This is a genomic window from Lactococcus fujiensis JCM 16395, assembly GCF_002441655.1.
In the GTDB taxonomy this organism is placed as follows: domain Bacteria; phylum Bacillota; class Bacilli; order Lactobacillales; family Streptococcaceae; genus Lactococcus; species Lactococcus fujiensis.
The window spans coordinates 1-57,671 of record NZ_JXJU01000001.1 but is presented as its reverse complement, the minus strand read 5'-3'; the positions used below and the strand labels follow the sequence as shown (position 1 = coordinate 57,671).

Below are 57,671 nucleotides of genomic sequence, written 5' to 3'. Positions count from 1 at the left end.
CGATGGACTGCATTGATGGTTGTGAAGTTCCCCCTGCTAAGCTAGCAGTTGCCACATCAATAATATCGACACCTGCTTGTGTTGCACCAGAATAAGTGATGATTCCATTTCCAGACGTATCATGTGTATGCAAATGAATGGGCATATCTACCTTGTCTTTGAGTTCAGAAACAAGACGATATGCTGCTTGTGGCTTCAACAAACCTGCCATATCTTTAATGGCTAGAATATGTGCTCCCGTTGCTTCCATCTCTTTTGCCAAGTCTTTATAGTATTTCAAATCATACTTAGAACGTGTTGGATCAAGAATGTCCCCAGTGTAGCAAATTGTTGCTTCGGCAATTTTCCCTGCATCACGTACGGCTTGGATTGATTTTTCCATTTGAGGGAGCCAGTTTAAACTATCAAAAATTCGGAAAACATCAATTCCCTCACGCGCCGCAATTCGAATGAACTCTTCTAAAACATTGTCCGGATAGTTTTGATAACCTACAGCATTTGACCCGCGGAAAAGCATTTGGAACATCGTATTCGGCATCAATTTACGAAGTTGTCTCAAACGATACCAAGGTGACTCATTTAAGAATCGGTAAGACACATCAAAAGTTGCTCCCCCCCACATCTCTGCAGAGAAAAGTTCAGGTAAGCCTTTATCAATACTGGCCGCAATTCCCTTCATATCCTGCGTTCTCAAACGCGTCGCAAGGAGAGATTGGTGGGCATCACGCAAAGTTGTGTCTGTTAATAATACATTTTTTTGCGCACGAACATAATCAACTACAGCATCAGCGCCTTTTTCATCAAGAATATTTTTTGCCGTAACCTTCGGTACAATAGTCAAATGAGGTTGACGAGGAAGTTCAAAATGTTTCTTTTCTACTTGTTCAATACCTGGGAATCCATTGACCGTGATATTTGATAAATAGTGCAGCGTCTTAGTTCCACGATTACGCAATTGAGGGAAATTAAATAAAGCTGGTGTATTATCAATAAACGTAGTGGTTGCTTGACCACTTGTGAACTCTTCTTGATTGACAACGTTGATTAAAAAAGGAATATTCGTCTTTACGCCACGAATACGGAATTCATGAAGGACACGATTCATTTTCCGAACGGCATCAGAAAAGTTAGGGGCGAAAGTACACACTTTCACAAGAAGTGAGTCAAAATAAGGTGTGACTTCATAGCCTGCATAAGCGTTACCGACATCCAAACGAATTCCGTAACCACCTGGTGAGCGATAAGTATTGATTTTTCCAGTGTCTGGCAAAAAACCGTTCTCTGGATCTTCAGTAGTGATCCGACATTGAATAGCCGAACCCAAAAGTGGCACTTCATCTTGAACTGGGACACCGATTTCACGATGTAAATCTTTTCCTTGTGCAATTAAAATCTGTGTTTGAACGATGTCAACACCAGTAATCAATTCAGTGATCGTATGTTCAACCTGAACGCGAGGATTTACTTCGATAAAGTAGAATTCATTATCTTTAACAAGAAATTCAACCGTCCCTGCATTGACGTAACCCACATTTTTACATAATTTTACTGCTGCATCACAAATTCGATTACGTAATTCAAGACTCAAACCAACTGCTGGTGCAATTTCAATAACTTTTTGATTCCGACGTTGAACAGAACAATCGCGTTCATGTAAATGAACGATATTTCCATGTACATCGCCTAAAATCTGTACTTCGATATGTTTTGGATTTTCAATATATTTTTCAACATAAATTTCACCTGAACCAAAAGCGCCAATGGCTTCTGATTTAGCGCGAGCATAACCATCCCGTAACTCATCATCATTCCGAGCGACACGCATTCCACGTCCACCACCACCTAAGGCAGCTTTAATCATCACTGGGTAGCCATATTTTTGGGTAAATTCAAAAGCACCATCAACATCAACAGCACCATGCGTTCCAGGGATTCCAGGAACACCAGCCTCATCAGCAGCCGCTTTTGCCTTAATTTTATCGCCAAAGATATCCAAATGATGAAGATCTGGGCCAACAAAAATTAAGCCCGCATTTCTAACCTTTGTTGCAAATTCAAGGTTTTCAGAAAGCAAACCATAACCAGGGTGAATAGCATCAGCACCACATTCAAGTGCTACTTTAATGATACTATCCATGTCAAGATAGGCTTCAATGGGTTTCTTTCCTTCCCCAATTAGATAAGATTCGTCAGCTTTAAAACGATGAACAGAATATTCATCTTCTTTTGCATAAACTGCAACCGTTGAAAGTCCTAGCTCATATGCCGCCCGGAAAACACGAATTGCTATTTCACCACGATTGGCTACTAACAGTTTTTTCATTAAGGATCTCCTTTTAATTGGAATGAATTCTATATCTCAAAATGTGTCACATACATATCAATAAAAAACAATTAATACTAACTATCTTACCACTTATACCAAAAAAATTCACTGACTGGGTAATAAATTCTAAATATTCAAAAGATAGAATAGAAACCCTGCCTAAGCAGAGATTCTATCCATCATTTTTCAGTTCCATAAAAATATTTACTCGAAAGTTCACTAATTTCCCGTCGTTTCTCATCGGCTGAAATATTTAAAACAAAGGCAATACCGAGTGACAAAACAAGGAAAGACGAACCGCCTTGTGAAATGAATGGGAAAGTTACCCCCGTTTCTGGAATTACACCAATGGCCCCTCCTACATTCACTAACACCTGAATAAGTAACAAGGCAGCAATCCCAATCGACATCAAGCTATTAAATGAGCTTTTCGCTTTAATTCCGACAATTAATATCCGACTAATCAGGAAAAAAAGAATTCCTAAGACGATAACACCACCAATGATTCCAAGTTCTTCTACAATAATGGGAAATACAAAGTCAGTCGGTGCTTCAGGTAGAAAGCCGTTTTTTTGGATGGAATTTCCTAGTCCTCGACCTAACCACCCCCCATTTACGATTGCATAATAAGAATTGGCCAATTGGTGACCTGAGGTGGCAACATCTTGAAAAGGGTTAACAAAAGCTCTAAAACGCGCGTTGACATAGGACCCAGGAATAAGGTTTCCTCCTGTAGCAAACAATAAGCCAAAGAAGGCTAGCATAGCTATGATAAACATTTTCCCATACCCACTAAACCAACGCCATGATATTCCACTTGCACCAACCATTACTGCTACAAGTCCAATCATGATAATCGTATTTCCTAAGTCTGGCATGATTAATTCGATGATAATTAGTGACAAAATAGGGAGGCGCCAACCACCAATTAGTTTTTGTGTAAAAGTTTTACCTTTGAACACTTCAGCGATATCATTTTTCTCTATTTCATCTTGCTTTTCAGAAAATACTGATGCGAGATACCATACGATAAATACTTTTGCTACCTCAACGGGTTGAATCGTCCCAACTCCTGGAATAATAATCCATCCATGCGCTCCGTTCAGTGATCTAAAGAAGAAACGAGCTGCCAGCATCGCCATTATTATAACAATCATAATCACAAAAAGCATTTTTTGACTTTTCAATGCTCTTAATTTTAATCTGAAGATAAACCCTATCGCAGCAAAACTTAAAAGCATAAAGGCTGCCTGACTGATTACTTGACTATAAGGCGATCTACCGTTCAAAAGTTGATAGGGTACGGTCGTGGAAAAGACCATGATTATTCCAATTCCAGATAAAAGGAGATAAGGAATCAAAATGGAATAATTTAAAAAGTTCGCTTTTTTTAGTCCGTCTTTCATTTTTCTCTCAAATTCATATTTTTTTCTTTAATAAAGATTAATTATTTTTCATTATACCATTTTTTGTGTATTTTTTTGCGCATTTTGATGTTCTCTTGTAAAAAAGAAAAGATGATCTCTCATCTTTTTCACTATTCTTCTTTATGAAGGGTAACCATTCGTTCCTTAGGACAGAATTTCATCGTCTCCACTTTTTCCGGATGACTGGCTTTATTTTTACTACTGATATAATTCTTGCTTCCACATGAGGTACAGCGTAGTGTAATCTTTATTCTCATCCTACTATACTCCGTTGATGTAAAAATGGCTTGAAATTAATTAAAGACCAAATAAAATTAATAATAACAAACAAGCTTGTAACGACGATTGCCATTCGATAAGATACAATTCCTGCAACTGCTGATCCTAATAAAGGACCGACAACAACTCCAAAATTTGAAAACATCTGACTGTAAGCAAAAATTCTGGAAACACCTTCTTTGGGGGTAATTTTTGCTAAAAGGGAATTGACCGAAGGCATTAATGCGCCCGTTCCAAATCCCAAAAAGAATCGTAGAATACCGAGCTGCAAGGGCGTTTGAACAAAGGCCATTGGTAAATACATGGCAAGACTAAAAAGGAGCCCAACTAATATAAGTCGATGCGAACCATATTTATCTCCAATTTTACCTAGCGTTGATGACGAGAGCATGGCTGACAATCCCACAGCAGATACGATCAAACCAGAGATAAACATTAAATTGCTGGTTGAGCCGGATAAAGTCTTGATATACAAAGTAACAAAAGGTTCAATCGATTGAGATGTGATTTGAAGAATAAAACAAGTGACTAATAGACCAACTAAAATATGTTTATTTGAGACTTTGCTAAAGACCTCTTTCGTTGATAACATCTCTTTTTTGGGAATTGGTTCAAAGTTTTCATGAACAAATAATACCGTTAATATCGTAGCTAAAAATAAGAGGATACCTACAATGATAAAAACGTTACTCATGCCAAACCATTGGGCCATGAGTCCGCCTATAGAAGGACCAATCAAAGTCCCCGTAACCATTGCTGTCGATAATAGACCTAGCGCATAACCCGATTTATCTTTGGGGGCTTGAGATGCAATCATAGCCGTCGCATTTGGAATAAATCCAGAAAAGAACCCCATCAGGAGTCGTAAGCTGATTAACCAAAAAACCCCTGCTTTACCAAACATAGGTGAAATTGCGATGAACCCCATCGTTAATGACATGACAAATGCGGCGCGTACCATCATTGGTTTTCGACCATATTCGTCAGCTAATCTCCCCCAAAAGGGTGCAATTATCCCCGAGGCAAGTGCTGTCGAAGCAAATGCAATTCCTGAGTACAGCGTCACCGCAGACCCTTGGATTCCTAAATTCTGAATATAAAGTGGTAAAAAAGGCATGACAAGTGAGAATGATGCACCCACAATAAAACAACCAATCCACGTTATCCACAGATTCGTTTGCCAATTGACTTTATTTATTTTCTGCGTTTTCGTTTTCTTTCCTCTTCTAAAGTAGTTTAGTATAGTAATGCTAATAGTTTTTCTACAAATTCTTGTGTCTCTTGAATCGTTCCAGAACTGTCAATCACATGCGTAGCTTTTTTCTTCTTTTGCTCAAACGGCATTTGAGCATTTATTCTGTCTTTTGCCTCTTGGACTGTCAAATGATCTCGTTCGACAATGCGGTGGATTTGTTCATCTGGTGATACAGCAATCAGCCATACCTCGTCAAATCCATCATAGTCTTGTTCAATCAGCAGTGGAATATCCATAAACAAAACCCCATTTTCAGGTAATTGATCAATTTCATGTGCTTTACGTAAATAAAGTTCCTCACGTATTACTCCATTCTGAAGGCTACCTAGTTTTTGCCTTGAAGCCTCATCTGAAAAAACCAGTTGCCCCAATTTTTTCCGGAGCAATCTGCCTTGCCCATCAAAATAATCTGAACCAAATTCGCGACGAATCATTTCATTCAGTTTTCCACCAGGCTGTTGAAGCTCATGAACAACCTTGTCTGCATCAATGACTGCATAACCTTTAGAAATCAAAAAATCAACAATCGTTGATTTTCCACTCGCAATTCCACCTGTCAATCCGATTACTTTTTTCATGACTTTATTATACCAAATTTTATCATTTTTAGAGACTCATAAAATTAAAAATCTTAGTAGCATCTCTATTAACAGTAGTTAAAAAAGCCCCTAGGGGCTTTTTAAAGAAAATAATTTACAAAAAAGTTTTTAAGCTTAAATATTTGTTGTGTGCATAACTTCGTCATCATCATTTGAAAGAACTTCGTGGAATACACGTTCAGTCAACTCTTGTTTTTGCTCAGGAGTCAAATATTTTGTATTAACACAATATCCTGAAATACGTACGATAACATCTTCTCCAGCCATAATTTTAGCATAAACATCCTTGAGGTCCATCACATTCAAGTTAACGTGTTGACCAGCAAAATCTGTTCCTGCAATTAATGCACCCGGTGTGAAGTAGCCATCAAGGATTTGAACTAGATTTTCAACTTGTTCATCTTTCGTCTTTCCAAGGGCACGAGGAGAAACTTGGGTTGTCAATGAGATTCCATCATTTGCATCTTTAAATTCAAGTTTAGCAAGTGAGCGAAGATTTTGTAGCCATCCACCTTTTGCTTTGTTTGATGGATTAGCACCAGGTGAGAAGAATTCAAGTTTAGATTTATTAACTGTACCATCCTCATTCAAGAATACACCTTTATGAACAGGTGAGTTACCAGTTTGTTTAGAGTAAGCAACGTTTGATGTAATCGTCAATAGAGATACAGTTGCTTCAGCATTCTTATAAAGTTTGTGTGATGCCAATTTTTCATGATACATTTTCATTACAAGTTTAGCAATATCATCTACACGGTCATCATCTTCGCCATAACGTGGGAAGTCTCCTTCAACCTCATAGTCATAAATATAGCCATTCTCGTCACGTAATGTTTTAACTTTAGCATATTTAATCGCTGATAAAGAGTCAACTGTATTTGCAAAACCACAAATACCAAATCCCATATTTGCACGAACTTTTGTTGGTAAGAAGGCCATTTGAACAGCTTCATAATTGTATTTATCTGTCATGTAGTGAATAATATTCATTGCATCTACATATGTATCAGTCAACCAATCAAGCGATTTATCAAAGTTGGCCATTACTTTGTCATATTCAAGCACTTCTTCGGAAACAGGTTCGATATCGAAAACTTTGTAATCTTTATGAACATCATCGTATCCACCATTCAAACCAGTCAACATGGCTTTAAGGACGTTAACACGAGCACCAAAGTATTGGAGGTTGTGACGTGCATCTTCAGATTCTGGATCCAATGGCGAAACACAACAAGAGATACAAGACATTTCACCATATCCATCTTTGGCCATTGTATCAACACCTTCATATTGAATAGAAGAGTGTTTGTGTGACATCGACATTGCATATCGTTTGAATGAATATGGTAATTTAGATGACCACAAAACGGTCAAGTTTGGTTCTGGGGCATTTCCGATGGTGTCTAACGTATTAAGGAAACGATAGTCCATTTTTGTAACACGGTGACGACCGTCATTCCCCATACCAGCCATTGAAGTTGTAATGAAGGTTGGATCGCCAGAGTAGAGTTCATCATATGCAGCAGCTCTTGCAAATTTCATTGTGCGAAGTTTCAAAACAAAATCATCAACAAATTCTTGCAATTCTTTTTCTGTATATGTGCCTCGTGCAAGGTCACGTTCAGCATAAATATCAAGAACGATTGGTACACGTCCAAGTGATGTTGCCGCACCATTAATAACGCGACATACAGCCATATAAGCGATATTTACCCATTGGATTGCTTCTTTTGTATCCATCGCTGGGCGAGAAACATCTAGACCATATAATTTACCAAAATTAACAACTTGCTGCAATGCTTCATATTGCATATTAATTTCTTCTTTGAGTCGAATGTTTTCGTCATTGATTTCAGTAATCGCATCCCACTCACGTGCTTTTTCTTTCATCAAGTAATCTGCACCATAAAGTGCAAGACGAGAATAAACACCGACAATACGCCCACGTGAATATGCATCTGGTAAGCCTGTAACAGTATGTGCGTGACGAGCCTTACGAATTGCTGATGTATAAGCACGGAAAATTCCATCATTTACAGAAGTCATTGTTTGAGAGAGAACATCATGCAATTGTGAATCAACACTAAGTCCATGTTCTGTTAGAATCTTTTCTGCAACGCGAAGTCCACCTTTAGGCATAAAGTTTAAGCGGAACAATTCTTTATTCTGCATACCATAAATTAATTCAAGGTCTTTATTATTTGGATCAATGTAGCCCGCAGGAATTTTATCAATTGATGTGACAACGTCAGTATCGAATGGGAAACCTACTTCCTCATAATAAGCTTTAGTGTCTTCAATGATTTTTTTAACTTTTAGTGTGCGTTCTGTAGCGTGTTCGAGAAAGCTTTCGTCTCCATCATATGGAGTGTAATTTGATTGAACAAAGCGTGAAATACTTGCTTTATTTTGCCAATCATTACCTTTAAAACCGTCCCAAGCCTGTTCGAATACGTCTGATGTTACTTCAGTTTTCATGTTTGAAAATCTCCTTTGATTTCAATCTCTGAACTTCTGTTTCAGATTATGAATTAATTATATCATACAGATTTGCTAATTCAAGCCAAATATTGGAATAAAAGCACTTTCTTTACTAGTACAGTTTCATTTATTTTATTATCTGTTACAATCTGATACATTTTTCACAAAATGTTAAAAAAAAACAGCCATGGCTGTTTTTTATTTTTAAATCATATCTTTTTTTCGCAATAACCAGACCACGATCCCACTGATTGTTAATGTGAATAATAGGATTCCCCATACCATCCAGTGGAGCGTTTGCCCTGGAATTGGTACGTTAATCCCATAAAAGCCAAATATCGCCGCAGGAATCCCTAATACAAAAGTTGCTGAGGTCATAATTTTCATGACGATATTCAAATTATTAGAAACAATATTTGAGAATAAATCTCTCAAATTTTCCAATAATTTTAATTGGATTTTTGTTTCAGTGTAGGCTTGGTCCATTTCTACATAAATGTCGTAAATCTTATCAGCAAAACCGTCCTCATCTTCTTCACGCAGATAATCGATGAATTTAACCAGAACTTCTCTGTTATTGCTCAGTGCATCTTCAAAATATATTAAGCTAGCTTGAATCGCAATTAAATCAACTATTTGATCATTTTTTGTTGAATTTTTAATTCCAACTTCTAATTTGCGTCGTCTCATACGGAAATCTTTGAGATAATCATGAAAAATATGAGTCATTTGATACATGATTTGAAAGATAAGTTGATGTTTATATCTTTTAAAATCATAATTTCTACCAAAGATTGGTGTATTATCAATTTCGTGATTTAGTGCTAATACAACAGACTCATTTTTAGTCCAAATAAGTGAATAAGGAAATGTTGCTATTTCATCATAGTTTGATTGCGCAGGGTATTGGAGCAAAATAAGGTTATTATCATTTTCATCGGTTTCAAAGCGGGCATTTTCATAATCATCGAGGATGCCACCCAAGTAGTCAAAAGGAAAATCAAAATATTCCGAGACGTTCCCAATTTCTTCACGTGTTGGATTGAGGACATAAGTAAAATTTTTCATTTCACCTGTGGAGATTAATTTTTTTTCTTCAGAAAGTTCGTAGTTTTTTATCATGTAAGTTCGTCATTTCTTTCTAACCTGATAATTTGCTTTAATTATATCATAAATCAAATGACTTCACTTTTTTAGATAATAAAAAAGCCCTCCGTAGAGAACTTTTTTCATTCAATTAGTCAACGAAATTGTTGTTTGGAATGTTGTAGAATGATGCAAGACCTTTATATTGTCCAACTTCAGCCAATTGATCTTCAATACGGAGCAATTGATTGTATTTAGCAATACGGTCAGTACGTGACAATGAACCTGTCTTGATTTGACCAGCGTTAGTTGCAACAGCGATGTCAGCAATTGTAGCATCTTCTGTTTCACCTGAACGGTGAGAAACGATAGCTGTGAAGCCAGCTTCTTTAGCCATTTCAATTGCTTCAAAAGTTTCTGTCAAAGTACCGATTTGGTTAACTTTAATCAAGATAGCGTTTGATGCACCAAGTTTGATACCTTTAGCAAGGTAATCAGTATTTGTTACGAAGAAGTCATCACCAACGAGTTGAACTTTGTCGCCAAGTTCTTTAGTGAATTTAACCCATCCATCCCAGTCGTTTTCATCGAGTCCATCTTCGATAGAGATGATTGGATATTTTTCAACCAAACCTTTATAGTAGTTGATCATATCATCTTCAGTACGGAGTTCCCATTCTGATTCAGGTTTGTTAGCTAATTTACCGAATTCGTACAATCCAGTTTCTTTATTGTAGAATTCTGATGATGCAGCATCCATAGCGAAGACGATATCTTTACCAGCAACATAACCAGCTTTTTCGATAGCTTCAAGAATAACATCGAAACCTTCATCATTTGATTTAAGGTCAGGAGCATATCCACCTTCGTCACCAACGGCAGTAGAGTAACCTTTTGATTTCAATACAGCAGCCAATGCGTGGAATACTTCAGCACCATAACGGAGAGCTTCTTTAAATGTTGGTGCACCGATAGGCATGATCATGAATTCTTGGAAGTCGATTGAGTTAGCAGCGTGTGATCCACCATTAATGATATTCATCATTGGTGTTGGCAATACTTTGGCATTGAAACCACCAAGGTAGTTGTAAAGTGGAACACCAAGTTCATCAGCAGCAGCACGTGCAGCACCAATTGATACACCGAGGATAGCATTAGCACCGAGTTTTGCTTTAGTAGGTGTGCCATCTAATGCGATCATAGCGCGGTCAATGGCTTGTTGATCAGTAACTTCGTAACCGATAATTGCTTCAGCAATTACGTTGTTAACGTTGTCAACAGCTTTTTGAACACCTTTACCGCCGTAGCGAGCTTCACCATCACGAAGTTCAACAGCTTCGTGTTCACCAGTAGAAGCACCTGAAGGTACCATACCGCGACCGAATCCACCGTCTTCAGTATAAACTTCTACTTCAAGTGTTGGGTTACCGCGTGAGTCAAGGACTTCGCGAGCATAAATATCAGTAATAATTGACATTTTAGTCTCCTTATTATTTTTAAGTGCATATACACTCTTAATACTCTTTGATTTTACTATTTTTTCGGAAATTTTTCAAGTGAAAGTTTTGACAATGTTAAAGTTCACAAGGTTTTACGCTTACATTCACTTACTTTTTGAGGGGAGAAAAAAATATTGTGATTTTCGAAAAAATGCAACTGTTACACACTAGATTTTTTTTGTTTTATAGCCCAATTCCTGTTGGCGAAACCAAAATTTTAACAGCTGTTTCATTATGATTGATGAGCGTATCAAATCCTTCATCTAACAAATTGTCCAAACCGATTTTTCCTGTTATAAGTGGTTCTAGATTAATTTTACCTGAAGCAACAAGCTCAATTGTTTTCGGATGTGTATTACAATATGCAATCGTTCCTTTTATCTTCAACTCTTTGATTGTGAGTTTTACAAAGTCTACTTGTGCAAGTTTCCCCCAAATTGCCACGACGACAATTGTCCCTGCTGGACGGACAGCATCCACTAAGGTATTAAATCCGAATTGATTTGACGAACATTCAAATCCAACAGCAGCACCTTTTCCATCTGAAGAGAATTCCCGTACCTTGGAAACAATGTCATCTTCCATGGGATTCAAAAGAAGTTCAGCAACACCTGTTTCCTTTGCTTTTTGACGTCGCATTTCTGATGACTCTGAAATAATTACCTTAATGCCCTTAGCTTTAAGAACAGCAGCTGTCAACAATCCAATTGGACCTGCACCAATAATTAGCGCGGTATCTCCCTCTACTGCTTCTGAAACTTCATAGGCATGATAAGCAACGGACAATGGCTCAATTAAGGCAGCCTGATCAAGCGGAATACTGTCTGGAATTTTATGAACCCATCGTGCATCAACAGCGATTTTTTCTGCAAGACCACCGCCATTTCCACCAAGACCAATAAAATTTGAACCTTCAGAAAGATTATAGTGTGAACCTTCTCCTGTCGGTTCACCAGCAGGTACAATATAAGGTTCAACTACAACGTGATCTCCGACTTTCAATCCTTCTACACCATTTGGTACAAAATTAACAATCCCAGACATTTCATGTCCTAGTGTTACTGGGGGGAACTCTCCTGTAATAACATTAGGATGTTCATGAGAGGGACAGAAAATTGGGCCATCCAAAAATTCATGAAGGTCTGTCCCGCAAATGCCATTCCAAGCCACATCAATCCCAACTTGTCCGGCTCTTACAACTGGTTCATCAATTTCATCAATGCGAATATCTCCGCGGTCATAAAAACGTGCTGCTCTCATTTTTTTCTCCTCAATGTAAGTGATAAGATCATTTTTTATCTTATCGCTACGAATTATTATATTATCTGATATTATTATATTATCTGATATTATTAGATAACAAATATATTTTACTGCTAGCGCTTACAGTTGTCAAATATTTACCGGATAAAAAAACTGAGGTATCCCCCAGTTTTTCTTATTTTTATTTTGTTTCAATGAGACCAAAACGTCCATCTTCACGGCGGTAGACAACATTTGTACCATTTGTTTCGGAGTCAGTAAAGACGTAGAAATCATGACCTAACATTTCCATTTGCAAAACGGCTTCTTCAGCATCCATAGGTTTCAAGGCAACATGTTTTGTACGTACAATTGTGATTCCTGCATCTTCAACCTCATCACTTTTATCTAGCGGTGCAAACTCATCAGTGAATACTTTTGCAGTTGGAACGCTGTTTCTAGGTCGACGGTTCGTCCGAGTTTTATATTTGCGAATTTGACGTTCAAGTTTTTCTTCCACGAAGTCAATTGACGCATACATATCTTCTGAAGTATGTTCTGCACGTAACGTCACGTTTTTAGCTGGGATTGTAACTTCTACCTTTGCTCGCTTCTCCGTATAAATTTTTAGATTCACATAGGCCGTCACTTCATGACCGTCATTGAAGTATTTCTCGAGTTTTCCGATTTTTCCTTCAACGTAAGCGCGGATTGCGTCAGAAACCTCAACGTTTTCACCACGGATATTAAATTTAATCATAAGATGCACCTTTGCGGACTAGAAATATTCTCATTATTATCTAATTCTTATCAATTTTTGTCGCAGTTTTTTATTTTTACGAAGCAAATGATTTTGATCGAGTTGAATAATAAACCTTACTTGATTGTGCTTAGAACTTTGAAGTGGTTCTGTTCAAGTAATATTCTAACACTTCTAGAACCGCCCTTTCCTTTATTTCTAATTTAATTATAACATGAAACGGCTTTCACCTCAAATATTATGTGTAATTTTAATCTTTTTGTTAGAAACACCAATGGTAACGGCATCTCCTTTAGCAACTCTCCCCATAAGAAGCTCTTCGGCTAAACCATCTTCTATTTCACGTTGAATGGCTTTACGTAAAGGTCTAGCCCCATATATGGGATCGAAACCAATTTCTGAAATGAGCTGAATTGCGCTTGGCGTTAATTTGACTTCAATGCCCTGCTCAAATAAGCGATTTATGAGAGATTTACTCATAATTTTAACAACTTCTCTAATTTCTTGAGCTGAAAGTGAATGAAAGACGATTGTTTCATCGATGCGATTCAGGAATTCAGGACGATAATGGCGCTTAAGTTCTTCCAGAATACGAGATTTCATTGCCTTATAATCGCTTTGAGCTGATTTTGCACCAAATCCAACTGTTTTGTCATCTCGCAATGCAGTTGCACCTAGGTTTGATGTCATGATAATAATCGTATTTCGGAAATCTACTTTCCGGCCTTTTGTATCCGTCACAAAACCATCATCGAGAATTTGCAACATAATATTGAAAACATCGGGGTGTGCTTTTTCAACTTCATCTAAGAGGACGACAGAGTATGGATGGTTACGAACACGCTCTGTCAGTTGACCACCTTCATCATAGCCAACATATCCAGGAGGGGCACCAATCAAACGTGAGGTTGAGAATTTTTCCATATATTCAGACATATCAATACGGATCATATTTTCTTCACTGCCAAATACACTTTCAGCCAAGGCCTTTGCAAGTTCAGTCTTTCCGACACCTGTTGGCCCTAAAAACATAAATGACCCCATTGGTCGTTTTTCGTCAGCGATGCCTGAACGAGCACGGCGAATTGACCGTGAGACAGCTGAAATCGCTTCCTCTTGGCCAATAACGCGCTTATGCAACTCCGCCTCTAATTTGATTAAGCGATCACTTTCTGTTTTTGTCATCTGTTTAACAGGAATACCAGTCAAATTACTGACCACACTGACAACAGCATCAGAACTGACCTTTTGCTTTTTAGGACTTGTCAGAGAGAACTTATTGATCTGTGTTGCCATTTCTTTTAATTCTGTCTCATAGCCACGCGCCTTTGCCACGTTTAATTCAGAAATAGATTGAGCTAACAATTGTTCTGTAACTTGGTATTTTTTTTCGAGTTCAACGAGTTTTGATTGATTATTTTTAGATGAAATTTTAACAGATGCCGCAGCTTCATCTAGCAAGTCAATCGCTTTGTCAGGTAATCTTCTACTTGGCATATACCGAATACTCAACTTAACTGCTTGAATAATTGCATCATTAGAAAAAACGACGTCATGATAATCTTCAAATTTTTCTTTTAAACCACTTAGAATTCCAATTGCATCCTCTTCATTGGGCTCATCAACATTTACTCGTGCAAAACGACGTTCAAGCGCTTCATCTTTTTCAATGTATTTTTGATATTCATGGTATGTTGTCGCCCCAATTAATTGGAAACTCCCCCGTGCGAGCGCTGGTTTCAAGATATTTGATGCATCGGTGACAGAGTCCATCCCACCACCTGCGCCAACTATCGTGTGTAATTCATCGATAAAAACAATGACGTTGTGAGCTTGACTGACTTCATCAACAATTGCAGTCAAACGGTCCTCAAATTCTCCTCGGAATTTTGTACCTGCAACAACCGCGGCCATATTTAATGACATGATACGATTGTCTATTAACCCAAGTGGAACATCCCCGTTGGCAACCCGTGCAGCAAGTCCCTCAATGATGGCTGTTTTACCAACACCTGGTTCGCCAACTAAAACAGGATTATTTTTAGTTCGGCGGCTTAGAATATGTATCAAACGTTCAATTTCTTTTTCGCGACCAATCATTGGGTCTAGTTTGCCTTCAAGAGCCAATTGAGTTAAATTAGTTGATACTGTATCTAACGTGGGAGTCGTCGAATTTCCATCAGCCGAATGTGATAAATCTCGTTTCGACATTGGCGTAACCGCCTTCTTATTTTTGGGGGCTTTTATTTGTGTCCGTTTTTTCAAATCATCACGTAAATTTTTCACTGAAATTTTTTGCAATTTCAATAATTGACTGGCCGATCCTTGATCATTTTGCAAAATTGAATAGAGCAAGTGTTCAGAACCGATAACCTCAGTTCCATTGTTGGTCGCAATATTATATGCCTCTTCAATAATCGCTTCGACACGAGGTGATAACTTGATCTTATCTTTTTTAACTTTATTTTGACTTGTAATTTCTTCAAGATCAAGGAGCATATCTTCTGGATCAACATTTTGATTCATTAATATCGTATAGGCAATTGAACCTGGGATTGTTGTCATAGCTGACAGCAGGTGACCACTCTCAACTAAAGCAAAGCGGTATTGGTGCGCTAAGTCTTTGGCTTTTTCAAAGATTCGAGTAGCTACCTCTGTCAATTCATAATCGTAATACGTCATTTTATTCGTCCCTATCTAATCTTTGAATAATTTTTTTCATCATTTGACTTCTAAGCAAGGGATTAATTGCTTCATCTGTGATGACAAGCAATAATAAATTTCCTTCTCTTTCGCTCAGTACTTTTTCATCAAACATTAATTGAATAATATCATGTGCCACACTTGGCAATAAACTCACAGGCATTTTCTGGTAAAGGTCAATTAAAAACTCATGACGTGCAGAGTAATGGTATTTCACAATTCTGATGTATCCCCCGCCACCACGCTTTGATTCGACATCAAACCCTTTTGATGCAGTAAAACGTGTTTTGATGACATAATTTATTTGTGAAGGTACTACATCAAATTGATTGGCCAAATCGACTCTTTTAATTTCTATCTCTGGCTCATCTTCGAGGAGCTTTCTCAAATAGGCTTCGATAATATCGGACGTGTTAGGTGTTGTCATTTTTGCTCCTTTTCTTTACTTTGATTATTAATAATTTTCTTTGACCTTTATTGACTATTTTAACGTTTTATTTCTTGAGATACAAATAAAAGCTATTAATGACAGCTATAGGGGCTTAATATATGTTCATTGCTTCTGGGAGTAAAATAAATTTCCTGCAAGATTTGATAAATGTTGCCAGGTTAATTGTCCAAAATGCTAAAAAAATGAAAAAAAAAGTCTTTAAAGACTTTTAATTTCGTTTAATCAACTTCAAGAATTTTAACTTGCATTTCCCCGACAGGTAAAGGAATTATAACGGTGTCTCCAACTTTACGACCAATTAAGGTACGGGCAATCGGTGATTCATTAGAAATTTTACCTGTGAATGGATCCGCTTCAGCTGTACCAACAATTTGATAGGTTTCTGTGTCTTTTTCACCTAATTCTTGGAAAGTTACTGTTTTACCAAGAGAAACTTCATCTTTCGCAACGGAAGTTGAGTCTACAATTTCGGCATAACGAATCATTGTTTCAACTGTTGAAATGCGGCCTTCGATGAATGCTTGCTCGTCTTTCGCTGCCTCATATTCAGAGTTTTCAGAGAGATCCCCATAACCACGAGCTACTTTAATACGGTCAATGACTTCTGGACGTTTTACCAATTTCAGATTTTCAAGTTCTTGTTGCAATTTTGCAAGACCATCTGCGGTCATTTGATATGTTTTTTCAACCATTTTTATTGCTATTCCTTTTAATTATTAAATTTTAAATGTTATTATTTTAATTTACTATTGACATATTTTTGGACATTGACATTTTGTTCTTCAAGCGTTTTCGCAAAATAAACCTTACCTGTAGTAACATCCGCAACAAAATAGTAATATTGATTTTTAGTCGGATTAAGTACAGCTTTAATTGACGAGAGACTTGGTGAATCAATTGGTCCAGGTCCATAGCCTTTATACATGTAGGTATTGTAAGGCGAATTAAGTGAAGTGTTTACAGAAGCGTCTTGCTTAAGCGTTGTCGAAGTACCAAGCTTACCTTCAGCATATAGGATTGTGGTGTTCGAATCCAAAGTCATACCAGCAGCAATACGATTATTAAATGTCCCTGCCACATTCCGACGACCGTCATCATTGTTTGCTTCTTTTTCAACAATGGAGGAAAGGCTCAAAACCTCATTGACAGTCATGTTACTTTTTGTCATTTGAGCATAATAAGGCGTTAATTGGGTATTCATTGCTTGAATCATACTTGTAGCAACTGTCTCTGCAGTAGAGTTTTTAGTATACTCATACGTAGCCGGGAAGAGATAGCCCTCGAGTTGATACTTGACACCGGTTGACAGTTCTGGCAACGAAGCAAATAAGGTGGGGTACGCATTTTTCATTTTGGAAATAAATGACGCATCTTGCACAACTTTCATGAACTCCGCTTCAGTAAATGGTGTTTTACCATTCTTCACAGCAGCATTAATCGTTACTTGTTTGGCTATCTGGGTAAGGGTTAAACCTTCAGGAATTGTAATTTTTCCTAAAATTGGTTCGACCGGTTTTTCAGTTCCTCCAGCTTCCAATTCTTTGGCAATACTTGATAAGCTCATATTCGGAGATAAGTTGTAATAACCCGATTTAAAACCAGTATAATTTTGGAATTTCGTATAATATTGGAAAATCATACCATTTTTAATGATACCACTTTTTTCTAATATGGTTCCAATTTGTTTAGAACTGGCCCCAACTGGAATATTCACTGCTTTTACAGTACTATCATTAGGATTCAGTGGCTGAACCCCTGTTTTCACAAAATTATAGCCATACCACCCCGTTGCACCTGCAGCCAAAATCAAAACGATGACGATAACGGCAATGATTCGACCTGCAGTATTCTTAGGTTGCTTTTGTTTTGGCTTTTTTCCACGTTTTGATGGTTTAGAATTTTTTCGGTAAGATTTCGATGGCTTTTGTACCATTTTTTCATCCTCTTTCGTCATATCCACTGTTGAAGCTTTTGCGTTTCCACGCGAAAAATGTTGAGGTGTGACTTCCTTGTTTTCAAATTCTGAATCAGCTTCAGCAGTTGAAGGCTGATTATGCTTTGGCACATCAAAATGATAGGGTTCATTCGAAGCATGTAAAAATTCATGTCGAATGGCTTTTTCATCCCTCGTAAATTCACTCTCTGTCGACTTGTGGTCTCCATTGATCTTAGAATTCACTTTTTCTGTCGAAAAATTCTGTGCAAAATTATCTAACTTAGATTTTCTTGAAAATTTATCCGGGTCTAGACGCTCAATTGAATCATCAACTGGGGCCTTACCTTCGTTGCTTTCTTCAAGCTGACGAAGGATTTTTTCTTTAAAACTTTCTCTTGAAAACTCAGTTGTTTCTTTTTCAACCAAATTTCTTCTCCTTGAATTATGAATGTAATGAGCTAGATTTCAATTTGTAAAGTATGAAAATTTGAATAGTCACCGACTATTCAATTCTCATGGCTTCGTTTACATTCTAATTGTAATGAATTTTATTTAATTTTACAACCAGAAAGGAATATTCATAAAAGTGAGGCCGATGACCCCACTTTTTTAAATTTAGTCTTCGTCGTCTACTTCATCATCGTCTTCGTCGTCATCTTCGACTTCAATTTCGACATCATCATCAACATTATCCAATTCGACTTCTTTAAGTTCAGCATCGTATGCTTCAACTTCATCTTTTTCGTCGTCAGGATTTTCATCGTCATATACGATTTCATCTGCAGGATCTGCATCTGTTGCTTCATCTTCAGGATCGATTTCATCTTCGATTCCGAAAGCATTAACTTTACTCCGTTTTTTGATTGGTTTTTCATCCTCATCATCAAGTTCATCGAGGGCGATAACTTCTTCATCAATTTCGTCAATCGCATACCATGAACGTAATGCCCAGACGTTGTTTCCAAGCGGAATAAAACTTCCATCAATGTTCATTTCTGCATAGAAACGAGCAATACTTGATTTGATTTCATCATCTGATTTTTTTAAGTAATCTTGAACGGCATTCAAAATTTCAGCAAAAGTTAATTCTTTCCCATTTTGTTCCAAGATAGCATGGGCGACTTCAATCATTGAAAGTTCGTCGATTTTTTGTCCTTCTAAGGCTGTAATTTTCAACTTTTAGCTCTCTTTCCGTTTTCTCTTATTGTAATATCTTATATCAATTTTGAGTCACTGTCAATACGTAATCCTTCACAGTGACATTTTAAAGTGTTTTTTTAATAATTTTTAATCAATTAGTAATGCATTAATACTTTATAGTCGTAATCACCAATTTTTTCACGACCTTTGAGTTCATCAAGTTCAATTAAGAATGCACATCCGACAACAACTCCGCCAAGTTTTTCTATCATTTCAATTGTAGCCTTGACTGTACCACCTGTCGCGAGTAAATCATCAACAATCAAAACACGTTGGCCTGGCTTAATACTATCTGCATGCATTGTTAATGTATCTGTTCCATATTCTTTTTCGTATTCAGCAGAGATAACTTCACGTGGCAATTTACCTGGTTTACGCACAGGAGCAAAACCAACACCAAGTGCAAAAGCAACTGGGCAGCCAATGATAAATCCGCGCGCTTCTGGACCTACGACCATGTCAATTTGTTTGTCTCGCGCGTATTGAACAATTTCTGTTGCAGCATAATTATAAGCATTGCCATCTGCCATCAATGGAGAAATGTCACGAAAGACAATTCCTTCTTTAGGGTAATCATTAATGGTTGCAATATAATCTTTAAGTTCCATTGTTTTAATGTCTCAAACGCTTGTCCACCTCATTTGGCAGGCAAGTCAGATTTCGACTTCTCCTTTTTTTAAAGTATGGTAAATTTCTTTTACGGGTGCGAGCGCAAACATTTCTTGAGCTTTTACAAGTTTTTTTAGTTCCTGATATATTTGACTTTCAGAAATTTCGTGTTTAGCTGCATGTTTATTGACTTTCATAAGGCCATCGTTTATTTCGACAAAATTCAATTCTTGGAAAACCTGGATCATTTTAACGAGCAAAATCTCAGGGATTTTTAAATAATCTGCCAGTGATTTTAACTTAAAACGAATATCAAATTCAGGAAATTGATAAATGGCTTTATACAATTTTGCAAATTGTTCTCGTGTTCCAAATCCAGTTAAATAATAAGCTTTATCGACCCTATTTTGGAAATAAATCAATTGAACATTTGGAGCTGAAATTGCATTAGTCAGTGCTGACAAACCTTCATCCGTTGTTGGCATTTCTGCCAAAATAAGCACTTCTTCTATTATATCATTTTTTATTGTATTATTTGCAAAAACTGTTGCGTTTTCTGGGAATTTTATTTGATGACTTCTGACATCAATCAATTCAACACCTTCGGCTTGAGCATCTTCAATCATTAATTGCAGACTGGTATTGCCATTCCATGTATTTGATGACAGCGTAACTGCTAGAGAGGTTTCTGCTTGTTCAAATTCAAGTTGCTCTTCACCATGACCGAAAAAGACGGCATCAAGTGTTGTTTTACCTTGCATTAATCTTAATTTTAAATGGCTATTATCTTTACCCATACTCCGACTTTGAACAACCTCAAAGTCTCGAACTAAGAATTTCGGCTTCGGATTGTCCATTCCAAAAGGTCCCACTTTTCTTAACCCCTCGATTGTCATCAATGACAAGTCCGAAAGTTGAACTGCCTTTGTCAAAACTAGACTATTTTTTTGATTTATATCTAAATTATTTTCGGAAATATAATCAATCAATGCCTTTTTAACAGCTTCTACATTTTCAAGCGCCAAGGTCATTCCTGCAGCCTGCTTGTGTCCCCCAAATGCAATAAATAATTCACGGTGTGAGTCAAGCGCTTTAAAAATATCGTAGGATTCAATCGAGCGTGCCGATCCTCTTAAAATGTTATCTTCTAAAGCTAACATGATAACAGGCTTGTGAACTTTTTCCAACAATCGACCAGCCACGATTCCTAATACACCTTTGTGCCAACCTTCATGGTAAAGTATCTGAACTGGTTCATCTGTTAACATCATCAAGGCTTCATTGTAAATTTTATCCACAATGGCTTTGCGTTCAGTATTTTTATCCTCTATCATTTGGGCAATCTGACTAGCCTCATCTTCGTCCCATCCTGTTAATAATTCAACTGCAGGGTTAGGGTCGTCTAGCCTGCCAAGGGCATTCAATCGTGGTGCAATTTGGAAACCGACTGTATCTTCATTGACGTTATCAAAATCACAACCTGCTATCCGCATGAGTTCTTGCAGTCCCGCTCGTTCGGTATTCGCTAAAATTTTTAGTCCAAAAGAAACTAAGGTTCGATTTTCATCCGTCAAGGAAACCATATCAGCAATCGTTCCAATGGCAACCAAATCTAACATTTCCGATGGAATATATTCCAATAAAGCACAAGCCACTTTGAAAGCAACTCCTACGCCTGCTAAATACTTGAAGGGATAAACACTATCTGGATGTTCTGGGTGAACAATGGCAAAAGCAGGAGGTAATATTGATGGCATGCTGTGGTGGTCAGTAATGATAACGTCGACTCCATTATTTTGTGCAAATTCAACGGCATCATAACCTGCTACTCCATTATCCACGGTAATGATTAAATCTATGCTTTCATTTTCAATGAAATATTTGTAAACTTCCAGATTCGGGCCGTAGCCATCTGTAAACCGATTGGGAAGGTAAACTTGAACTTCTGCTCCAAGTTCATCTAATGCTGTTTTCATAACTGAACTAGCCGTCATACCATCAGCATCGTAATCTCCGTAAATCAAAATATTTTCGCCGTTTTCAATGGCATGCAATATTCGTGAGACTGCCTTATCCATATCGTGCAATAAATAGGGGTCGTGTAAGTTTTCTAAATTAGGGTTTAAAAATTTTTCTATTTCAGTTCCTGAATGAATGCCCCTTTGCCACAAAATTTGACTCGCAACTGAATCTAGCTGATACTTTTTTACTGTTTTTAAAAATTCTTCTGGAAGGTCAGTATCATTAACATTCCATGTATAATTTGCTTTTATCATTTTCTTATTATTCTCTATTTTAAAATTTATTTTACTTAAAATTAAAAAATCGAACCGCTAAGTAATCAAGCAGAGTAGGGGCAATTGCCCTAAGTTTCGCTATAACAGTCATTTGCCAAGGCAAATTGATTTCACGTTTATTTTTGCCTAATGCGCTGATTATCTTTGCCGCAACTTTATCAGAAGTAATGGCATTTGAACCTACTTTTTTCAGGTAGGCTTGATTGTCAGCATGAAATTTCGTTTTAACTGGGCCACTATTAACTGTTGTAACAATCAAATCCGGTCGCTCCATGCGATAGGCATCTGAAAAAGCAATCAATGCTGCTTTTGAGGCCGCATAAATCGTCGATTTTGCACTTGGAATTTTTCCTGCTATGGAGGCAATATTTATTAATTGTACCTTTGGGTTGAAAAAACGAATGCATTGAATTGGAAAAATTGAATTGATCTCAAATTGATCTTCAATCTCTTGATCTGTCAGCGCTGACAGCTCTTTAAACAAGCCAAAACCGGCGTTGTTAATTAAGATATCAACCGAAATTGGTTGGGCATTATGAACCGCTCTATTTTCCAATAATTCGACATTTGTGAGATGACCATATTTTTCTTTCAAACTTTCGATATTCCGCGAAAGTAGGATCAGATGATCGTTAGGCAGGGCTTGAATCAGGGCAGCGGCAATATCTCCTGTTGCTCCTGTGATAGCAATTGTTCTAGTCAATTTTTTCCTCATAAAAATCTTTAACAACAAATGAATTCTCGTGGACCAATTGAGCTTCTTTTACTAATTGTCCAACTAAGGGGCCAACGTATCGTGCACTGATATGAGTCAGTAAAAGTCGTTTTACACCAGCCTCTTGTGCCACATCAGCTGCTTGTTTGGATGTCGAATGACCATGATTACGCGCCATTTTACTTTCACTTGCTTCATAAGTCGCCTCGTGAACCAGCAAATCCGCCCCCCAACCCAAGCGAACAGCGGAATTCGTTTTGCGTGTGTCTCCTAAAATTGTCACGATTTTACCTTGTTTGTCCTCACCAACAAAATCTTTAGGATCAAAAATCTGATTGTTATACTCAACAGTTTGCCCTTTTTTTATTTTGCCAAAAAGTGGTCCAAACGGCAACCCAGCTGCTTTTAATGCCTCCGCGTCAAGCTCACCCGCCCGATTTTTTTGAACCACGCGATAGCCCAAACAGAAAATTGTATGGTCAAGTAAATCTGTATACACTTCAAATGAATCATCTTCAAAAATTTTTCCCGCCGTACTTATTTCATGAAAATTAATTCGATAGCCAAGTTTTGAACCTGACAACTTCAAACTTGTTAGGACAAAATTTTTAATCCCGACAGGTCCATAAATTTCCAAATCTGTTTGTTCATCAGAAGACTGAAAGCTTCTACTCGAAAGAAAACCTGGAAGTCCAAAAATATGGTCTCCGTGCATGTGTGTGATAAAAATTTTAGTAATTTTACGAGGCTTGATTGTCGTATTTAATATCTGGTGCTGTGTCGCTTCACCACAATCAAAAAGCCAAATTTCATTTCGTTCATCAAGCAATTTAAGTGCTATTGCTTGCGTATTGCGACTTTTAGAAGGTTGTCCTGCACTTGTTCCCAAAAATTGGATTTCCATTATTCACCCCTTGTTTTGCTCACAGATGAAAAAAATATTGCGAAAAATCACAATATCCGATTTCAAATTCTGTTAAATGAAAGAGCTTAATCGCCCATAAATTGCACCTTGGCAATCTATGCGTCCGGAGGGAATCGAACCCCCATCGCAAGAACCGGAATCTCGCGTGATATCCATTACACTACGGACGCTTATTCAACTTCTCTATTTTACAGGAATTTAGAGAAAAATTCAAGTAGATCAAAATGAAATAAAAAAGTGCTGAAATCAGCACTTTTTTATTCGTCGTATCGATGGGCTTCTGCTTGATCAAAGTCTTCTTCAATAATTATTTGAGCTGCCCAAGCTGGCTTACCAACCAAATCTCTACATCTTTTCAAGATTTATTGTTTTTGAGACTTTTATATAAACCTTTTAGCCCAATAAAATCGGTCGCTTCGCCTAGGACAACCCTCGCACGATCGAGATAGTGTTCATCAATGTTATCATCTGAAAAATCGTCCCAAAATTGTACTTTTGACATTCTTGGATCTAAGAAGGTAAAAAACGGGACAAGTCCGTCACTAAATAACTTTTCATAAAAGGCCACTAAATTTGAACTTTGATTTTAATCATGGGTGATTATTATTTTTGTTTTGCCGCTGTTAAGGCAGTCATAATTTGAGTGCGCAAATCTTCTGCACCTTGAGCTCCACCAGGCAAGAAGATGGTAGAATTTCCTCGATCTGCAAACTGATTCAGTGTATCCAAGTATTGGTTAGTCAAGAGAATTGACATAATTTGTTCTTCATCAAGATCAACACCAATTTTCTTAATTTCGGTAATTTGTTGTGCAAGACCATCAACAATCGCTTTACGTTGTTCAGCAATACCCACACCATGTAAACGATCTTTCTCAGCTTCAGCTTCGGCGGCTGTAACCACTTGAATTTTATTCGCATTAGCAAGCATTTGGGCTGCATCTTGTTTACGTTGTGCTGCATTAATGTCATTCATCGATTGCTTAACTTCGGCATCTGGTTCAACCTTTGTAATCAATGTTTTGACGATAATATAGCCATACGTTTGCATTTCTTCAGAAACTGTTTTTTGCACCTCAAGGGCAATCTCATCTTTTTTCTCAAAGACATCGTCCAAAATTAATTTTGGTACAGCTGAACGAATCGCATCTTCAATATAAGCCTTGATTTGTTCGCCAGGATTCATCAATTTGTAATAAGCATCTTTGATTGATTGTTCATTAACACGGTATTGAGTGGCGATATTCATTGTTACAAATACGTTATCGGCCGTTTTTGTTTCAACTGTCATTTCTGTTTGTAACAAACGAAGTTGAATGCGTGCTGCAATCCGGTCAATTCCCCATGGTAGTTTTAAGTGAAAACCTGCATTGGCAGTTGCCTGATACTTCCCAAAGCGTTCGATAATCGCAACAGTTTGTTGTTTTACAACATAGGCCAATGTACTGAAACTTGCAATTAAAATAATCAAGATGACAGCTAAAATGGTCAATGGAACGATAAGTACTGACATAAAAAACCTCCTTTTGCACCAACTTTGTCAGTGCGAATAAATTTTTACATCACCATTATATCATTAATTTTTAAACAAAATGAAAAATTTCCCAAAATTGGGAAATCTTTTTTAGATAAATTTCTTAATAAACAAATAGAAAAGTTTTTGATGAAACTGAAGGGTCGGTTTTTCAAAATATCCAACTTTTTCCGCACTCTCAAACAAATCGTCTATATTGTAACTTGAAAGGCGCATATACTGATCATTTTCCGCTAAGTCGGTTAATGCTGACAAACTTTCCATTGATTCGAATGGCGTCTTAAAGTGGGCAGGCCGCATTAAAATTTGATGTTCTGATTGACAAATCAAATAGTCAGGAAATATCTGAGAAATTTCAAAAAGTAATTCACGACTAATCTTTATTGGAAATTCACTAAAAACGATTGCTTCTTCTTTATCATTTTTGAAACAAAAACCGAACGACTTTCCAGACAAATTTAAGCGGATAAAACGAAAGTTTTCTGTGTTCTGCTTTCCTTCTAAATGAAAATTCGGATCATCTTGAAACAAATCCAATGCTTTCGACAAGGAAAAAAAATAGTCTGTTGCCTCTTTGGGACTTCTTTTCTGATACAATTCTGCAAAATAAGCGTTTAAGACACTTGCGGGTGGTGTTACGAGAAGCTTTTTGTCTTCCTCATTCGTTAACGAAGCCAAACGATTTTCTAAAAAAACACGATCTTGTTCCATAAAACCGCCATATTTCATTGCTAAATCTAGCCATTTTTTATTCATTTTTTTCTTTCTAACTCTTATTCTTTTATCATCCTATTATATCACTTCGGAAATTATTCTTCGAGGAATTTTGTAACCTGTTCTGTCACATTTTGTGGATATGAATCTGAAAAAACATCATAAAAGTTAACATCCATCCGATTTTTAAACCATGTTAATTGGCGTTTGGCATAGCGACGTGAATTTCTTTTAACCAGCTCAATGGCCTCCTCAAGCGACATTTCATTTCGAAAATATGGAAAAAATTCCTTATATCCAATTGCTTTTGCCGCTTGAGCATCTTTATGATTTTCAAAAAGTCTTTTCGCTTCTTCAAGCAAGCCTTTTTCAGTCATTAAATCAACGCGTTGATTAATCCGATTATACAAAATTGAACGATCGGCATTCAGACCGATCAATAAGAAATCGAATTCTGAGCCTTGGTTTTCTCCCTCACCAAAAGCTTCCAATTCAAGTGCTCTAATTGCTCTGCGGCGATTCATTTCTTGAATTTCAATCGACTTGTCAGCAACTAGTTTGAAGAGTTCATCATCAGTCATTAATGATAACTTAGCACGCAATTGTAACATTTCGTCATGCCTCTCCTGACCTCCAAGGTGATAGCCTTCAATTAATGATTGGATGTAAAGTCCGGTCCCTCCGACAATAACAGCGAGCTTCCCTTTATCTTGAATTTCTTTAATGAGGTGATTGGCACTAATGACAAAATCATGAGCGGAGAAATTTTCATCAATATCTCGGACATCGATTAAGTGATGGATAGCGGCTTTCTGCTCCGCCTCCGTTGCCTTTGCAGTACCGATATCTAGTGTCCGATAAACTTGCTGCGAATCACCTGAAATTACTTCCCCATTGAATTTCTGACAAATCTGGATTCCCAATGCTGTTTTCCCAACAGCAGTCGGTCCAACAACAACAATTACTTTATTTCTCATTGATATTCCTTGCTATTTCTAATGCAATATACTATATTAAGTATAACATAAAGAAAAAACGATTCGTTTAATTGAGAAAGGAGCAATATGAACAAATTTGTTAAAGGCTATTTAGTCGGTAAATCAATCGAAATTGCCATAGCTACTGCCGCCCTGATTGTCGCCAAAGCGACTCATACTGTCAATGTCCAAGAAAAAGAAGATTTTCTAGATGAGCAACGAAAAAAGGCCCAACGTAAACGACTTTCGAGATAAAAAAAGAGCTTAAGCTCTTTTTTTATTTTTTATCCTTGATTTTATTTTTGAATTTGAGTGGTTTGATAACATCGGTAGTTGAAGGAACCCCTTTTTCTTCCATTTCATCACCATTCTCGGTTTCATGGTGCATTAAGCGTTCATGAATTTCAAGATTTCGAACATCTGACAAAACGAGCGGAACAGTTTCCATCGTAACTTCAGAGAATTGAAGCCCAAACCATCGCATTGGAGATGCCGTAAATTTCTTTATTGCAGCTTTAGTCATCAAAACAAAACGATCAAAGCCGCTCATCTGTCGAGCATTTGTTAGCTTCTCTTCAATCACGACGAATCTGAAATCTCCGACCTTACGTCCTGGTGTAATGCTGTAATCTTGATGCTGTTTAGGCAAGCGACCCGACTCCATTAAATCTGTCACAATCGTTCTCAAATAACGAGGAATTTCTTGTCGCATCCGGAAACCGAGATAAATCACAACACGAACAATATAATCAGTCCCCATCATGTCTACTTTATACTCAGCTGTGTAGGGCTCGTCAGTCACTTTTACATTAACAAACCAATACACTTTCGCACGTTTTGGTCGTTTATCTAGAATCGAATACAAGATGGAACGATCAATCCACTCGTGGTCCATTCGACTCGTCAGATAGACAACATTTGTTTGATACAAGTCAATAGTCGTGTCGTCACGCAACGCTTTCAACTGTCGTTTGTAGTCATTAATATTCAATGACTTGATATATTTAAAGACAATAGAATTGCCATGATGCCAAATATACATGACAAACATAATCATTAAAGCAATGATAACAACAACATAACCACCATGCAAGAATTTAATTGCTGAAGCAACGAAGAACATCCCTTCAATAAGAATAAAGAAAGACATAATTCCATGCGCCAGCCAATGAGGCAACCCTTTTTGAATTAAATAGTAAGAAAGTAAGATACTTGTCATTAACATGGTGACTGTGATAGCTAAGCCATAAGCAGCCTCCATATGTGCAGACGTTTTGAAATAAAGCACAATACAAGAAGTTACAATCCACAAAGCAAAATTGACGGCAGGAATATAAAGCTGACCCAACGTTTCCCCTGGATAATAAATTTTAAGCATTGGCAATAATTTTAAGCGGATCGCCTCAGAAACGAGTGTAAACGAACCCGAAATTAATGATTGCGAAGCTATAATCGAAGCGAACGTAGCCAGAATAACCGCGTAAAGCATAATTTCTGTAGGTAATATCGCAAAGAACGGATTGAGGCCACCAAGTTCTTGTCCACGGTGAGCAATCAGCCATGCCCCTTGACCACAATATGATAGGACAATACAAATTTTGACAAATGGCCAACTAACATGGATATTCCCTTTCCCAACATGCCCTAAGTCAGAATAAAGTGCTTCTGCCCCAGTCGTTGCAAGGAAAATTGAACCTAAAACGAAAAGGCCCGCCTTATTTTCTGGACTCACAAGGAGACGAACAGCATAATATGGATTGATTGCTTTAAAAATTTCAAGATTGCCAAATGAATTGATCAACCCTGTTATTCCCAAAAAAGCAAACCAAATAAACATTAAGGGTCCAAATATTTTACCTACGAATCCCGTACCAAACCGTTGAATTAAAAACAGAATCGCTAAAATAATCAGCGTTGTTACAACGACTACATTTTGATTACTGTATAATTCTGCAAGACTCGGAACACCTTTTAGACCTTCAATTGCCGAGGTCACTGTCACTGCTGGTGTCAATGCACCGTCAGATAATAAAGTAGCTCCACCAATCATGGCGGGAATAATTAACCATTTTGACATTTTACGAACCAAGGTAAAGAGTGAAAATATTCCACCTTCATGATGGTTATCTGCATTAAGCGCAATTAAGACATATTTTACAGTAGTAATCAAAGTTAAAGTCCAAATGATTAGACTCACTGCCCCCAGAATAAAATCTTCTGAGATGTGAGTCAAGCCCCCTTGGCCTTGAACAATTGATTGCATCGTATATAACGGACTTGTTCCGATGTCGCCATAAACGACACCGAGCGCGATAATAAACCCAGCTTTTGAAGCTTTATTAAATGATTTATTATGTGCAGTTTGACCCATAATAAAACCTCAACTTTCTTTACAAAAAAGTAACTTAATCCAATATTAATTGAATGAAACCATTATAGCAGATTATTATGAAAATCTTTCAAAAATATTGTTAATTAAAACAAAAAAAGAGAAATAAATTCTCCTTATTAATCTTTTAAAAGCCAATCAAGAGTAACAACCCCTAAATCGCTGATTTGTACACAATAATCAAGTAAAGGAACTCCAAAGTTATTCTCCCAAAATTTAACCGTATCCACGGCAACTGGTGGTTTAAGCAGAGCAGCTAAATCTTCCTGACTAAGAGACAATTTTATTCTGATATTCTTTATCTTATCACCAAGTTTTAATGGGGTTACGGAATATTCAAAACTCGTCATATTTTCATTCATTTCTTCTGAGTTTGTTTCAGAATCATCTGAAAAAATTGGAAATTCCTGTACCTCTTCATGGGGTTTAGAAATTTCTTTCTCAGGGATTAACACAACCAACTCTATCTTGTGGATTGCATCAATTATTTCTGATATGAGTTGTTCAGTTGGAAACTTCCTAAAAAACAAGTAGTCAGAGAGATTGGCACTGTCCATATGTAACTGCTTTGCCAGTTCAATAGTCGTAATCCGTTTTGTTTTCAATGTAGCACGAATTTCTTTGAGTTCTGCCACTTTTTTTTCGTCATTTTTCATCATCTTAGTCAACTTCTTTCCTCAATTGTCCTCAATGTCTTAAAAAAGTAAAAAAGTCTTAGGATATTCTAGTATTATAAAAAAATGTGAAAAAAAGCGACAAATGTAAAATATAATCTGCTTTTAATCGGTTTATATGCTATAATGTAGATATTTATGTTACAATATGACAAAAATAATCTCAATTCAACTTTTTGTAATCCATTAAATACACTTTGATTATATAACAGATTGATTATTTTGTCAATAATTTATCTAAATTTTTTGAGGAGAAATAAATAAATGACATTTTATGATCGTTTAAAGACGCTTGTCGTTGAATCTAAAAAATCATTCAACCAAGTAGAACGAGAGCTGGGTTATCCTCGAAACGCTTTGGCCAACTACCGTTTAGGTAAACAACCAAGTGCTAGACGTCTCTCTGAGCTCGCTGACTTTTTTGATGTTTCTGATGAATATTTGCTAGAAAAAAGCAATGACCGCGACCACAAAAAAATTCAGAAATTATTTAACAAATTAAATGATACAAATCGTCAAGCCGTTCTTGATTTTATACAAAATAAGTTGAATGAACAAGAAATTTCAGAAGTTGGTTACACAACTGTCACGATCACAAGTTTTATCTATCGTGGCGATTACGTGTGGCAACAGGGACGTTTGGATTCAAAGGTAGATATCCCCAGTGCTCAAGTTCCAGATGAATATGATATTGTTATCGAACCTGTTGGCTCAGACTTCTTCACAGAAGTAAAAGATGGCGACCTTTTATTCATCAAGTATGACCACAAAGTCGACCCTAATGAAGTCGGTGGTTTTATCTTTAATCACGAAAAATTTGTTAGAATTGTAACATCTGGCGGTCGTCTACTTTATGTCCATCAGGATAATCCTGATTTCAAACACTATGTAGAAGAAAACCATGCAGACGAAAAAGAATTCCCAGAATCTGTAATCGTTAATATTTTCCATACGCGGACACGTTCATGGGAAAAAGTGGAACATTAATATTAGAAATAAAAAAGTCAGAGTTCTGGCTTTTTTATTTTCTTTAATTTGATGTTCTCTTTTTTTGGAAATTTGTATTCTATTGACTTCAATTGAATATTGTTCTACAATTAGGTGGAAAAAAGTGAATAGAAAGGGCGCACGTTAATAAATAACGGCGGTTCTAAGACCATTAGAACGTAGCAAAACCTATGAAATTTGTTGCAATTGTTGGTACTAATGCAAGTTTTTCCTATAATCGAAAACTTCTTTGGTATATGAAAAAGCACTTTAATAATCAGGCTCAAATTGAAGTCCTCGAGATCACTGATATTCCTCTATTCAGTGAGGATACTAAAGTGTTACCACATCGTGTGGCTGAGATTATCTATGCCATTCAAGAAGCTGATGGAGTCATTTTCAGTACTCCAGAATACGACCATTCAATCAGTGCCGGATTGAAGTCATTACTCGAATGGCTATCTTGGGGTGCTGTTCATCCGCTTACTAACACACCTGTAATGATTGTCGGGGTATCTTTGGGGCAAATGGGAACCGTTTTTGCTCAAGAAAATCTTCGCCAAATTTTAAGTTCACCAGGAATTGATGCCTTTGTGCTCCCTTCTAATCAATTTATGCTTGGGCGAGCCTCACAAAGTTTTAATGCACAAGATGAGCTTCATGATGAGCGAACGATTGAATTTCTAGAAACTTGCTTCAAAAATTTTGAAATTTACACTGAACATGTAAAATCAATGCGTGATTTAGCTGAAGATCGGACCACCACGATTACCAGTCCTAGAAATAGTCGTGCTATCAGGAAAGTTGAACAAAAGCCCTTGCCCAAGATAGTTGAACATGGAGAAGGGTGGTGGATTGAAGAGATTAATCTTGGATTCGCTTTAAATGATGCTAATACTGGGAGCTCTTCTAAAGAAGAACTGAACAAAATCACTGATGCAAAAACTGGGGCGTCGAGTAAACCTGAAGGAATTCCAACTGTATTAGCCCCGGATGAATCAACCCAGATAATTGAAAAAGGGAACGGATGGTGGATTGAAAAAATAGCTTTATCGACTGGAGCATCTAATTCAAACTCTAAAAATGATACTGACACATCGGCATCTCAAACAGAACTTTTGGATTCAGACAGTGACACTGGGGCATCTGAGCATGAATCTGAAGTTGTCAGCACTGACAGCAATACTGGAGCTTCGACTAATTGATGGGAAATAAACTAGCCAAAAAGAAAATTGCTTTGCACGGTCATGCACTAGGTACAGTGATTTATTTAACCGTTTTTGGAACTGATGATGCTACAATTTTGAAAAAAGCACTTGAATTAATTGATTACTATGAGAATTTAATGACCGTCAACCGTCCTCATTCCGAGCTCATGGATGTTAATGCATCAGCTGGAATTGAACCTGTTCATGTTTCTGATGCTGTCTATCATCTGACGAAATTGGCCGTTGAGAAAAGTCAAGAACACTTTGGTTTTAACGTAGCCATTGGACCCCTGGTTAAACTCTGGCACATTGGTTTTAATGATGCTCGTTTCCCCTCAATTGATGAAATTTCTGAAAAAATAGCTCTCGTAAATCCTGACGAAATCAGCTTTTCTGACATTGATTTTTCGATTTTTCTACCTCAGGTTGGAATGGAGCTCGATTTGGGTGCCATTGCAAAGGGATACATTGCCGACCGTGTTACAGATTTATTTAGTAGCCAAGGCATAACTTCTGCCATTATCAATTTAGGAGGAAACCTAAGGTTAGTGGGGCCTTCGCCACTACACTCAAATCAAAAGTGGCACATAGGGGTACGAAATCCATTCATCCATTCTGATGATACAATTTTGCAGGTCATTACCGACCATTCTTCAGTTGTCACTTCGGGAATCGCTGAACGACATTTTGAACACAATGGACGTTCTTATCACCACATCATTGACTCAAAAACTGGCTATCCATTTGAAACAAAACTGGCCTCTGTCACGGTTTTTTCTGACAGATCTCTTGAGGGAGAAATTGAAACTACACGACTCTTTTTTGCCAATGAGATCCCCCAAAATTATTCTTATTCAGCACTATTGATTTATCAAAATAAATCCGTTCGCTTAATTAACCTTGACCAAAGTCAAGTTCACCTCACAGACTCTACATATTATTTTATTTAAAAATTAGAAAGGTTAGCAATTACAATATATTGCTAAGGACATATTATGGTAATGACACGAGAACGTAATCAAAAAGATGAAGATACGAAAACATTTATAGAAGAGCAGGGCTTAATTCATCTGCCAACTGGCCAATTTGATTTAAAACTACTTAGAACCATGCTCAATATGATGCCCTTTGAAATCGACCTGATCGATGCGGATGACAATTTTATTTACTTCACAGACAGTGATACGCGGATGCACCACAGAACCACGGAACAATTAAATCAAGAATTATTAAGTTTACACCCAGAAAAACCTGAACATATTCGTCCAACAGTTCAAAAAATATTAGAATCATTTCATGACGGAACTGCAAGCCATTATGAACAGTGGTTCCCCATGGCTGGAAAAACGTGTTACATTAATTATTATGCCCTTCGCGATTGCGACGGTCGTTATCTTGGTTGTATGGAATTTACAGGCGATATCTCACGTATACAAGGACTTCGAGGTATCCGTACACCACATAATTCCGGAAAATCAGAATAAATGCATCACAGATTTAAAAAAAATGAGCAAAAAAAGCCACACATCGGTGTGGCTCTTTTTTAGTCTTCTGTGTACCAGTCGTAGTGATAAGTACCTGGCTTATCCGTACGTTCATAAGTATGAGCACCGAAGTAGTCCCGTTGAGCTTGAATCAGATTGGCCGGCAAATTTTCAGAACGATAGCTGTCATAATAAGCAATGGCTGAGCTAAATGTTGGTGCAGGTGTACCTGTTTGAACGGCAAGCGCTACGACGTCACGAACTGATGCTTGATATTTTTTTGTAATTTCTACAAAATATTCGTCGAGCAAAAGATTTTCAAGGTCTTTATCTTTATTGAACGCATCCGTTATTTTTTGTAAGAATTGGGCACGAATGATACAACCAGCGCGCCAAATCTTAGCAATATCAGCATAAGGTAGATCCCAATCGAATTCAGCGGATGCTTTACGAAGTTGGGCAAAACCTTGAGCATAGGACATGATTTTTGAGAAATACAATGCTTGTCGGATTTTTTCAACAACTTCTTTTTTATCACCTGTAAAGTGAGTTGAAGGGCCAGCTAAAACTTTACTTGCTTTAACACGTTCATCCTTGTATGTTGAAATATAACGTGCAAAAACAGATTCAGTTATCAATGGCAGTGGAACTCCAAGGTCAAGTGCAGATTGTGATGTCCATTTACCTGTCCCTTTATTTCCAGCTTTATCCAAGATTTTATCTACGATATAACCTTCACCTTCATCATCTTGACGTTTCAAAACTTCTTTTGTAATCTCGATCAAATAGCTGTCAAGCTCGCCTTCATTCCATTCTTCAAAAATTTCTTGAATTTCAGCATTTGACAAACCTAAAACACGTTTTAAAAGATCGTATGATTCTGCGATCAGTTGCATATCACCGTATTCTATTCCGTTGTGAACCATTTTTACAAAGTGACCTGCTCCGTTTGGACCAATGTATGTGACACATGGTTCACCATCTTGAGGTGCTTTAGCAGATATTTGTTCAAAAATTGGTGCAACTAAGTCGTAGGCTTCTTTTTGTCCTCCAGGCATCATTGATGGACCAAGGAGAGCCCCTTTTTCACCACCGGATACACCTGTACCAATGAAATTAATTCCTGAATCAGCAAGTTCAGCGTTACGACGAATCGTATCTGGGTAGTGTGTATTCCCACCATCAATCAAAATATCGCCCTTATCAAGCAATGGCAAGAGAGATTTGATTGTAGCATCTGTTGGTCCACCAGCTTTAACCATGAGCATAATACGACGTGGTTTTTCAATTGCATTTACAAACTCTTCAACAGTTTTAGTGAACACAAAATTTTTATCAGGATGCTCAGCAATGACTTCTTCTGTTTTTGAAGTTGTGCGATTGAAAAGGGCAACAGTGTAGCCGTGCGATTCAACGTTAAGGGCAAGGTTCTTACCCATAACAGCCATCCCGACAACACCAAAGTTTGCTTTTGTCATAATTGTATCTCCTATTAATAGTTTTAATATCTTTATTATAACGTAAATATCTTACAAATAAAACAAAAAACTATGTAAATTATTTTTATTTATCTATTATAATCAAAAAACTGTCAGTAGTATCATTCTAACCCGTTAAGCATCGAATGTCATCACTACTGACAGCTTTATTTTTTCTGAATTAAAAAGTTTCGTGATTTTCTAAATCATTTTTCACTTCATCCGCTTTTTCACCAACAGCAGCTGCAGTTTCATCTACTTTTGATTCAAATTTATCAGCCGCTTGTTCAACTTCCTCTGAAAATTCAGATTCATTTTCATCAAATAATTCATCACTATCTGATTTAATCTCATTGATTTTATCAACAATTGCATCCCGTGTTGCATTAAAGAACGCAATTACAGACTCTTTTGATAATTCTCCTGAATCAACTTTTTCTTTAATCAAATCGCGTTTTTCAAAGAGGAAATCTTTAGCGCGATCTGCAGAAATTTCTCCCGAATCAAATTTATCTTTTACATCGTTAAATTTCTCAGTTGAATAATCAATTGTTTTATCTTTCCAATTGTTTAATGCTTCTTGTGGATTTTCTTTGAAATCATCATAAAGTTTTCCAGCGTCATCGCGTAAATCTTCACCTTTTTTAGGAGCGAGGAAAAGCGCAGCTGCTGCACCGACAAGAGCACCAATTAAAATTCCTGATTTTTTAGACATTTTCTACCTCCGTTTTTATTTTATCTGTTTTAATCTTGTTTGCAGTTTTCAAAGTAGAATCAACTTTTTTTTCTGCACCAATATTGTTTTCTGTTTTTGAAGCGTTTGAACGACTCGTCGTTTTTGTCGTATCTTTTTTGACAAAGAATTTTTTAGCCGTTTTCGCAGCCAATACAGCTGATGTTGCTGTACGACCAGTAGTAGGACGGTTAATTCGAGTAACTAAACGTCTGGTTGAGCCATTTACATCTGAAATACTTTCTGACAAATCTGCCACAGCTGTGAACAGCGGATCAATTGTTGCAACTTTCCCATTCACATCTTCAAGCAAAGTGTTCGCCTTCGCCATCAAACCATCTGCTTGATGGAGTAACAAATCGACGTCACTTGAAACAAGCTTTACTGTTCGATTTGCTTCTTCAATCGTTTTGGATACTTTATATAATACAATAACCAGAAATAAAACCAAAACGGCAAACGCTATTGCGATAATTAATAAAGCAATATTCCCCACATTGACCTCCTTGTAATAAGCAATTTGTTTTCTTATAATCTGAAAGCGATTATAATTTAATTTTATTATAACAAAAAATTCACTTTTATGATAATAAGTTTATTTTATTTTAATAAAAAACAGTCAGAATTGACGCAACAGGTAGGTGTTCTCATCAGCACTGACAGTTTTTCTCTTTTATTCATATTTTTTATAACGACGGAAAATAATCAGACCAATCCCAACAAAAATAAGAATGGCTGATAACCACTGCGATACACGGGCTGGCCCAAGCATCAAACTGTCTGTACGCATTCCTTCAACAATGAAGCGAACACAGCCATACCAAATTAAATAGAAGGCGAAAATCTCCCCTCGCTTGATAAATTTCAAGCGATGGCGGAAAATGACCATCAACAAAAAGCCAATGAAGTCGCCAATACTTTCATACAAGAAAGTAGGTGTTCGATAATGACCATTAATAAACATTTGATTCTTGATAAAGTCAGGTAAATAATTTAAATTGTCGACAATTTTTCCATAAGCTTCTTGGTTAACAAAATTCCCCCAACGGCCAAGGGCTTGTGCCAACGCGACACCAGGTACCGTTATATCAAGGAGGTCAAGTGGATGAATCATTCGATAATAAGAGAAAACGAAGAGCACAATTGCACCAACAATTAATGAGCCGTAAATCGCCCCACCACCATCCCACATGGCAATAATCTGACCGGGGTGTTGGCTATAATAAGACCATTGGAAAATGACATAATATGCTCTTGCCCCTACAATCCCCAGTGGAAATGCTATTAGTACAAAATCAATGATATCGTCAACTGTCATTTTCTTACTTGGTGCCTCTTTACAAGCCATCCAAACAGCAATTGCAGCACCTGTGACAATAAAAATTGCGTACCAGTGAATAGAAAAAGGCCCAAGTTGCAAAGCAACTTTATTCAAGGCCAAAAATGGAAATAAAGAATTCATAATCTCACTTTTTCTTCTTTTTCACCGGGAATTTCTAAAAATCAACGATATGAAAAAGATATTAATATAGATAAAATAGGAAGATTAGTCTTCACTATTTTTTTCAATCAAATGTGTCAAACGATCTTCAAAGGATTGAGTTGCATCAAATCCCATTTGTTTCGCTCTAAAATTCATCACAGCAGCTTCAATAATTACAGATACATTCCGACCAGTTTTGACTGGAATTTTTGCCTGTGGCAGATCAACACCAGCCAAATTAATTGGCTCGGTGCCATTACCAAGGCGATCGAATTGCTTATTATTGTCATAATTTTCAAGAAAAATGGTCATGTCGATTGCTGTTTCATCCTTTACAGCACCAGCTCCGAAGAGAGTCATCACATCGATAATTCCGACGCCACGGATTTCAATCATGTGACGTAAGATCTCAGCTGGTTCCCCAGATAATGTGAAAGCATCACGTTGGTATATATCCACACGGTCGTCAGCCACAAGCCGATGTCCACGTTTAACCAACTCAAGTCCAGTTTCCGATTTACCAATTCCGCTGGCCCCTTGGATCAAAACACCAACACCGAAAATGTCCATGAGAACACCATGAACCGTTGTTCTCTCGGCTAATTTTTCATCTAAAAAGGTCGTTAAAATAGAATTTAAACGGCTCGTTGATTCCTTTGATTGAAGGAGAACAATGTCTTGTTTTTTAGCAGCGGCAACCATTTCTTGAGGAATCTCAAGATTACGCGCCACGATTACGCATGGAGTAACATCAGTCATGATTTTTTTTAATAAATCGTATCGATTATCCCCAACGACATTCATCATATACGACCACTCTTTCATTCCAAAAAGTTGGATCCGTTCAGGTGTGAAATACTCAAAATAACCTGACATTTCCAATCCTGGTCGCATGATATCCGACGTTGTAATCTCTTTATTGAAGGCTGTTTCTGTAGAATAGACGACATGGAAATGTACTTTTTTAACTAAGTCTTTGACTGAAACTCCCATTTTTTCTCCTCTATATTATTTGATTTGTAATTACATGATGCCGCTTTGTTTGACTAATTTATCTAATTTGTATGAAAGTGTTAAACGACGGATCAAAAAGATAGCAAAAAAGCCGGCAAAAAGCCAATCTCCACCAAAAAGACAGATTGAAAAGAAGAGTGCTTCGATTGCTGTTCCAATTATAAATGATAAAAATCTTTGTTTAGGCATAGGTCTATAATAGCTCATTTCGACCGTAAAAGTCAATCAAAAGCAATAGATTTGACCTTTTTTTCGAGCCATTAATTCCCAGCATTTTGCTTTTAGATTTTAAAAGCCCAAAAAAACATCGTCTACTTACGATGCTTTTCGATTTACTTATTGATTATTCGCGGTAGTCAACAATTGCTGCATTGCTTGATAGAATCCCCCCATCTCCCATGACTTCAATCACATTACCGCTTTCAGCTTTTCGGATTTTCATATCTGGATCTAAAAATGTTTCCCCAAAACTTTTGACATAAATCACCCCTCGATTAGACTCGATTTCCCCATCAAATTCCTTTGGAAGTAATGCTTTATTGGCCAGAGCAACAACCCGAATCTGTGTCACAATCGCACATGCATCAGCTTCACCATGTGGTGTCAAACTATCATCATAGTCTAATGCAAGAATATCCGAATCAGTCAGATTTAATGCATTGATTTTTCCAATTACGTAGTCATCAAAAGTAATTTTCATTTTTTCTCCTTTATTCTTCTATTTTACATCAAGATCACTTTTCCATGTCGATAAATGGCTTAAATTTTAATAGTAGTCTCATATTTTACAATTATTAAAAATAAAATCATTGAAATTCTTTTTTAAACTATTTATTATTCATAATATTTTTGGTGTGTTATAATTATTTCAAAAGGAGGTGTTTATGTCGGAAAACAAATTTGACGCTAAGAAAGACCAACTTGCTGGGACCGTAAAAGAAAAAGCTGGTCAATTAACTGGTAACAAAAAAACCGAGGCAGAAGGCACGCTTGAAAAATCAAAAGGAAAAGCAAAAGAAGCTTTTGACGATGTAGCAGATAAAGTGAAAGGTGCATTCCACAAAAACTAGTTATCAGTTTTTTAAATTTTCCTGAGTGTACTTTCGATGGTACACTCTTTTTGTTTCTACATGGAGGTTTGTATGTTACAGCTTTGTGTTGCTATAATAATTGTCATCGTTCTGTTAATGGGTTTTCTGATGTTATTTGCCATCTGGAAAGCTGGTAAAAAGTGAATCTTTTTAATAATCTTATACCCCATTATTTTAAATTAGATTGCTACGATTTCTTTGGTGGTCTTTTTTATTTATAAAATAGATTTGAGAAATCGTGCATATCATTGACATCTCGTCTGAAGAAAGAGTATAATAACCTCATGAAAAGAATCAGATCCTTCACCGAAACAGAGGCTTTTAAGTACCTTGTATTTGGTGTTCTTACAACGCTTGTTTATTACATTTTCATGTATGGAAGTCTGGCAATCCTCAAGAACGTCTCCGGAAAAGCAGCTATTTCCGAAGCAATTGGTCAGATTGTTTCAATAATTTTTGCCTTTTATACCAACAAAAAATGGGTGTTCGAGCATGAAAGCAACCACGTCTTCCTTGATTTTCTAAATTTTGCTGCTGGTCGTGTCATTTTTATGGTCCTTGCAATTGTTTTAAAGTGGTGGTTTGGGGATGTCCATCCAAGTATTTTGATGAATTTGTTCCATTTAAGTTTTGATAAAACCATGCTTGTCTTCTCACTTTTTATTCAAATTCTCAACATCTTACTCAATTATTTCTACTCTAAATTTTTAGTCTTTCGAAAAAAATAAAATGAACGTGATCGTTCGTTTTTTTTTTTTGAAAAAAAAAAAGCCTTGCAATGCAAGACTATTAATTATCTTTTCGGATATCCTTAATGATTTCAACAATTTCACCACGCCGTGTCTCAATTTTTCCTTCTCGCATGCTTTGATAGGTTGCATTTAAAATTGAACCTGTAATCAGAATTCGTGCAATAAAAATAAACCAGATCATGAGAGCAAAAATTACAAGCGAACCAATCACCTTAAAGTCATTGACTTGACGAAGTGCAAAATTGACATACTTTGCAATTAAATTTATAAAAAAGACTAAAATTAAGGTTGAAAAAATTGTACCAGGTAAAGTATAACGTAATTTTTTTATTTTAACATTCGGCAATAGATAGTAAAGCAACATTAAACTCAAAAAAGTCGCCGTTGCTACTGCTGGGAGTGTCATATTATGCAACGTCTGATATAAACCGTCATCAAATGGAAAAGTTCTGTGGACATTTTCTAAAATGATCTGACCAAAGGTTGACAAGGCAATTGATAAATAAAGAAAGAGAAAGATAGCTACCCCAGAAGCCATTCCAACAATCCGGCTGACAATAAAATCGCGATGATTGGATACTTCATAAGACTTATTCATTGACATCTGTAAAGCTGCTAAAGCTCTTGAAAATGTCCATAAACCTGCCAAAATGGAAAGCCAGAGCAAACTTGTATTCGGATTATTTAAGATATTTTCAATGATTGTTGCCAGACTATCATATAATTGTTTCGGCAAATTTCGGCTAAGAAAATCTAACACAGTTCCTACATTAATGTGAAAAAATGGAAGTGCATTTCCGATGATCAACAGCATTGGAAAAAGAGAAAGCAGGAGATAATATGCAACGGCTATAGAAGATAGACTCATTTCCGAACTCTTAAAGAATTTTAGGAAAGTGTTTGACCACTGACCAATAGGCTTAAGATACTTTTTCATTGCTCCCCTCTCTTATTTATTATCAGTAAGTCCGTTCTTCTCCTTGAGAAGTTAGGATACGAGGGCCATCTTTTGTGATAACAAATTGATGTTCGTATTGACAAGAAAGGCCACCATCGCGCGTTTTAAATCCCCAGCCTGTTTCTTCATCTTCGACAACTTGCCATGTCCCAGTATTAATCATTGGTTCAACAGTGATGACCATTCCTTCACGCAAACGAAGGCCACGACCAGCTTTACCAAAGTGAGGAATCAAAGGCTCTTCATGCATTGTGGGACCAACGCCGTGTCCACATAGGTCACGAACAACACCGTATCCAAGTCCCTCAGCATACTCTTGAATTGCCGCGCCAATATCACCAATACGATTCCCAACTTGAGCCGCTTCAATCCCACGGTAAAGGCATTCACGTGTCACATCCATCAAGTCTGTGACTTCTTTTGGTGCTTCACCAACTGCATATGCCCAACATGAATCAGCTACTCCCCCACGGAACCCTTCCATGATCGCTTTCATTTTCTTTGTGTCGTTAAAATCAACTTTTTTCATGTCAGCATAGTCGTCTTCGATAAGTCCTAGAACCATGTCCACTTTGATAAGGTCTCCATCTTTCAACGTTTGATGACGAGGAAAACTATGTGCAACTTCATCATTTAAACAACAACAAGTTGCGTATGGATAATCCATCATTGCACCATCTACACCGATTTGCATTGGGATAACGTTTTTTTCTTTACAAACTTTCCGAACATATTCTTCAATTTCCCACATGTCAATCCCTGGTTTAATAAGGTCGCGGAGTCCAATATGAATTCCTGCTAAAATATCACATGAGCGTTGCATTTGTTCGATTTCACGAGCCGATTTAAGTGTAATCAAGATTAATTACTTCTTTCTTTTATTTCTTTTCTCTGTTTTAAAACAGACTAAATTTTATTTTCTGAAGTGACACATACTTTAATTGAAGATAGGGTTTACAACTCATTCAAGTAGTATTTATGAAAATACTTGCTAAGTCATTTTCAAAAAATCATGGGCCTTTTCAAAACTTATTTTTTTTAAATACACTTTATTTTACCATAAAACAGAAGACTTTTTCTATTTATCAATTGCAACCACTTACTGGCTTCATTTTTATCAACTCGACTTGGTTATCTTGTGATTTTTTTTGAAAAACTTGGTATAATTTGGTTAAGACATCATTCTGATCAATAAGTCGATTAAATGAATTAATAAGAGGATAAAATTATGGCTTTAGCAAAAATTGTTTATGCAAGTATGACTGGTAATACAGAGGCTTGTGCGGATATTGTAGCTGATAAACTTGAAGAACTCGGTTTTGAAGTTGAATGTGACGAATGCTCATCCGTGGATGCATCTGACCTTGAAGATGCCGACTTAATTGCAATTGGCACTTATACTTATGATGATGGAGAACTTCCAGATGAGATTGTTGATCTTTATGAGGATTTAGAGGATATTGATTTAACAGGTAAGGTTTTTGGTTGCTTCGGTTCTGGCGATACATTCTATGATGATTTCTGCGTTTGTGTTGACATGTTTGAGGCTCGCTTATTGTTGACAGGTGCCACTAAAGGTGCCGAACTCGTACGTGTTGATTTAGCACCCGAGGATGAGGATGAGGAAAATCTTGAGACTTTCGCTGAAACACTTGCCTCACATTTTGATTTATAATTTCGAAGATTACCAATAAAAAAACAGGCTTTGCCTGTTTTTTTATTTTTTATAAAGTGGGAGAAGAACTTCATCTACAATCTTTTTTATATTGTCATTACTTATAATTTGATTATCAACAAGCAAATGGTATCTCGAAATTTGAAAAGGTAACATTTTAGCGGTTTGTCCAATATGTTCTCGTGCCTCTCCCCTTTCTTGGGCTCGAGCTAAAATTCGTTCGATAATGATGAGATTTGATTGTTGAACTTCTGGTAGCAAATGTTCAAGCGTTCGTTTTCCTTGAATTTGTTCAAAATGTAGGAAAGTCAAGAAATTCTTTGGAAAAAAGGTGGCATTTTCTTTTAATTGTTGCATCATATTCCATAAATCTGTCCTTAAGGCACCTGAATTGAATTCATGGTCAATCATTGGCCCTTGCCAGTTACTATTTTTTTTCATATGCTGCAAAGATGCCTCGTAAATCAGATGAAAGGGATCATCCCAATAACGATAAATGACGCTTCGAGTAGTGTGGGCTTGACGTGCTACATTTTGAAAAGTGACTGCCTCGTAACCCTTCTGCTCTAAAATTTCAATTGTCGCCTCGTATATGGCTGAAATAAGTACTTCACCACGTCTTCTTCGTTCTTGTTTTGGCATATTTTCCCTTTTCTTAGGTTACTGATTCAAATTACTATTATTATATCGTGCTTTTTTGATTTAATCAATTTTTTTAGATACAAAATGTATTTTATTATTGACAACGTTCATCATCAAGTGTATAATTTTCACCATAAAGATACAAAACGTATCTTATGAAAGAAGAAATAATGAAGAAATTAAAAATTAAAACAGAGAAACTACCTCAGGATATTGTTCGTTCAGCCTGGGTACTTGCTTTTGGAGCACTAGCACCCATGTTAGATTCAACAATGGTCAATATAGCAATCAATAAGCTACAAATCGACCTTAATACTTCTTTAAACATGATTCAATGGGCAATCACGGGGTACGTTCTTGCACTCGCCGTTGCAATACCAGTTTGTGGCTTCTTCGTCAATCACTTTAATGGGAAAATTGTGCTTCAAGTTGCAACAATCGCTTTTGGTCTCTTCTCAATGTTCTCAGGCTTAGCATGGAACATCCAAAGTTTTATTTTTTTCAGAGCAATCCAAGGATTCTCTGCAGGATTTGTCACGCTTTTGATGTCGACTTTATTAATGAAAATTGCCCCGAAAGACAAGTTGGGTTAACTCATTGCTGTTGTCAGCACACCATTAATTCTGGGACCAATTATTGGACCTGTTTTAGGTGGCCTTCTCGTCCAATATGCTGATTGGCACTGGATATTTTTTGTCAACATTCCCATCGTGGTTATTACAGTTTTACTTAATCTGTTTTTTCTTCAAGATTTTGATCCCATGAATCCAGAGAGTCGCTTAGATTGGATTGGAACACTTTTATTGGCGTTGGGGTCAACTGGCCTAATTTATGGGTTGATGAAGGGATCAGATAATGCAAGCCACTTTTTTAATTCCCCAATGCTTTTATTTTCCAGTTTAGGATTATTGGTCTTTATCATCTATGGAATTTATAATCACTTGAAGGATAATGAAACTGTCCTACCGCTCCATTTTTTTAAAGTAAAAAATTTTACTGCGGCAAATATTGCTGTCTTTCTCGCCGGAATTGCCTCCAATGGTCCTATGCTTTTACTCCCACTTTTTTTTCAAAACACACGAAGTTTATCGACGATTGATGCAGCGCTCATGTTGATTCCTCAAGGAATTGGTATGCTTATCGCTCGTCCTTTATTGGGAAAAGCCATTGACCGATTCGGTGCCCGCCCTGTTGTTCTTGTCAGCCTTTTTATCACATTATTGGGAACTTTCCCTCTTGTCATTGCTGGTGATTCAACAAATTTATACTGGATAGGACTTGTTTTATTTGTCAGAGGAATAGGTGTAGGTGGGCTTATCATGCCAATGATGACTGATATTTTTATTGGACTGAAATCAAAAGATATAGCTGCAGCATCAGTTGGAAATCGGATTATTCAAAATTTGGGATCCAGTTTTGGCTCTGCGATTATTTCAGCTGTGGTGACAAGTGTCATTACAAGTCAGCTTGCCGGACAAGTTACAAACAGCCTCAACAAATTAATGAACTCTACTTCAACGAATTCTCTCCCATTTACTGCCATCAAAGTCAGGGCGCTTGCACAGGCAAGTAAAATCGTCACCCTACATGCTTATCAATCAGGCTTTGCAGTCAGCTGTTTTGTGCTTGTGCTGATTATTTTCCCAACTTTCTTTTTAAGTAGCAAGTTAAACACGAAATAAAAACTGTCATTTCTGACAGTTTTTTAATTGATTAATTCTATTTTGGACGTAAAATACTGTTCTTGAAAGAAAGTAGCCTTTGCAATTTCTTCACTAGTGAAGTCTTCTGCGTCCGTTGTCAAACCCCACTTATCTTCAACATCATTAAGTCGATGGATTATGGCATACAAAACGCCTTCAAAAGATGATAGAGGGACCAGATTTTCCACTTTTCGTGACAAAATGTAGACATCCTGCTCTTCCCCGTCACCAGCAAATAAGCCTTCAATAAAGCCATAATTCAGCTGATACACAGTGCCATTATGAATGTAGCCGACCGGCCGATCAATAATTGCTCGAAGGGATATATTTATTCTGCCCATTCAAACCTCCCAAAAGGAAACCCTTGAAAATCACTAAAGATAAGCATCAAACTTAGCTGATTAGTTTATTTTTCGGTCACTGCCTGTCATATTGTAAACATGAGAATTCCTGCTGCAATAGCCACATTCAGCGATTCAGCTTGCCCAGGCATGTCAATGTGAACCATTTGGTCTGCTTTTTCGATTGCCATTTCACTGACACCGTTTCCTTCATTGCCCATGACCAAGGCAAAACGTTCTGATTGAACTTTTTTGTAGGAAACAGACTGGTCTGATAAGGTTGTTACTAATATTTCTAAACCAGATGTTTTTAAATCATCGTATAAAAGAGCTGCCTCAATTCCATCAAAAATGGGTAAATGAAAATTACTTCCTTGCATTGACCGCATTACTTTTGGACTATAGATATCAGCTGTATCTGAACTTGTAAAGACAGCATCATATCCAGCCGCATCTGCAGTTCGAATCATCGTCCCAACATTTCCAGGATCTTGAACATTTTCTAAAACAAGTACTTTTTGAAAGCTAATTTTAATATTTTCAGATTGCTTGACTACTGCCACTAACCCTTGGGGGCTTCCGGTCTCTGTCAAAGTTTTCAAAACTTCATCTGATACGAGGGTATATTTTACACTTGCAGGTATTTTTTCAACCTTATCAGCTGTGACAAAGACATCCAAAATTTCAACTTCTGCCTTGACTGCTTCAGTCAGCAAATGAAAGCCTTCAATTAAATATTTGCCCGTTTGTTTTCTTGCCTTCCGACTCAATAGTTTTCTGGATTCTTTGATTTTTTTATTTTCTCTTGACGTGATAATTTCCATACATCAATTATAGCAGAAAATTTTGAAAGAATTACTATTAAACAGGGCGTGAATCCAATGGTGAAATTACAATTATGCTAAATTTATTCATCAAATGTGCCCGAATAACTAGCTTTCTTCAAAATCTGGCTTAATCGGTCATGAATTATGATACAATAATTTTAGAAATAAGATTTTATGGAAATATTTCAAGGTCAATCAGTAAAAGCTATTTAAGAGTTTTCTTACAAAGGAAATTCACAAACTAATACTAGATTTTTCATCACTGAAATCCTAAAATTAGAATTAGGGAAAGTCGAAATAAATCAGTATCTTGCCTATTGATTTATTCTTATCCTTGTATCTTTTCTTTTCAGTAATTTAAGTCTTACTTTAAGGAGGAATATTTTGATTAAAGTTAAAATGATTGTTAGTGGGCGCGTTCAAGGCGTTGGATTTCGTTACTTTGTGATTTCAGTGGCCAGTCAAGTTGGACAAATCAATGGTCGGGTATGGAATAATGACGATGGTACTGTCGGGATTTTTGCCCAATCAGAAAGTTCTGAAAAGCTTCAAGAATTTACGTGGTTAGTTCGCCAAGGCCCAAAACGAAGCCCTTTTGCAAAAGTAACATACTTGGAGTCAACCCCAGCTGCCTTTAAAGATTTTTCGGATTTCTCCGTTTCATATCAACCTTTTTAAACACAAAAAACGACTAGAATGTCCAGAATACTGTACAAATTAGTCGTTTTTTTTTACCAATTTAAATATCTCAAAAGATACATATTCATTCGAACTTCACGCGCATAAAACATATTACCTCCATTGACGTAGAGTTTGCCCTGATTATACCAAAGCGAATCTAATGTAATGTGATAATATGTTGCTCCAGTAGAATTTCCTAAACTGGGTGCTACAACGTCACGTGAATAAGATTTCGAAAGGGTTAATGTATTTTTTCCACCATTTTCTGCAATGTAATCGATGTAATTCTTCCCATAATTATAGGCTTGAACGCCCGCCCATACATCCACATTTTTATCGGCAGCATATTGCAATACTTTGGTCAAATTCAAAAGTCCCTGTTGAATACTTTCGGATTCCGTTCCAATCGTATCTTTTTGACCAGTTAAACTTTCACTTGACTGCATAATATCCGTACTTTTGCCTTTAGTTTCAGTATAAATTATCGCGAGAGCAAGGTTTGTATCCCCTTGTAGCCCTTGTTTCTTCAAACTTGCCTCAACAGCAGATTTGTAAGTCATCACATGCTTTACATTTTCATGGATGCGGTAGACGTAAAAACCGGCAAGTACAATGAGCACAAGCACGATTAATTTTACGAATTTTTTTAACATATCACTTACCTAGATTCTTTCTGATAGTATTTATATTTCCATTGGAAACTTATACATAACGTTCGAGATTTATACTATCATCTGATTAAAAAATTTATTCGCCTTTATTTGCTGTCTTAATTTTAATACAACGGGAATCGCTTTGTCAAGTCAAGTACATCTTTTCTCACCTCATCAAGCGAAACTTGATTGTCATGATTTTTCAATGCTTTTGTTACAAGTTGTGCGACTTGACGTGCTTCATTTTCTTTGAAACCACGTGAAGTCATTGCCGCTGCACCAATACGTACACCAGATGTTTTGAAAGGTGACAAGGTTTCATTAGGAATCGCTTCTTTATTCAATGTGATATACACCGTATCGAGTAGATCTTGAGCTTCTTTACCATTAATTCCCAATGGCAAAACTTCCATGTTGAGCAAATGATTATCCGTACCACCAGTAATGACATGCAACCCTGCTTTTATAAATTCATCCGACATGACAGCTGTATTCTTAACAACCTGATCGATATACACTTTAAATTCAGGATCTAATGCTTCTTTCAGCGCAACAGCTTTTCCAGCAATGACATGCATTAAAGGACCACCTTGTGAACCTGGGAAAATTGCTGAATTTATTTTTTTAGCCAATACTGCATCGTTCGTTAAAATCATTCCACCACGTGGACCACGCAATGTTTTATGAGTTGTTGTTGTAACCACATCAGCGTATGGAATGGGACTTGGATGAGCTTCTGTTGCGACTAAGCCAGCAATATGAGCCATGTCAACCATCAATTTAGCATTGACACTGTCAGCGATTTCACGGAATTTGGCAAAATCAATTACTCGAGAATATGCTGATGCGCCAGCAACAATCAGTTTTGGTTGTACTTCTTTTGCTTGTATCATAATTGCATCATAATCAAGCATTTCCGTTTCTGAATTCACACCATAAGGGACAAAATTGTAGGTTTTACCTGAAAAATTGACCGTCGCACCATGAGTCAAGTGACCACCAGCGTTTAAGTCCATTCCCATTACAGTATCACCTGGTTCAATCAAGGCCATATAAGCCGCCGCATTTGCTTGCGAACCTGAGTGCGGTTGAACATTAGCAAACCCCGCACCAAAAAGTTCTTTGGCCCGTTCGATTGCTAAATTCTCGACTTTATCAACAAATTCTGTTCCACCATAATAACGTTTAGCGGGGTAACCTTCGGCATATTTATTGGTCAATACTGAACCTTGTGCTGCAAGAACAGCCTTCGAAACAATATTTTCGGATGCAATAAGCTCGATATTTTTTTCTTGGCGCTCTTCTTCTTCATGAATGGCGCTCCAGAGTTCAGGATCAAATGCTTCAAAATTTTCTTTATCAAAAATCATGGGATACTCCTCTTTGTTTTGTAAATCTATTATACCATGCTACTTTTTTTGTGTCCTTTTTCGGTCACGTGAATCGCATTTTTTATTCAATAGTTCCGATTTCAGGAACTGCATCCAAGATTTCAGACGACTTAATTGCTCCTTGACGTAAAATTTTTGCTTTTTCGCCAGTCAAATCAATGATTGTTGTGTCAAGACCATAGACAGAATCATCTTTTAATGCGATGCTTGCATTTTCGAGAATTTCAGGCGACAAATCTTCAAAAAACCGAGGGCTTGGTTCCCCTGTTAAATTAGCTGATGGTCCAACAAGGACAGATAAGCCTTGGATTACTTCTTGGGTAGCCGGGATGGATGGCATCCGAAAACCGACTGTTGATTTGCCAATATGAATCCATTCTGGAACATTTTCTGAAGCCTCTAAAATGATTGTTAGGGGTCCAGGCAAGAAAGCTTTCACTAATGTTTCTAAATAAGCTGGTTGATTTTTTGAGTATTTCAATATGGTCTCTAAACTTGAAACATTCATATTAAGCGCTTTTTCAGTTGGTCGCCCTTTAACAGCGTACAATTTTTTTACTGCTGCTTCATTCGTTGCATCTGCAAATAGGCCATAAACCGTTTCTGTTGGTAATATTGCGAGTTCACCAGATTTTAATACATTTATTGCTGCTTGTGTTTCCACTTTATTATACTTCCTTATTTTCCTTTTTTATTTTTGCATTGGCTCTTGCTTGAAGATTACGACTTTTTTCCAATTTTTTTGTAAGTTCTCCTTCAACTTTGTTAAGTTGACCATAAAGTACATTAATCCGTTGCAAAATATCTTCAGGCACCTGATAGGGGTGCTTAAAGATTTTTCTAGCTATTCCTTGATAGGACCCGTCAGTAATTCTGATTTCATCTGCCCATCTTTTCGTCTCGCTTTTGACAAAGTCAAATTTATCTTTCGCCGATTCGAGTTTTCCTGCACTAAGGTCAGATTTAACATCTGAAAGTTCCCGTGTTAAAACATCATACATTAATTTAAAATTATTTTCTATTTTCAATTTTTTTCCTTTTTAATTTAAATAGATGAGAATTAATTGACATTAACATTTCTTTCTTAGATAAATCTTATCAATTAATTGTAATCCTTTTTCGTACAAAGGTCTCTTATAATGCTCAATAAAATAATTTTTTCGCCGTTTATAAATTTCAAAACCAGCTTGTTGATAAAATTGAATATTACCAGACACTTCGTCAGTTCCTAAAATGATTGTTTTCCCCGAATATTTTTGACAAATATATTGCAATAAATATTTGCCATAGCCACGCTTTTGATATTCTGGAATAATAGAAAGATTCTCGATTTCAATTTGGTTATCGTCACTGCTGTTAGTAATAACAAGCGCTCCGATCGTCACGTTCGCTTTTGTTAAAACAAATAATCTTCCCAATTCAAGGTAAGCCATGATAGATGTTTCTTCTTCGTCCCCAACTAACAAAATTGGCAGAGAGTCCCTTTTATTCTTCATCACTTCTTTGATTATTATTTTTTCAACGGACATTAATCATGCGATCCTTTCCGAAGAAATCTTGATGAATTCTAACTTCTTTTTCTGGAAAGTTTGCTTCGAGCAAAGCTTTAACATTTTCACCTTGTTTATAACCAATTTCCAAATAAATTTGACCATTTTGAGTCAAATAATCTCGTCCCTCTTGAGCTATCTTTTCATATATAGCATAGCCCTTATGGTCAGCATAAAGTGCAGAGTCAGGTTCGTAGGCACGAACGGAATCATCCACTTCATTTTGATCTGCCCAGTCAATGTACGGCGGATTTGAAACGATCAAATCAAATCTTCCCTCTATCTTATCAAAAACATCTGACTGGAAAAAATCGATGTTCACGTCATTCAATTTCGCATTCTCTCTTGCCAACTCTAAGGCATCAAGCGACAAATCAGAAGCCGATACTTGCCAATCTGGATGCTTCTTCGCCAGGCTAATGGCAATAGCGCCAGAACCAGTCCCGATATCTAGTACTCTAACTGGCTTATCTGTCATCTCTGATGTTATAGAATCCTTGTTTTCCAAGATAAGTCGAACCAGTTCCTCTGTCTCTTGCCGTGGAATGAGTACCCGTTCGTCAACTTTAAATTGCAAATCACAAAATTCAGCCCAACCGACGATGTATTGTGGCGGAACCTGTTTTTTCAGTTGTTGAACGATTTCAGTCAAACTTTCAATGTCTTCATCTCCAATTGGTTCACGCATCAAATTTAACCAGGTTAATTTGTCCATCGTCAACCGATCTTTATTGGTCTGTATCCCTTTAAATCTTCCCGATTGTCCTAACCCACGAACAACAAACTCTAATTCAAAGGGTTCTGCCAGTTGAGCTGAAAGTTGCCTAATTACTTCAATCCATAACATTTAATTCTCCCAAGTTTAGCTCATTCATTCTTATTCTTTTATTTTTAATATAACCATCGACAAGTCAGTAAGAACGAGCTGATTCTTGTCAGTAATGACAAGATCAGCCACATTTGAAAGGATCATTTCTGCTTGATTCAGTTCTCTAACACGATAATCACGAGCAGAGGCATTGTAAATCAATCTAAAATCTCCAATTTGATAATCAATAATTCCATTTTTTGCTTGAATAATATGAACAGATTGTTGAATTTGATTAAAATCATTCAATCTAAAAATCGGATTTTCATTGCGAATTGTGATTAACTTCCTAACGAAATCTAATAATTCAAGATTTTCATGCATCACATCCCAGTCAATCTGGTTAACCAAATCACCAGCTCGGTAGGAATTTTCTGCGGCAACAAAATCAGCTGTAATAAACTTACCGCTACCAGAAGAATCGACCAGTTTACTCCGACCAAAAGCCTGTCCAACCTCAATAAAAGGAACTCCAGCTGATAACATCATCAAAGAAATTGCTATGCTCATTCGCTTAACATGAGTCGCTTTATCATCAAGTGGGTGATTAATGAAAAGTTGATCCCGTAAATTGTAATTATCATGCGCCTCCACATAATTGATTGACTGTTCAGGGTATTTCATAGTTGGGTAGAGCTTACGACTTCCCATTATACCAGACATTAAAGTTTGTTCTAGTGGATATTGGTGTGGATTTGACTGATATGCATCAATTCCATCTACAAAACCGTACGTTTTCCCATCAAACTTTGATCCCTTAATGGCATCGCGTAAATCGTCGTTGAACATACCAATTGGTGCTACTAAACCCAAGTTTTTTTGAATCACTTTGTCATGCTCAGGCAAAGCCGTTGGCATGTTCCAACCTTCACCATACAGCAAAATTCGACTGTCCAATTGATTCAACTGCTCACGAATTTTGTTCATTGTGGCTATATCAAGACCACTCATTAAATCAAAACGAAAACCATCGAAACCATAAGTTTCTGTCCAATAAATAACCGAATCTTGTACGAAACGTGAGAACATCTCTCGTTCAGCGGCCGTATCCAGTGTTCCAGAAACCATGGCCTGACTTCGTCTAAAATAATATTGAGGAACTAATTTTTCAAATGGCGAATCGGAACTGTCAAACATATGATTATAAACCACATCCATGATCACATTGAGACCAGCTTCATGAAATTTTTCAATGGTCGACTGAAGTTCAATGATCCGGCAATTAGGGTCGGTTGCGTCAGTAGAATATGACCCCTCTGGTAGATTATAATTTTGAGGATCATAGCCCCAGTTATAAACAGGAGCACCACCTGTCTCGTCAACCGTTGCAAAATCAAACACCGGCATCAATTGAACACAATTAATTCCTAGCCCTTTCAAATAATCGAACCCTGTTGCTTCACCGAATGAATTCTTACTGCCTTCTTCTACAAGGCCCAAATATTTACCTCGGTTTTGCGCTGAAATTCCAGAACTTTCCGAGATACTAAAATCACGAACATGAATTTCTTCAATAATAGCATCTGTCGCTTGATTCAAGCGCCAAGTCGCATTTGTTTTATGAAAACTTCTTTTATCAGGTGCAACAATCACGGACCGATTTCCATTAACAATCCCACCTCTCATGTAAGGATCTTGGGTTTCTACCTGATGTCCATCCTCGTAGGTCACTAAAAAGGTATAGACAAGGCCAATTTGATCCCCAGGAAGTTGAATTTCCCAGACTCCTATCGTATTTTCACGGTGATTGCTCTTATTTTCTACTTTCCCTAGGGACATTGGTAATTTTTCGACTGGTGAAGATGCAGGATTCGTATCTTTTCCATAAGAAATTAATTCGACTGAAACCAAACCAGTCTCAAGCGCAGGAGGCGCCCAAACTCGTATTTTTGTCTCTTCTTTATTATAAATTGCGCCTAGTTGACCTGCAAAGGCCCATTTTTCATCAAATTTTTGCCAATTAACTTTTTTCATTTTTTCACTTTCAATGACACACATTTTTAACGCATTTAAGTCTTAGACGGATCGAAAAATTTAATTTTGAGACACTTTTACTTTCCAATACTCTTCATCAAGCTTAGGATTGTAGGGTCTCCCTTGCAACTTAATTCGATCTTTAATCTCAAGTAATTCCGCTTTTTTAGCTTCTGTTAATTCTGATTGCAAGAACTGAATCCACTCTAATTTAGATAGATTATGTCTTGAACGATAAATTTTCTCAATTTGTAAGGAATCCGAGCCACTGTTGACCAGTTCGACTTGCAATCCACCAATCCAATGTAACACCCACATCATAAACTCCCCCTAGTGAATCGTGCTCCGTTCAATTGAATCAACTTTTAGCTCAATTCATGCCACTTATTTTTATTGATTCAACGCTTCTAATTTCTTTGTCTGATCATAAATAATAAGACTATCAATAATTTCGCCAAGGTCTCCAGCAATAATTCGGTCAAGTTTTTGTATCGTTAGACCAATCCGATGATCGGTCACACGATTTTGAGGATAATTGTACGTTCTGATTCGCTCTGAGCGATCTCCTGTCCCAACCGTTGACTTACGCTCTGTATTTTGCTTATCTAATTCAATTTGTTGATAGTAATCAAAGACTTTCGTATTCAGAAGTTTAATGGCTTTATCACGGTTTTTCTGCTGCGTTCTTTCTTCTTGCATTTCAACTTTAATCCCTGTTGGCAAATGCACCATCCGTACTGCCGTCGCCACTTTATTGACGTTCTGTCCACCAGCGCCTGATGCGTGGTAAATGTCTGTCCGAATTTCATTGGGGTCAATTTGATAATCAAATTCCTCAACTTCTGGCATGACTAGAACTGTGGCAGTTGAAGTGTGAACTCGCCCCTGGGTTTCAGTAACAGGCACACGTTGAACCCGGTGAGCTCCTGATTCATATTTCAACTTTGAATAGACACTCTGTCCAGAAATTAAGGCCGAAACTTCTTTAAATCCACCAATTGATGTTTGGTTCGCCTCCATGACTTCAAATTTCCACCCCTGACTCTCAGAGTAATGTTGGTACATGTTGAGTAAATCAGCAGCAAAAAGTGCAGCTTCATCTCCGCCAGCAGCACCTCGAACTTCTAGGATGATGTTTTTGCCATCATTCGGATCTTTTGGCAAAAGTAAAATCTTCATTTTTTCTTCAAGTTCAGGTTTTTTTGCTTTTCCTTCTGCCAATTCATCCTTGAAAAGCTCTTTCATTTCATCATCAAGTCCACCTTCATTAAGCATTTCTTCGCTTTCTTCAATCGTGGCTAAAACTTTTTTATATTCTTGATATGTCGCAACTGTATCGCGCAGATTGGCTTCTTCACGAGACAATTCCATAAATCTTTTTGTATTAGCGACCACTTCTGGGTCAGATAAAAGCTCACCTAACTCTTCATATCGCCCAATCATTGATTCTAACTGATCAAACATCTCTACTTCTCACTTTTCATTTGTTAATTATTACATCTTATAACTAAAAAACGGTAAATTAGTCTAAGAAATTGAACTAATTACTTATTTTTACTTGTTGGATCGATTCGCATTTTCACAAAACCTTGAAAGGCATCCCATAATCCCGGTTTTTCAAGCCATTCTTTTTTTAAAATCATCGCCTGATTTTTACTGAAATAAAAATAGACTGCGTCGTCAAAATAAACAACCTTCACAATCGGCTGAGCAAAAGTCATGCCGTCATAAAAATCGTAAACCTGTTCTCTTTGAAGTTCGTTATTTTGTTCATACATTCTTTGATATTTCTTGGGTGCCAAGACAAAGTAGTTCAAGACTAAAATAGCGATTGCAAAAACAAGAAAAGCAAGGACAGTCATTAATGGTGTTTTTATAAAATAATAAACAATTAACACAACCAGCACGATTGCAATTTCGAAAACTAAATTTCTAAAATTTGTCAACCTTCTAACCATCTTCAAATAATCGTCAGCCGTGACTTTTCCTCTAAATTTAAAATTTATCATTTATTTATCTCCGGATTAAAGTAATGTTTGCGACAAACTGGAATGTAAGTTTCATTTCCACCAATTTGTAATTGTTCACCTTCATATACAGGTTTTCCATCAATCGTCCGGATGACCATGGTTGCTTTCTTACTGCAATACCAGCAAATCGTTTTAATTTCTTCGATTTTGTCAGCCAACAATAATAAATATTTTGAGCCTTCAAAAAGTTCATTGCGGAAGTCATTTTTCAACCCAAAAGCCATAACAGGAACATTCAGCACATCTACCACTCTCGCGAAATCATAAACATTTTTTTTCGTTAAGAATTGTGCTTCATCAATCAGTACACAGAATGGTTTTTCAGGCAATTGATCAACGTAATCAAAGACATTCATTTGATCATTTATGGCGATAGCTTGTTCAGCAATTCCGATTCGACTTGCAACTGTTCCAACACCTGATCGTGTGTCAAGACTCGATGTCATCAAAAGGATGGGTTTACCTTGCTCTTTATAATTGTGAGCGACCTTCAAAATTTCAATTGATTTACCTGAATTCATCGTCCCAAACTTGAAATATAACTGTGCCAAAATATGCTCCGTTCTTTTTTCTACTCTAGTCTGAGCAGATACTCTTGCTTTTCCATTTTCATGGGATTGATAACCATTTGCAATCCAACATAAACTAAATTATATCATAATTTGGGTCGACTTATAATTAGCTTTCTATCAAATTAAATACGAAAAAAAGAAGAACTCACATTCTTCTTTAATCTGCAATCACACGGACGCATTAAAAACATTGATGACATTATTATCCAATATGCCGTACTTTTGCTTACTGTTTGAATAATATATGCCTTTTTAAATTATTCATTGATAAATAGTGTACTAATATCTTTTTTAATTACTCATATTCCATTTTTGAGATAAAAATTTATGATTATTAATTTTATAATCTAAAGCATTTGTTTGTTTCACAAATTTTTCAATGGCTTGATCTGCTTCCAACCATCCTCTAGTTCCAAAATGAATGGTATCACCTGAAGCATAACGTGTCTTGTACATTGATGTAAGGTCTTCAATATTATTAAAACCTTGTGAACTTAACTGATATTGAATTTTGTTACTAAAATCTTGCATAGTTTTTTCAGAAATCCCGACATAATTGGACCATGCACCGTTGACAGGCTGAATAATAAAGAGCACATCATTCTTGTTTTTAGCAAATAGATTTAGAACTTGTTGAAAATCAGCGTACTCTGGGCTATTGATATAGCTCACTTTACGCTCTGAATTTTTATAACTTTTATATTTATGTTTCAATTTGCTATTCCATACATTGTTGTTAATTTGAAAAGGGTTATTTGAAGAACTCTTCTTTCCTTGCTGATTGGCAAGTTCATCAAGTTGACTTTGAACAGCTTTTTTTGGAAGCATTTTAGAGAAGTTATTAAAACTATTGGTCAAATTAGTTCCGCTTTCCGTTATTTGAGAAATTTTTGAAAATAATATATCTTCATTATTCCACAAATTTAATGACATTGTCATCAAAAAACGTTTCCAAGAACCGATTGATTTTTTTTCACTCAGATCTTTTAAGCCTGAAAGTATTACTTTTTCTGAATCCATTGACTTAAACTCTTGTATGTGTTCAGCCAATTGCACTGTCGTTATATCGTTTGGGTTGGCTTGTAGCATCCAACGGTAAATTTCCCCTTTTGATACAAATGTTTGAAAACGTCCATCACTTATGCCTGACCTAATAAACCATTGAGGACTAATAATGAACACAATTTTACGATTTTTTAATTCGTTGGAAACTGAATTCAAATAAAAGTAATGTGTCAATGATGTTGTTCCAGGCTGTCCTACGAAATAAGGTGTAAAGCCTGCATGATACTTCCTAAAATAAGCCCCTGGATGAAAAGAATCAACGTGTTCCATTTCTGATGAACCAAAAAATGGCAAGAATTCTGGGTCGGAAAAGGCCTCCGATTTAACAGAATATCCCGTAAAAGAAGAAATGTTTTTTGGTGAATTTGCATAATTAAGTAACTCTTCTTTTGTATAGATTTTCCCTGTTTTAAAAGGCAGAAAGATAAGCAAGA

At 36.8% G+C, this 57,671-nt stretch carries 57 protein-coding genes, 1 tRNA gene and 2 pseudogenes (1 of these 60 running past the window's edge); 10 read left to right on the top strand and 50 right to left on the bottom strand.

Going from position 1 to position 57,671, the window contains the following annotated elements:
* The 24 genes from RT41_RS00295 to miaA form a co-directional block, all read right to left on the bottom strand.
* Nucleotides 1-2,323, bottom strand: partial view of a pyruvate carboxylase gene (locus tag RT41_RS00295; RefSeq protein WP_096816804.1) — the 5' portion only. It extends 1,091 nt beyond the left edge of the window; the window shows 2,323 of its 3,414 coding nt (coding positions 1-2,323); the start codon lies at nt 2,321-2,323; its stop codon lies beyond the left edge, outside the window.
* Between the two features lie 182 nt (nt 2,324-2,505).
* Nucleotides 2,506-3,732 (bottom strand): FtsW/RodA/SpoVE family cell cycle protein, encoded by a 1,227-nt coding sequence (locus RT41_RS00290; RefSeq protein ID WP_096816803.1) that lies wholly within the window; start codon nt 3,730-3,732, stop codon nt 2,506-2,508.
* A 131-nt stretch (nt 3,733-3,863) separates the two neighbouring features.
* Nucleotides 3,864-4,010, bottom strand: coding sequence for a 50S ribosomal protein L33 (rpmG, locus tag RT41_RS00285; RefSeq protein ID WP_054639046.1), 147 nt, complete (start codon nt 4,008-4,010; stop codon nt 3,864-3,866).
* A complete protein-coding gene (locus tag RT41_RS00280) occupies nt 4,007-5,230 on the bottom strand; it encodes a multidrug efflux MFS transporter (protein WP_483868476.1) in 1,224 nt (407 codons plus the stop codon). The genes rpmG and RT41_RS00280 overlap by 4 nt, the downstream gene beginning before the upstream one ends.
* Before the next feature lie 38 nt (nt 5,231-5,268).
* Nucleotides 5,269-5,865, bottom strand: a complete 597-nt coding sequence (coaE, locus tag RT41_RS00275) for a dephospho-CoA kinase (RefSeq protein ID WP_096816801.1) — start codon at nt 5,863-5,865, stop codon at nt 5,269-5,271.
* A gap of 135 nt (nt 5,866-6,000) precedes the next feature.
* Nucleotides 6,001-8,364: a formate C-acetyltransferase gene (gene pflB / locus RT41_RS00270; RefSeq protein ID WP_096816800.1), complete on the bottom strand. Its 2,364-nt coding sequence runs from the start codon at nt 8,362-8,364 to the stop codon at nt 6,001-6,003.
* A gap of 207 nt (nt 8,365-8,571) precedes the next feature.
* Nucleotides 8,572-9,489, bottom strand: coding sequence for a magnesium transporter CorA family protein (locus RT41_RS00265; protein WP_180752657.1), 918 nt, complete (start codon nt 9,487-9,489; stop codon nt 8,572-8,574).
* A gap of 115 nt (nt 9,490-9,604) precedes the next feature.
* Nucleotides 9,605-10,930: a phosphopyruvate hydratase gene (gene eno / locus RT41_RS00260; protein WP_054639048.1), complete on the bottom strand. Its 1,326-nt coding sequence runs from the start codon at nt 10,928-10,930 to the stop codon at nt 9,605-9,607.
* Nucleotides 10,931-11,135: 205 nt separating this feature from the next.
* The gene (locus RT41_RS00255; RefSeq protein WP_054639049.1) at nt 11,136-12,212 is read right to left on the bottom strand and encodes a 2,3-butanediol dehydrogenase; all 1,077 of its coding nucleotides are present in this window, start codon (nt 12,210-12,212) and stop codon (nt 11,136-11,138) included.
* Between the two features lie 184 nt (nt 12,213-12,396).
* Complete coding sequence (hpf, locus tag RT41_RS00250) at nt 12,397-12,954, bottom strand: ribosome hibernation-promoting factor, HPF/YfiA family (RefSeq protein WP_054639050.1); 558 nt, start codon at nt 12,952-12,954, stop codon at nt 12,397-12,399.
* Nucleotides 12,955-13,185: 231 nt separating this feature from the next.
* A complete protein-coding gene (locus RT41_RS00245) occupies nt 13,186-15,636 on the bottom strand; it encodes an ATP-dependent Clp protease ATP-binding subunit (protein WP_096816799.1) in 2,451 nt (816 codons plus the stop codon).
* A 1-nt stretch (nt 15,637) separates the two neighbouring features.
* Complete coding sequence (locus tag RT41_RS00240) at nt 15,638-16,084, bottom strand: CtsR family transcriptional regulator (RefSeq protein WP_096816798.1); 447 nt, start codon at nt 16,082-16,084, stop codon at nt 15,638-15,640.
* 242 nt (nt 16,085-16,326) lie between these two features.
* Nucleotides 16,327-16,800 carry a transcription elongation factor GreA gene (gene greA, locus RT41_RS00235; protein ID WP_054639051.1) on the bottom strand — a complete coding sequence of 158 codons (474 nt, stop codon included), beginning with the start codon at nt 16,798-16,800 and terminating at the stop codon, nt 16,327-16,329.
* Nucleotides 16,801-16,841: 41 nt separating this feature from the next.
* The gene (gene mltG, locus RT41_RS00230) at nt 16,842-18,470 is read right to left on the bottom strand and encodes an endolytic transglycosylase MltG (RefSeq protein ID WP_096816797.1); all 1,629 of its coding nucleotides are present in this window, start codon (nt 18,468-18,470) and stop codon (nt 16,842-16,844) included.
* A gap of 189 nt (nt 18,471-18,659) precedes the next feature.
* Nucleotides 18,660-19,220 (bottom strand): DNA-directed RNA polymerase subunit delta, encoded by a 561-nt coding sequence (gene rpoE / locus RT41_RS00225; RefSeq protein ID WP_096816796.1) that lies wholly within the window; start codon nt 19,218-19,220, stop codon nt 18,660-18,662.
* A 119-nt stretch (nt 19,221-19,339) separates the two neighbouring features.
* Nucleotides 19,340-19,852, bottom strand: a complete 513-nt coding sequence (locus RT41_RS00220) for an adenine phosphoribosyltransferase (protein WP_054639052.1) — start codon at nt 19,850-19,852, stop codon at nt 19,340-19,342.
* A 45-nt stretch (nt 19,853-19,897) separates the two neighbouring features.
* A complete protein-coding gene (gene recJ / locus RT41_RS00215) occupies nt 19,898-22,129 on the bottom strand; it encodes a single-stranded-DNA-specific exonuclease RecJ (RefSeq protein ID WP_096816795.1) in 2,232 nt (743 codons plus the stop codon).
* A 31-nt stretch (nt 22,130-22,160) separates the two neighbouring features.
* Nucleotides 22,161-22,865: an SDR family NAD(P)-dependent oxidoreductase gene (locus RT41_RS00210; protein ID WP_096816794.1), complete on the bottom strand. Its 705-nt coding sequence runs from the start codon at nt 22,863-22,865 to the stop codon at nt 22,161-22,163.
* Entirely contained in the window at nt 22,846-23,769 is a 924-nt protein-coding gene (gene rnz / locus RT41_RS00205; protein WP_096816793.1) for a ribonuclease Z, read from the bottom strand. The genes RT41_RS00210 and rnz overlap by 20 nt, the downstream gene beginning before the upstream one ends.
* A 119-nt stretch (nt 23,770-23,888) precedes the next feature.
* A tRNA-Arg gene (locus RT41_RS00200) sits at nt 23,889-23,960 on the bottom strand.
* Nucleotides 23,961-24,145: 185 nt separating this feature from the next.
* Nucleotides 24,146-24,292 (bottom strand): hypothetical protein, encoded by a 147-nt coding sequence (locus tag RT41_RS10400; protein ID WP_180752656.1) that lies wholly within the window; start codon nt 24,290-24,292, stop codon nt 24,146-24,148.
* A 101-nt stretch (nt 24,293-24,393) separates the two neighbouring features.
* Complete coding sequence (locus tag RT41_RS00195) at nt 24,394-25,302, bottom strand: SPFH domain-containing protein (protein WP_096816792.1); 909 nt, start codon at nt 25,300-25,302, stop codon at nt 24,394-24,396.
* 111 nt (nt 25,303-25,413) lie between these two features.
* Nucleotides 25,414-26,079 (bottom strand): hypothetical protein, encoded by a 666-nt coding sequence (locus RT41_RS00190; protein WP_096816791.1) that lies wholly within the window; start codon nt 26,077-26,079, stop codon nt 25,414-25,416.
* Nucleotides 26,080-26,132: 53 nt separating this feature from the next.
* Entirely contained in the window at nt 26,133-27,014 is an 882-nt protein-coding gene (miaA, locus tag RT41_RS00185; RefSeq protein ID WP_096816790.1) for a tRNA (adenosine(37)-N6)-dimethylallyltransferase MiaA, read from the bottom strand.
* A gap of 87 nt (nt 27,015-27,101) precedes the next feature.
* Here miaA and RT41_RS00180 point away from each other — a divergent pair, with 87 nt between their 5' ends.
* On the top strand, nt 27,102-27,269 hold the full coding sequence (locus RT41_RS00180; RefSeq protein ID WP_096816789.1) for a DUF3042 family protein: 168 nt from the start codon (nt 27,102-27,104) through the stop codon (nt 27,267-27,269).
* Between the two features lie 22 nt (nt 27,270-27,291).
* Here RT41_RS00180 and RT41_RS00175 read toward each other — a convergent pair whose 3' ends face one another.
* Both RT41_RS00175 and RT41_RS00170 read right to left on the bottom strand, forming a co-directional pair.
* On the bottom strand, nt 27,292-29,385 hold the full coding sequence (locus tag RT41_RS00175) for a KUP/HAK/KT family potassium transporter (protein WP_096816788.1): 2,094 nt from the start codon (nt 29,383-29,385) through the stop codon (nt 27,292-27,294).
* 137 nt (nt 29,386-29,522) lie between these two features.
* Nucleotides 29,523-30,062, bottom strand: coding sequence for a helix-turn-helix domain-containing protein (locus tag RT41_RS00170; RefSeq protein WP_096816787.1), 540 nt, complete (start codon nt 30,060-30,062; stop codon nt 29,523-29,525).
* Between the two features lie 279 nt (nt 30,063-30,341).
* Here RT41_RS00170 and RT41_RS10395 point away from each other — a divergent pair, with 279 nt between their 5' ends.
* From RT41_RS10395 to RT41_RS00150, 4 genes are all read left to right on the top strand, one after another.
* Complete coding sequence (locus RT41_RS10395; protein WP_180752655.1) at nt 30,342-31,064, top strand: helix-turn-helix domain-containing protein; 723 nt, start codon at nt 30,342-30,344, stop codon at nt 31,062-31,064.
* A 191-nt stretch (nt 31,065-31,255) separates the two neighbouring features.
* Entirely contained in the window at nt 31,256-32,269 is a 1,014-nt protein-coding gene (locus tag RT41_RS00160; protein ID WP_096816786.1) for an NADPH-dependent FMN reductase, read from the top strand.
* The gene (locus RT41_RS00155) at nt 32,269-33,222 is read left to right on the top strand and encodes an FAD:protein FMN transferase (protein ID WP_096816785.1); all 954 of its coding nucleotides are present in this window, start codon (nt 32,269-32,271) and stop codon (nt 33,220-33,222) included. The genes RT41_RS00160 and RT41_RS00155 overlap by 1 nt, the downstream gene beginning before the upstream one ends.
* Nucleotides 33,223-33,267: 45 nt before the next feature.
* Nucleotides 33,268-33,756, top strand: coding sequence for a PAS domain-containing protein (locus RT41_RS00150; RefSeq protein WP_245811546.1), 489 nt, complete (start codon nt 33,268-33,270; stop codon nt 33,754-33,756).
* Nucleotides 33,757-33,815: 59 nt separating this feature from the next.
* Here the strand turns inward: RT41_RS00150 and gndA are convergent, their stop codons facing one another.
* From gndA to RT41_RS00115, 7 genes and pseudogenes are all read right to left on the bottom strand, one after another.
* Nucleotides 33,816-35,234, bottom strand: a complete 1,419-nt coding sequence (gene gndA / locus RT41_RS00145) for an NADP-dependent phosphogluconate dehydrogenase (RefSeq protein WP_054639056.1) — start codon at nt 35,232-35,234, stop codon at nt 33,816-33,818.
* A 181-nt stretch (nt 35,235-35,415) separates the two neighbouring features.
* Nucleotides 35,416-35,949 (bottom strand): YtxH domain-containing protein, encoded by a 534-nt coding sequence (locus tag RT41_RS00140; RefSeq protein WP_096816784.1) that lies wholly within the window; start codon nt 35,947-35,949, stop codon nt 35,416-35,418.
* Nucleotides 35,950-36,058: 109 nt separating this feature from the next.
* Nucleotides 36,059-36,463 (bottom strand): annotated as a pseudogene (locus RT41_RS00135) (DUF948 domain-containing protein); the annotation flags it as partial.
* Nucleotides 36,464-36,640: 177 nt separating this feature from the next.
* Complete coding sequence (lgt, locus tag RT41_RS00130) at nt 36,641-37,429, bottom strand: prolipoprotein diacylglyceryl transferase (protein WP_096816782.1); 789 nt, start codon at nt 37,427-37,429, stop codon at nt 36,641-36,643.
* 84 nt (nt 37,430-37,513) lie between these two features.
* On the bottom strand, nt 37,514-38,443 hold the full coding sequence (hprK, locus tag RT41_RS00125; RefSeq protein ID WP_054639057.1) for an HPr(Ser) kinase/phosphatase: 930 nt from the start codon (nt 38,441-38,443) through the stop codon (nt 37,514-37,516).
* 30 nt (nt 38,444-38,473) lie between these two features.
* Complete coding sequence (locus tag RT41_RS00120) at nt 38,474-38,653, bottom strand: DUF3272 family protein (RefSeq protein WP_054639058.1); 180 nt, start codon at nt 38,651-38,653, stop codon at nt 38,474-38,476.
* Nucleotides 38,654-38,807: 154 nt separating this feature from the next.
* Nucleotides 38,808-39,164, bottom strand: coding sequence for an iron-sulfur cluster biosynthesis family protein (locus RT41_RS00115; protein ID WP_096816781.1), 357 nt, complete (start codon nt 39,162-39,164; stop codon nt 38,808-38,810).
* Nucleotides 39,165-39,348: 184 nt separating this feature from the next.
* Between RT41_RS00115 and RT41_RS00110 the strand changes: the two genes are divergently transcribed.
* The gene (locus RT41_RS00110) at nt 39,349-39,534 is read left to right on the top strand and encodes a CsbD family protein (protein ID WP_054639060.1); all 186 of its coding nucleotides are present in this window, start codon (nt 39,349-39,351) and stop codon (nt 39,532-39,534) included.
* 305 nt (nt 39,535-39,839) lie between these two features.
* Nucleotides 39,840-40,283, top strand: coding sequence for a GtrA family protein (locus RT41_RS00105; RefSeq protein ID WP_054639061.1), 444 nt, complete (start codon nt 39,840-39,842; stop codon nt 40,281-40,283).
* A gap of 61 nt (nt 40,284-40,344) precedes the next feature.
* Here RT41_RS00105 and RT41_RS00100 read toward each other — a convergent pair whose 3' ends face one another.
* The gene (locus RT41_RS00100; RefSeq protein ID WP_096816780.1) at nt 40,345-41,244 is read right to left on the bottom strand and encodes a YihY/virulence factor BrkB family protein; all 900 of its coding nucleotides are present in this window, start codon (nt 41,242-41,244) and stop codon (nt 40,345-40,347) included.
* Between the two features lie 22 nt (nt 41,245-41,266).
* The gene (locus tag RT41_RS00095; protein WP_096816779.1) at nt 41,267-42,124 is read right to left on the bottom strand and encodes a methionyl aminopeptidase; all 858 of its coding nucleotides are present in this window, start codon (nt 42,122-42,124) and stop codon (nt 41,267-41,269) included.
* A 369-nt stretch (nt 42,125-42,493) separates the two neighbouring features.
* On the opposite strand from RT41_RS00095, the gene RT41_RS00090 reads away from it, so the two are divergent.
* Nucleotides 42,494-42,940, top strand: coding sequence for a flavodoxin (locus RT41_RS00090; protein ID WP_054639062.1), 447 nt, complete (start codon nt 42,494-42,496; stop codon nt 42,938-42,940).
* A 42-nt stretch (nt 42,941-42,982) separates the two neighbouring features.
* Here the strand turns inward: RT41_RS00090 and RT41_RS00085 are convergent, their stop codons facing one another.
* Nucleotides 42,983-43,582: a TetR/AcrR family transcriptional regulator gene (locus tag RT41_RS00085; RefSeq protein ID WP_096816778.1), complete on the bottom strand. Its 600-nt coding sequence runs from the start codon at nt 43,580-43,582 to the stop codon at nt 42,983-42,985.
* A 155-nt stretch (nt 43,583-43,737) separates the two neighbouring features.
* Here RT41_RS00085 and RT41_RS00080 point away from each other — a divergent pair.
* Nucleotides 43,738-45,264 (top strand): annotated as a pseudogene (locus tag RT41_RS00080) (MDR family MFS transporter).
* Nucleotides 45,265-45,287: 23 nt separating this feature from the next.
* Here RT41_RS00080 and RT41_RS00075 read toward each other — a convergent pair.
* Nucleotides 45,288-45,626 (bottom strand): hypothetical protein, encoded by a 339-nt coding sequence (locus RT41_RS00075; protein ID WP_054639063.1) that lies wholly within the window; start codon nt 45,624-45,626, stop codon nt 45,288-45,290.
* Between the two features lie 86 nt (nt 45,627-45,712).
* Nucleotides 45,713-46,450 carry a TrmH family RNA methyltransferase gene (locus tag RT41_RS00070; RefSeq protein ID WP_096816777.1) on the bottom strand — a complete coding sequence of 246 codons (738 nt, stop codon included), beginning with the start codon at nt 46,448-46,450 and terminating at the stop codon, nt 45,713-45,715.
* A gap of 387 nt (nt 46,451-46,837) precedes the next feature.
* Here RT41_RS00070 and RT41_RS00065 point away from each other — a divergent pair, with 387 nt between their 5' ends.
* Nucleotides 46,838-47,131 carry an acylphosphatase gene (locus tag RT41_RS00065; protein WP_054639064.1) on the top strand — a complete coding sequence of 98 codons (294 nt, stop codon included), beginning with the start codon at nt 46,838-46,840 and terminating at the stop codon, nt 47,129-47,131.
* 53 nt (nt 47,132-47,184) lie between these two features.
* Here RT41_RS00065 and RT41_RS00060 read toward each other — a convergent pair whose 3' ends face one another.
* The 12 genes from RT41_RS00060 to dltD form a co-directional block, all read right to left on the bottom strand.
* Nucleotides 47,185-47,787 (bottom strand): lysozyme family protein, encoded by a 603-nt coding sequence (locus tag RT41_RS00060; RefSeq protein WP_096816776.1) that lies wholly within the window; start codon nt 47,785-47,787, stop codon nt 47,185-47,187.
* Between the two features lie 122 nt (nt 47,788-47,909).
* Nucleotides 47,910-49,157, bottom strand: coding sequence for a serine hydroxymethyltransferase (gene glyA / locus RT41_RS00055; RefSeq protein ID WP_054639065.1), 1,248 nt, complete (start codon nt 49,155-49,157; stop codon nt 47,910-47,912).
* A gap of 82 nt (nt 49,158-49,239) precedes the next feature.
* Nucleotides 49,240-49,842 (bottom strand): L-threonylcarbamoyladenylate synthase, encoded by a 603-nt coding sequence (locus RT41_RS00050; protein ID WP_096816775.1) that lies wholly within the window; start codon nt 49,840-49,842, stop codon nt 49,240-49,242.
* A gap of 4 nt (nt 49,843-49,846) precedes the next feature.
* Nucleotides 49,847-50,206: a hypothetical protein gene (locus tag RT41_RS00045; RefSeq protein ID WP_096816774.1), complete on the bottom strand. Its 360-nt coding sequence runs from the start codon at nt 50,204-50,206 to the stop codon at nt 49,847-49,849.
* 42 nt (nt 50,207-50,248) lie between these two features.
* On the bottom strand, nt 50,249-50,707 hold the full coding sequence (locus tag RT41_RS00040; protein WP_245811544.1) for a GNAT family N-acetyltransferase: 459 nt from the start codon (nt 50,705-50,707) through the stop codon (nt 50,249-50,251).
* Complete coding sequence (gene prmC, locus RT41_RS00035; RefSeq protein WP_096816773.1) at nt 50,697-51,575, bottom strand: peptide chain release factor N(5)-glutamine methyltransferase; 879 nt, start codon at nt 51,573-51,575, stop codon at nt 50,697-50,699. Before prmC ends, RT41_RS00040 begins: the two co-directional genes overlap by 11 nt.
* A 30-nt stretch (nt 51,576-51,605) precedes the next feature.
* A complete protein-coding gene (gene pulA / locus RT41_RS00030) occupies nt 51,606-53,570 on the bottom strand; it encodes a type I pullulanase (protein WP_180752654.1) in 1,965 nt (654 codons plus the stop codon).
* Between the two features lie 60 nt (nt 53,571-53,630).
* Complete coding sequence (locus RT41_RS00025; protein WP_096816771.1) at nt 53,631-53,891, bottom strand: hypothetical protein; 261 nt, start codon at nt 53,889-53,891, stop codon at nt 53,631-53,633.
* A gap of 69 nt (nt 53,892-53,960) precedes the next feature.
* The gene (prfA, locus tag RT41_RS00020) at nt 53,961-55,034 is read right to left on the bottom strand and encodes a peptide chain release factor 1 (RefSeq protein WP_096816770.1); all 1,074 of its coding nucleotides are present in this window, start codon (nt 55,032-55,034) and stop codon (nt 53,961-53,963) included.
* An 80-nt stretch (nt 55,035-55,114) separates the two neighbouring features.
* Nucleotides 55,115-55,579 carry a YcxB family protein gene (locus RT41_RS00015; RefSeq protein ID WP_054639069.1) on the bottom strand — a complete coding sequence of 155 codons (465 nt, stop codon included), beginning with the start codon at nt 55,577-55,579 and terminating at the stop codon, nt 55,115-55,117.
* The gene (locus tag RT41_RS00010) at nt 55,576-56,151 is read right to left on the bottom strand and encodes a thymidine kinase (protein WP_054639070.1); all 576 of its coding nucleotides are present in this window, start codon (nt 56,149-56,151) and stop codon (nt 55,576-55,578) included. The genes RT41_RS00015 and RT41_RS00010 overlap by 4 nt, the downstream gene beginning before the upstream one ends.
* 312 nt (nt 56,152-56,463) lie before the next feature.
* The gene (dltD, locus tag RT41_RS00005; RefSeq protein WP_096816769.1) at nt 56,464-57,669 is read right to left on the bottom strand and encodes a D-alanyl-lipoteichoic acid biosynthesis protein DltD; all 1,206 of its coding nucleotides are present in this window, start codon (nt 57,667-57,669) and stop codon (nt 56,464-56,466) included.
* Nucleotides 57,670-57,671 lie beyond the last annotated feature (2 nt).

Excerpts from the sequence above, each read along its gene's own strand:
- prfA (WP_096816770.1), bottom strand. The coding sequence starts at position 55,034 with ATGTTTGATCAGTTAGAATCAATGATTGGGCGATATGAAGAGTTAGGT.
- recJ (WP_096816795.1), bottom strand. The coding sequence starts at position 22,129 with ATGATAAAAGCAAATTATACATGGAATGTTAATGATACTGACCTTCCA.
- RT41_RS00195 (WP_096816792.1), bottom strand. The coding sequence starts at position 25,302 with ATGTCAGTACTTATCGTTCCATTGACCATTTTAGCTGTCATCTTGATT.
- hpf (WP_054639050.1), bottom strand. The coding sequence starts at position 12,954 with ATGATTAAATTTAATATCCGTGGTGAAAACGTTGAGGTTTCTGACGCA.
- rnz (WP_096816793.1), bottom strand. The coding sequence starts at position 23,769 with ATGGAAATCCAATTTTTGGGAACAAGTGCAGGACAACCTTCTAAAAGT.
- RT41_RS00090 (WP_054639062.1), top strand. The coding sequence starts at position 42,494 with ATGGCTTTAGCAAAAATTGTTTATGCAAGTATGACTGGTAATACAGAG.
- RT41_RS00150 (WP_245811546.1), top strand. The coding sequence starts at position 33,268 with ATGGTAATGACACGAGAACGTAATCAAAAAGATGAAGATACGAAAACA.
- RT41_RS00265 (WP_180752657.1), bottom strand. The coding sequence starts at position 9,489 with ATGATAAAAAACTACGAACTTTCTGAAGAAAAAAAATTAATCTCCACA.
- RT41_RS00025 (WP_096816771.1), bottom strand. The coding sequence starts at position 53,891 with ATGATGTGGGTGTTACATTGGATTGGTGGATTGCAAGTCGAACTGGTC.
- glyA (WP_054639065.1), bottom strand. The coding sequence starts at position 49,157 with ATGATTTTTGATAAAGAAAATTTTGAAGCATTTGATCCTGAACTCTGG.
- lgt (WP_096816782.1), bottom strand. The coding sequence starts at position 37,429 with ATGAATTCTTTATTTCCATTTTTGGCCTTGAATAAAGTTGCTTTGCAA.
- greA (WP_054639051.1), bottom strand. The coding sequence starts at position 16,800 with ATGGTTGAAAAAACATATCAAATGACCGCAGATGGTCTTGCAAAATTG.
- RT41_RS00240 (WP_096816798.1), bottom strand. The coding sequence starts at position 16,084 with ATGACAACACCTAACACGTCCGATATTATCGAAGCCTATTTGAGAAAG.
- RT41_RS10395 (WP_180752655.1), top strand. The coding sequence starts at position 30,342 with ATGACATTTTATGATCGTTTAAAGACGCTTGTCGTTGAATCTAAAAAA.
- rpmG (WP_054639046.1), bottom strand. The coding sequence starts at position 4,010 with ATGAGAATAAAGATTACACTACGCTGTACCTCATGTGGAAGCAAGAAT.
- RT41_RS00245 (WP_096816799.1), bottom strand. The coding sequence starts at position 15,636 with ATGACGTATTACGATTATGAATTGACAGAGGTAGCTACTCGAATCTTT.
- hprK (WP_054639057.1), bottom strand. The coding sequence starts at position 38,443 with ATGGGAGTTTCAGTCAAAGACTTAGTTAAAAAAGTACATTTCCATGTC.
- RT41_RS00075 (WP_054639063.1), bottom strand. The coding sequence starts at position 45,626 with ATGGGCAGAATAAATATATCCCTTCGAGCAATTATTGATCGGCCGGTC.
- RT41_RS00255 (WP_054639049.1), bottom strand. The coding sequence starts at position 12,212 with ATGAGAGCAGCACGTTTTTATGACCGCGGAGATATTCGCATTGATGAA.
- RT41_RS00105 (WP_054639061.1), top strand. The coding sequence starts at position 39,840 with ATGAAAAGAATCAGATCCTTCACCGAAACAGAGGCTTTTAAGTACCTT.
- RT41_RS00170 (WP_096816787.1), bottom strand. The coding sequence starts at position 30,062 with ATGATGAAAAATGACGAAAAAAAAGTGGCAGAACTCAAAGAAATTCGT.
- pulA (WP_180752654.1), bottom strand. The coding sequence starts at position 53,570 with ATGAAAAAAGTTAATTGGCAAAAATTTGATGAAAAATGGGCCTTTGCA.
- RT41_RS00180 (WP_096816789.1), top strand. The coding sequence starts at position 27,102 with ATGAACAAATTTGTTAAAGGCTATTTAGTCGGTAAATCAATCGAAATT.
- RT41_RS00110 (WP_054639060.1), top strand. The coding sequence starts at position 39,349 with ATGTCGGAAAACAAATTTGACGCTAAGAAAGACCAACTTGCTGGGACC.
- RT41_RS00070 (WP_096816777.1), bottom strand. The coding sequence starts at position 46,450 with ATGGAAATTATCACGTCAAGAGAAAATAAAAAAATCAAAGAATCCAGA.
- RT41_RS00015 (WP_054639069.1), bottom strand. The coding sequence starts at position 55,579 with ATGATAAATTTTAAATTTAGAGGAAAAGTCACGGCTGACGATTATTTG.
- pflB (WP_096816800.1), bottom strand. The coding sequence starts at position 8,364 with ATGAAAACTGAAGTAACATCAGACGTATTCGAACAGGCTTGGGACGGT.
- RT41_RS00060 (WP_096816776.1), bottom strand. The coding sequence starts at position 47,787 with ATGTTAAAAAAATTCGTAAAATTAATCGTGCTTGTGCTCATTGTACTT.
- RT41_RS00100 (WP_096816780.1), bottom strand. The coding sequence starts at position 41,244 with ATGAAAAAGTATCTTAAGCCTATTGGTCAGTGGTCAAACACTTTCCTA.
- RT41_RS00040 (WP_245811544.1), bottom strand. The coding sequence starts at position 50,707 with ATGTCCGTTGAAAAAATAATAATCAAAGAAGTGATGAAGAATAAAAGG.
- RT41_RS00210 (WP_096816794.1), bottom strand. The coding sequence starts at position 22,865 with ATGAGGAAAAAATTGACTAGAACAATTGCTATCACAGGAGCAACAGGA.
- RT41_RS00175 (WP_096816788.1), bottom strand. The coding sequence starts at position 29,385 with ATGGGTCAAACTGCACATAATAAATCATTTAATAAAGCTTCAAAAGCT.
- RT41_RS00155 (WP_096816785.1), top strand. The coding sequence starts at position 32,269 with ATGGGAAATAAACTAGCCAAAAAGAAAATTGCTTTGCACGGTCATGCA.
- RT41_RS00220 (WP_054639052.1), bottom strand. The coding sequence starts at position 19,852 with ATGGAACTTAAAGATTATATTGCAACCATTAATGATTACCCTAAAGAA.
- RT41_RS00190 (WP_096816791.1), bottom strand. The coding sequence starts at position 26,079 with ATGAATAAAAAATGGCTAGATTTAGCAATGAAATATGGCGGTTTTATG.
- RT41_RS00085 (WP_096816778.1), bottom strand. The coding sequence starts at position 43,582 with ATGCCAAAACAAGAACGAAGAAGACGTGGTGAAGTACTTATTTCAGCC.
- gndA (WP_054639056.1), bottom strand. The coding sequence starts at position 35,234 with ATGACAAAAGCAAACTTTGGTGTTGTCGGGATGGCTGTTATGGGTAAG.
- RT41_RS00160 (WP_096816786.1), top strand. The coding sequence starts at position 31,256 with ATGAAATTTGTTGCAATTGTTGGTACTAATGCAAGTTTTTCCTATAAT.
- RT41_RS00120 (WP_054639058.1), bottom strand. The coding sequence starts at position 38,653 with ATGCCTAAACAAAGATTTTTATCATTTATAATTGGAACAGCAATCGAA.
- prmC (WP_096816773.1), bottom strand. The coding sequence starts at position 51,575 with ATGTTATGGATTGAAGTAATTAGGCAACTTTCAGCTCAACTGGCAGAA.
- RT41_RS00115 (WP_096816781.1), bottom strand. The coding sequence starts at position 39,164 with ATGAAAATTACTTTTGATGACTACGTAATTGGAAAAATCAATGCATTA.
- RT41_RS00290 (WP_096816803.1), bottom strand. The coding sequence starts at position 3,732 with ATGAAAGACGGACTAAAAAAAGCGAACTTTTTAAATTATTCCATTTTG.
- RT41_RS10400 (WP_180752656.1), bottom strand. The coding sequence starts at position 24,292 with ATGTCAAAAGTACAATTTTGGGACGATTTTTCAGATGATAACATTGAT.
- RT41_RS00140 (WP_096816784.1), bottom strand. The coding sequence starts at position 35,949 with ATGTCTAAAAAATCAGGAATTTTAATTGGTGCTCTTGTCGGTGCAGCA.
- coaE (WP_096816801.1), bottom strand. The coding sequence starts at position 5,865 with ATGAAAAAAGTAATCGGATTGACAGGTGGAATTGCGAGTGGAAAATCA.
- eno (WP_054639048.1), bottom strand. The coding sequence starts at position 10,930 with ATGTCAATTATTACTGATATTTATGCTCGCGAAGTCCTTGACTCACGC.
- miaA (WP_096816790.1), bottom strand. The coding sequence starts at position 27,014 with ATGAGAAATAAAGTAATTGTTGTTGTTGGACCGACTGCTGTTGGGAAA.